The sequence below is a fragment of the Maribacter spongiicola genome, assembly GCF_004364165.1.
GTDB lineage: Bacteria > Bacteroidota > Bacteroidia > Flavobacteriales > Flavobacteriaceae > Maribacter > Maribacter spongiicola.
In genome coordinates, this window is the sequence record NZ_SOAY01000013.1 from 1 (window position 1) to 57,671 (window position 57,671).

46 protein-coding genes (1 of these 46 running past the window's edge) are annotated in these 57,671 nt (G+C 35.8%); 14 read left to right on the top strand and 32 right to left on the bottom strand.

Annotated elements, in window-relative coordinates; genetic code table 11:
• Nucleotides 1-202: 202 nt before the first annotated feature.
• From CLV90_RS14790 to CLV90_RS14810, 5 genes are all read right to left on the bottom strand, one after another.
• Entirely contained in the window at nt 203-535 is a 333-nt protein-coding gene (locus CLV90_RS14790) for a 2Fe-2S iron-sulfur cluster-binding family protein (protein WP_133688293.1), read from the bottom strand.
• Nucleotides 536-601: 66 nt separating this feature from the next.
• A complete protein-coding gene (locus tag CLV90_RS14795) occupies nt 602-949 on the bottom strand; it encodes a four helix bundle protein (RefSeq protein ID WP_133688294.1) in 348 nt (115 codons plus the stop codon).
• Nucleotides 950-990: 41 nt separating this feature from the next.
• Nucleotides 991-2,049, bottom strand: a complete 1,059-nt coding sequence (locus tag CLV90_RS14800) for an NAD(P)/FAD-dependent oxidoreductase (protein ID WP_133688295.1) — start codon at nt 2,047-2,049, stop codon at nt 991-993.
• A 72-nt stretch (nt 2,050-2,121) separates the two neighbouring features.
• Nucleotides 2,122-2,364: a NifU family protein gene (locus CLV90_RS14805; RefSeq protein ID WP_133688296.1), complete on the bottom strand. Its 243-nt coding sequence runs from the start codon at nt 2,362-2,364 to the stop codon at nt 2,122-2,124.
• 2 nt (nt 2,365-2,366) lie between these two features.
• Nucleotides 2,367-3,509, bottom strand: a complete 1,143-nt coding sequence (locus tag CLV90_RS14810; RefSeq protein WP_133688297.1) for an Mrp/NBP35 family ATP-binding protein — start codon at nt 3,507-3,509, stop codon at nt 2,367-2,369.
• A 193-nt stretch (nt 3,510-3,702) separates the two neighbouring features.
• On the opposite strand from CLV90_RS14810, the gene CLV90_RS14815 reads away from it, so the two are divergent.
• Nucleotides 3,703-5,379, top strand: coding sequence for an amidase (locus CLV90_RS14815; RefSeq protein WP_133688298.1), 1,677 nt, complete (start codon nt 3,703-3,705; stop codon nt 5,377-5,379).
• 221 nt (nt 5,380-5,600) lie between these two features.
• On the opposite strand, the gene CLV90_RS14820 is transcribed toward CLV90_RS14815, so the two are convergent.
• The 11 genes from CLV90_RS14820 to CLV90_RS14870 form a co-directional block, all read right to left on the bottom strand.
• Complete coding sequence (locus CLV90_RS14820; RefSeq protein WP_133688299.1) at nt 5,601-6,266, bottom strand: ABC transporter ATP-binding protein; 666 nt, start codon at nt 6,264-6,266, stop codon at nt 5,601-5,603.
• 80 nt (nt 6,267-6,346) lie between these two features.
• Nucleotides 6,347-8,773, bottom strand: coding sequence for an ABC transporter permease (locus CLV90_RS14825; protein ID WP_133688300.1), 2,427 nt, complete (start codon nt 8,771-8,773; stop codon nt 6,347-6,349).
• A 13-nt stretch (nt 8,774-8,786) separates the two neighbouring features.
• The gene (locus CLV90_RS14830) at nt 8,787-11,195 is read right to left on the bottom strand and encodes an ABC transporter permease (RefSeq protein ID WP_133688301.1); all 2,409 of its coding nucleotides are present in this window, start codon (nt 11,193-11,195) and stop codon (nt 8,787-8,789) included.
• Nucleotides 11,196-11,227: 32 nt separating this feature from the next.
• Complete coding sequence (locus CLV90_RS14835) at nt 11,228-13,609, bottom strand: ABC transporter permease (RefSeq protein WP_133688302.1); 2,382 nt, start codon at nt 13,607-13,609, stop codon at nt 11,228-11,230.
• Nucleotides 13,610-13,643: 34 nt separating this feature from the next.
• Nucleotides 13,644-16,043: an ABC transporter permease gene (locus CLV90_RS14840; protein ID WP_133688303.1), complete on the bottom strand. Its 2,400-nt coding sequence runs from the start codon at nt 16,041-16,043 to the stop codon at nt 13,644-13,646.
• A 250-nt stretch (nt 16,044-16,293) separates the two neighbouring features.
• Complete coding sequence (locus tag CLV90_RS14845; RefSeq protein WP_133688304.1) at nt 16,294-18,726, bottom strand: ABC transporter permease; 2,433 nt, start codon at nt 18,724-18,726, stop codon at nt 16,294-16,296.
• A 222-nt stretch (nt 18,727-18,948) separates the two neighbouring features.
• Entirely contained in the window at nt 18,949-21,294 is a 2,346-nt protein-coding gene (locus CLV90_RS14850; protein WP_133688305.1) for an ABC transporter permease, read from the bottom strand.
• 104 nt (nt 21,295-21,398) lie between these two features.
• Nucleotides 21,399-23,816 carry an ABC transporter permease gene (locus CLV90_RS14855; protein ID WP_133688306.1) on the bottom strand — a complete coding sequence of 806 codons (2,418 nt, stop codon included), beginning with the start codon at nt 23,814-23,816 and terminating at the stop codon, nt 21,399-21,401.
• Between the two features lie 230 nt (nt 23,817-24,046).
• Nucleotides 24,047-24,742 carry an ABC transporter ATP-binding protein gene (locus tag CLV90_RS14860; RefSeq protein ID WP_133688307.1) on the bottom strand — a complete coding sequence of 232 codons (696 nt, stop codon included), beginning with the start codon at nt 24,740-24,742 and terminating at the stop codon, nt 24,047-24,049.
• A 105-nt stretch (nt 24,743-24,847) separates the two neighbouring features.
• A complete protein-coding gene (locus CLV90_RS14865; protein ID WP_133688308.1) occupies nt 24,848-26,098 on the bottom strand; it encodes an efflux RND transporter periplasmic adaptor subunit in 1,251 nt (416 codons plus the stop codon).
• Between the two features lie 152 nt (nt 26,099-26,250).
• A complete protein-coding gene (locus CLV90_RS14870; protein WP_133688309.1) occupies nt 26,251-27,603 on the bottom strand; it encodes a TolC family protein in 1,353 nt (450 codons plus the stop codon).
• Between the two features lie 200 nt (nt 27,604-27,803).
• Here CLV90_RS14870 and CLV90_RS14875 point away from each other — a divergent pair, with 200 nt between their 5' ends.
• Nucleotides 27,804-29,168, top strand: coding sequence for a sigma-54-dependent transcriptional regulator (locus CLV90_RS14875; RefSeq protein WP_133688310.1), 1,365 nt, complete (start codon nt 27,804-27,806; stop codon nt 29,166-29,168).
• The gene (locus CLV90_RS14880) at nt 29,168-30,514 is read left to right on the top strand and encodes a sensor histidine kinase (RefSeq protein WP_133688311.1); all 1,347 of its coding nucleotides are present in this window, start codon (nt 29,168-29,170) and stop codon (nt 30,512-30,514) included. The genes CLV90_RS14875 and CLV90_RS14880 overlap by 1 nt, the downstream gene beginning before the upstream one ends.
• A 2-nt stretch (nt 30,515-30,516) precedes the next feature.
• On the opposite strand, the gene CLV90_RS14885 is transcribed toward CLV90_RS14880, so the two are convergent.
• Genes CLV90_RS14885 through CLV90_RS14905 form a run of 5 tightly spaced genes read right to left on the bottom strand, consistent with a single transcriptional unit; the run spans nt 30,517 to nt 33,984 of the window.
• Complete coding sequence (locus CLV90_RS14885) at nt 30,517-30,861, bottom strand: MGMT family protein (RefSeq protein WP_027065899.1); 345 nt, start codon at nt 30,859-30,861, stop codon at nt 30,517-30,519.
• 13 nt (nt 30,862-30,874) lie between these two features.
• A complete protein-coding gene (locus CLV90_RS14890; RefSeq protein WP_133688312.1) occupies nt 30,875-31,501 on the bottom strand; it encodes a LysE family transporter in 627 nt (208 codons plus the stop codon).
• A 4-nt stretch (nt 31,502-31,505) separates the two neighbouring features.
• Nucleotides 31,506-32,174 carry a tRNA (guanosine(46)-N7)-methyltransferase TrmB gene (gene trmB, locus CLV90_RS14895; protein WP_133688313.1) on the bottom strand — a complete coding sequence of 223 codons (669 nt, stop codon included), beginning with the start codon at nt 32,172-32,174 and terminating at the stop codon, nt 31,506-31,508.
• Between the two features lie 52 nt (nt 32,175-32,226).
• Complete coding sequence (locus tag CLV90_RS14900; RefSeq protein ID WP_133688314.1) at nt 32,227-33,297, bottom strand: sensor histidine kinase; 1,071 nt, start codon at nt 33,295-33,297, stop codon at nt 32,227-32,229.
• Nucleotides 33,298-33,984, bottom strand: coding sequence for a response regulator transcription factor (locus CLV90_RS14905; protein WP_133688315.1), 687 nt, complete (start codon nt 33,982-33,984; stop codon nt 33,298-33,300). It lies immediately after the preceding gene.
• 184 nt (nt 33,985-34,168) lie between these two features.
• Between CLV90_RS14905 and CLV90_RS14910 the strand changes: the two genes are divergently transcribed.
• From CLV90_RS14910 to CLV90_RS14930, 5 genes are all read left to right on the top strand, one after another.
• Complete coding sequence (locus CLV90_RS14910) at nt 34,169-36,997, top strand: TonB-dependent receptor (RefSeq protein ID WP_133688316.1); 2,829 nt, start codon at nt 34,169-34,171, stop codon at nt 36,995-36,997.
• A gap of 54 nt (nt 36,998-37,051) precedes the next feature.
• Nucleotides 37,052-39,106 (top strand): hypothetical protein, encoded by a 2,055-nt coding sequence (locus tag CLV90_RS14915; RefSeq protein ID WP_243835480.1) that lies wholly within the window; start codon nt 37,052-37,054, stop codon nt 39,104-39,106.
• Nucleotides 39,107-39,352: 246 nt separating this feature from the next.
• On the top strand, nt 39,353-39,661 hold the full coding sequence (locus CLV90_RS14920; protein ID WP_133688317.1) for a T9SS type A sorting domain-containing protein: 309 nt from the start codon (nt 39,353-39,355) through the stop codon (nt 39,659-39,661).
• Between the two features lie 175 nt (nt 39,662-39,836).
• Complete coding sequence (locus CLV90_RS14925; protein WP_133688318.1) at nt 39,837-40,160, top strand: T9SS type A sorting domain-containing protein; 324 nt, start codon at nt 39,837-39,839, stop codon at nt 40,158-40,160.
• Between the two features lie 74 nt (nt 40,161-40,234).
• Entirely contained in the window at nt 40,235-41,212 is a 978-nt protein-coding gene (locus CLV90_RS14930) for an acyl transferase (RefSeq protein ID WP_133688319.1), read from the top strand.
• Here the strand turns inward: CLV90_RS14930 and CLV90_RS14935 are convergent.
• From CLV90_RS14935 to tyrS, 4 genes are all read right to left on the bottom strand, one after another.
• Nucleotides 41,209-41,658 carry a hypothetical protein gene (locus tag CLV90_RS14935; protein ID WP_133688320.1) on the bottom strand — a complete coding sequence of 150 codons (450 nt, stop codon included), beginning with the start codon at nt 41,656-41,658 and terminating at the stop codon, nt 41,209-41,211. The genes CLV90_RS14930 and CLV90_RS14935 overlap by 4 nt on opposite strands.
• Nucleotides 41,659-41,727: 69 nt before the next feature.
• Entirely contained in the window at nt 41,728-42,261 is a 534-nt protein-coding gene (locus CLV90_RS14940; RefSeq protein WP_133688321.1) for a hypothetical protein, read from the bottom strand.
• A 78-nt stretch (nt 42,262-42,339) separates the two neighbouring features.
• A complete protein-coding gene (locus CLV90_RS14945; protein WP_133688322.1) occupies nt 42,340-42,723 on the bottom strand; it encodes a hypothetical protein in 384 nt (127 codons plus the stop codon).
• Between the two features lie 25 nt (nt 42,724-42,748).
• Nucleotides 42,749-44,041 (bottom strand): tyrosine--tRNA ligase, encoded by a 1,293-nt coding sequence (gene tyrS / locus CLV90_RS14950; RefSeq protein ID WP_133688323.1) that lies wholly within the window; start codon nt 44,039-44,041, stop codon nt 42,749-42,751.
• A gap of 104 nt (nt 44,042-44,145) precedes the next feature.
• Between tyrS and CLV90_RS14955 the strand changes: the two genes are divergently transcribed.
• Nucleotides 44,146-45,153 carry an NAD-dependent epimerase/dehydratase family protein gene (locus CLV90_RS14955; protein WP_133688324.1) on the top strand — a complete coding sequence of 336 codons (1,008 nt, stop codon included), beginning with the start codon at nt 44,146-44,148 and terminating at the stop codon, nt 45,151-45,153.
• Here the strand turns inward: CLV90_RS14955 and CLV90_RS14960 are convergent.
• From CLV90_RS14960 to CLV90_RS14970, 3 genes are read right to left on the bottom strand one after another with little or no spacing between them, the layout of a single operon-like run.
• The gene (locus tag CLV90_RS14960; protein ID WP_133688325.1) at nt 45,134-45,568 is read right to left on the bottom strand and encodes a DUF4296 domain-containing protein; all 435 of its coding nucleotides are present in this window, start codon (nt 45,566-45,568) and stop codon (nt 45,134-45,136) included. The genes CLV90_RS14955 and CLV90_RS14960 overlap by 20 nt on opposite strands.
• Entirely contained in the window at nt 45,565-46,902 is a 1,338-nt protein-coding gene (locus tag CLV90_RS14965) for a dihydroorotase (RefSeq protein WP_133688326.1), read from the bottom strand. Before CLV90_RS14965 ends, CLV90_RS14960 begins: the two co-directional genes overlap by 4 nt.
• Nucleotides 46,903-46,904: 2 nt before the next feature.
• The gene (locus CLV90_RS14970; protein ID WP_133688327.1) at nt 46,905-47,633 is read right to left on the bottom strand and encodes a polyprenol monophosphomannose synthase; all 729 of its coding nucleotides are present in this window, start codon (nt 47,631-47,633) and stop codon (nt 46,905-46,907) included.
• A gap of 135 nt (nt 47,634-47,768) precedes the next feature.
• Between CLV90_RS14970 and CLV90_RS14975 the strand changes: the two genes are divergently transcribed.
• The 3 genes from CLV90_RS14975 to CLV90_RS14985 are packed head-to-tail and all read left to right on the top strand — an operon-like array spanning nt 47,769 to nt 50,847.
• Nucleotides 47,769-49,442 (top strand): ArnT family glycosyltransferase, encoded by a 1,674-nt coding sequence (locus tag CLV90_RS14975; protein ID WP_133688328.1) that lies wholly within the window; start codon nt 47,769-47,771, stop codon nt 49,440-49,442.
• Nucleotides 49,442-50,095: a DUF4271 domain-containing protein gene (locus CLV90_RS14980; protein WP_133688329.1), complete on the top strand. Its 654-nt coding sequence runs from the start codon at nt 49,442-49,444 to the stop codon at nt 50,093-50,095. The genes CLV90_RS14975 and CLV90_RS14980 overlap by 1 nt, the downstream gene beginning before the upstream one ends.
• 8 nt (nt 50,096-50,103) lie before the next feature.
• Nucleotides 50,104-50,847 carry a uroporphyrinogen-III synthase gene (locus CLV90_RS14985; RefSeq protein ID WP_133688330.1) on the top strand — a complete coding sequence of 248 codons (744 nt, stop codon included), beginning with the start codon at nt 50,104-50,106 and terminating at the stop codon, nt 50,845-50,847.
• Between the two features lie 57 nt (nt 50,848-50,904).
• Here CLV90_RS14985 and pckA read toward each other — a convergent pair whose 3' ends face one another.
• The 4 genes from pckA to CLV90_RS15005 all read right to left on the bottom strand — a co-directional run bounded on the left by pckA (nt 50,905) and on the right by CLV90_RS15005 (nt 55,798).
• On the bottom strand, nt 50,905-52,521 hold the full coding sequence (pckA, locus tag CLV90_RS14990) for a phosphoenolpyruvate carboxykinase (ATP) (protein ID WP_133688331.1): 1,617 nt from the start codon (nt 52,519-52,521) through the stop codon (nt 50,905-50,907).
• A 257-nt stretch (nt 52,522-52,778) separates the two neighbouring features.
• The gene (locus CLV90_RS14995) at nt 52,779-53,906 is read right to left on the bottom strand and encodes a glycerate kinase (RefSeq protein ID WP_133688332.1); all 1,128 of its coding nucleotides are present in this window, start codon (nt 53,904-53,906) and stop codon (nt 52,779-52,781) included.
• Nucleotides 53,907-55,373: an SLC13 family permease gene (locus tag CLV90_RS15000; RefSeq protein ID WP_133688333.1), complete on the bottom strand. Its 1,467-nt coding sequence runs from the start codon at nt 55,371-55,373 to the stop codon at nt 53,907-53,909.
• A 32-nt stretch (nt 55,374-55,405) separates the two neighbouring features.
• Nucleotides 55,406-55,798, bottom strand: coding sequence for a DUF423 domain-containing protein (locus tag CLV90_RS15005; RefSeq protein WP_133688334.1), 393 nt, complete (start codon nt 55,796-55,798; stop codon nt 55,406-55,408).
• An 81-nt stretch (nt 55,799-55,879) separates the two neighbouring features.
• On the opposite strand from CLV90_RS15005, the gene CLV90_RS15010 reads away from it, so the two are divergent.
• Both CLV90_RS15010 and CLV90_RS15015 read left to right on the top strand, forming a co-directional pair.
• The gene (locus tag CLV90_RS15010) at nt 55,880-57,253 is read left to right on the top strand and encodes a saccharopine dehydrogenase family protein (protein WP_133688335.1); all 1,374 of its coding nucleotides are present in this window, start codon (nt 55,880-55,882) and stop codon (nt 57,251-57,253) included.
• A 148-nt stretch (nt 57,254-57,401) separates the two neighbouring features.
• Nucleotides 57,402-57,671, top strand: the 5' portion of a protein-coding gene (locus CLV90_RS15015; protein ID WP_133688336.1) for an Lrp/AsnC ligand binding domain-containing protein. The gene runs 201 nt beyond the window's last position; only the first 270 of its 471 coding nucleotides appear in the window; the start codon lies at nt 57,402-57,404; its stop codon lies beyond the right edge, outside the window.

Here is a 57,671-nt window from a genome sequence, read left to right on the forward strand (position 1 = left end):
TTGGTTGTTGGTTGTTGGTTGTTGGTTGTTGGTTGTTGGTTGTTGGTTGTTGGTTGTTGGTTGTTGGTTGTTGGTTGTTGGTTGTTGGTTGTTGGAAAATAAAAATTTATTTTCCAACACAAGTTTATTACGAGCTTTCGAAATCAATCAAACAGATTGCTTTGTCAATCTCGATTGCATCTCGTTTTCTCGCAATGACGTTTTAAAGCTCTTCCGGGGCTAGCTCTACTTCTAGTCCGTCCATATCTTCGGTGATATGTAATTGACAGCCTAAGCGTGAATTATCTTTTACATTAAATGCTTCAGATAACATGGCTTCTTCATCATCACCCATTTCTGGAAGCGCCGTATCTGATAATACATAACATTGACAAGAAGCACACATAGCCATACCTCCACAAATACCTATAGTACCTTCTGGCGCAAGTTCATAAGAACGAACTACTTCCATTAAATTCATATTCATATCGGTCGGCGCATCTATCTCATGTAAGATTCCGTCGCGGTCTGTAATTTTTATTTTGATGTCGGTCATTATAATCAGTGAGTTAGTGGGTTAGTGGGTTAGTGGGTTAGTGGGTTAGTGGGTTAGTGAAAAATATTATTTCATTAATTTAATAAAGGCATATAATATTTTTGATACTTGATTAGTTTCATTTATCAATTCCAATGCCAATTCTTTTTCCACATACTCCAATCTTTGCGCAAGATAAAGCATGGATCTTAGTTCACTATTAGAAGCTAAAGAAATGTATAGAAAGCGTTTAAAATCTGCATTTGAACTTCTTTCGAAGCCTTCTGCTATGTTATTAGAAATGGATACTGACGCTCTAGTAATTTGATCACGAAAACCGAAATTTTTCAAATCTCTAAATTGCCGATAAATAAGTACGGCTAAATCTTGCGATTTCTGCCAAACCTTTAAATCTTCAAAACGTTGTATCGTCATCTTACTAATTCACTATCTCACTAATAAACTAATTCACTATCTTACTCTATCGCTTTTATCACTGCCTTTGGTGCTTCCTTTTTTGTTCCATCAAAACCGCTTACACCACCTACGGTAGTATATTTCATAACGTATTTTTTATCTGGATAAATTTTTTGAAAGGCACTTTGGCACATTAATGTTGCCTCGTGAAAACCACAAAGAATCAGTTTTAATTTGCCTGGATATGTATTTACATCTCCAATCGCATATATTCCAGGTATGTTTGTTTGATAATCGAAGGTATCTACTTTAATAGCATTTTTCTCAATATCCAATCCCCAGTCACCAATCGGACCAAGTTTTGGTGAGAGTCCGAATAAAGGGATAAAATTATCAACCTCTAACGTAACCTCTTCCTTTGCATCAGAAATTTTTCTGATTAATACAGATTCTAATTTATCATCACCATTTAAGGCAATAATTTCTGCAGGAGTGATTAAATTAATTTTGCCTTGGTTCTTTAATTCTTGAACCTTCTCTACAGAATCTAAAGCTCCTCTAAATTCATTTCTTCTATGCACTAAAGTTACTTGAGATGCTACATCTGACAAGAAAATACTCCAGTCTAGAGCAGAATCACCACCGCCAGCAATGACTACTTTCTTATCACGATACACCTCAGGATCTTTAATCATATAAGCTATACCGTTGTCTTCAAATTTTGACAAATTATCCAACAATGGTTTTCTAGGCTCAAAACTTCCTAAACCACCTGCAATAGCTACTATCGGTGCATTATGCTCAGTACCTTTATTGGTAGTAACTACAAAAGTACCATCGTCTAATTTTTTGATTGTCTCTGCGCGCTCACCGAGAGTAAACCCTGGTTGAAAAGATTTAATTTGCTCCATTAAATTATCTACCAAATCACCCGCCAATACTTCTGGAAAACCAGGAATATCATAAATCGGTTTTTTAGGATAAATTTCAGAACACTGTCCGCCTGCCTGCGGCAAAGCATCTATTAAATGGCATTTTAGTTTTAGGAGTCCTGCTTCAAAAACGGCAAAAAGACCCGTAGGTCCCGCACCAATTATCAATATATCAGTCTTAATCATTACTTCAATTCTTTGTAATACCCTTCAAAATTATCAATCTATGGTCTTAAAAATTATGACAATTATCAGGATTTAACCTGCAATATTAATAACTTCCTGTATCTGTGGCGCGTATTTTTTTATCGTCATTTCAACACCACTTTTTAGGGTCATTTGATTTACACTACAACCAACACAAGCACCTTCTAACCTTACTTTAACAGAAGATTCATCATCAATAGAAATCAATGTTATATCACCACCATCACTTTGTAAAAAAGGTCTGATTTCTTCTAATGCTTTTTCAACATTTAATTTTAGTTCTGCTGATGTCATATCTATTTTTTATTAACAGGCGAACAACCCGCCATCGTTGTAATCTTAATTGCTTCTGTAGGTGGTAATGTTTTATTTCTAGAAACTACCTCACTGACAATCTTTTTTGTCAATGCTTCAAATGCTTTTTCTACAGGTGTAGCCGTTTGTAATGCTGCTGGTCTACCAACATCACCAGCTTCACGAATACTTTGTACTAATGGCATTTCTCCTAAAAAAGGTACATTTAAATCTTCCGCAAGGTGTTTTGCACCTTCTTTACCAAAAATATAATATTTATTATCTGGCAACTCTGCAGGTGTAAAGTATGCCATATTCTCAACAATTCCCAAAACAGGTACGTTTATAGAATCTTGTTGAAACATTGCCACACCTTTTCGAGCATCGGCAAGTGCAACTTCTTGTGGTGTACTCACTACAACAGCCCCGGTTATCGGTAATGCCTGCATAATACTTAAGTGTATATCGCCAGTACCCGGTGGTAAATCGATCAACATAAAGTCTAAATCGCCCCAGTGTGCATCAAAAATCATCTGATTTAGTGCTTTAGAAGCCATTGGTCCTCTCCAAATTACCGCTTGGTCTCTTTGTGTAAAAAAGCCAATTGATAATAGTTTAACACCATAACTTTCTACCGGCTTCATTTTAGATTTACCATCTACATTTACTGCAAGTGGTTTATCATTAGCGACATCGAACATTATAGGCATTGAAGGCCCGTAGATATCGGCATCTAACAAACCTACTTTAACGCCCATTTTTGCCAAAGTAACTGCCAAGTTAGCCGTTACGGTAGATTTACCTACCCCACCTTTACCAGAGGCTACCGCTATAATATTAGAAATACCCGGTATGGCTTTACCTTTTATCTCATTTACTTTCGGCTTTGCAGCAGGAGCATCAACCTTAACATTGATTTTAATTTTCGCTTTTTCATAAACTTCTTTATGAATAATTTTTAAAATCTCTACTTCAGTCTTTTTACGTGCTTGCAGGCTTGGGTTTGTAATAGTAATATCTACCTCAACCTCATCACCAAAAATTTGGATATTGGTAACTGCACCACTTTCTACCATGTTTTGACCTTCCCCAGGAACGGTAATATGTTCCAATGCCTTTAAAACATCCTTCTTATCTATCTTCATTATATAAATTCATTCTAAACAACAAAGATAATCCTTAGATGTTAGATTATGAAGTTAGCGTATTGAAAATGAAGATGCCATTATAATTAAAACCTCTTATTAACAGAAATTCAATTCTCAATTATTTATGATTTTCAAGCAGAATTAAACTATCTAAAAGCCGTATTTTAGAATCTTCTTTAAAACGCAACTCATGTACCAACCTACCAAAAGAATAGCTTTATTTTCATTTCTTGGTCTATTTACATTCTTACTCATTACATCTTGCTCTAGTTCTAAAAATGAATTCTCTAAAAAAGATGTAAAACGATCCCAAAAATTAGTGGGATTAGATTTCGATAAAAAATATATTGACACCCTATACCCCTATCTAAAAAGAAATAAAGAGGGTTTTGATACCCTGCGGAAATACACCTTAGCTAACGACGTCGTACCTGCAATACAGTATAATCCCCTACCCCTAAACTTCACCCCAAAAGTACAAGCGGGATTCCCTGAATGGGAAATTCCGGGTAACGTAGAACTACCAAACAAAAAAGCTGACCTTGCTTTTTACTCTATACCTCAGCTTGCTTCACTTATTAAAAGCAAAAAAATAAGCTCGCTAGAATTGACCCAGTTCTTAATAGCCCGATTAAAAAAATACAATCCTGTTTTACAATGCACTATTACCATAACCGAAGAAATGGCTTTGGAACAAGCTAAACTTTTAGATGCTGAACTAGCTGACGGAAACTACCGCGGAATTTTACATGGCATACCATACGGCGTAAAAGACCTTATGGCAGTTGAAGGTTATAAAACCACATGGGGTGCAGAACCCTACCGTGATCAACAAATTGAAATGACTGCTACGGTGGTTGAAAAATTACAGGCTGCTGGCGGAGTTTTAGTTGCTAAACTTGTATCTGGTTCATTAGCGCGTGGCGATGTTTGGTTCGATGGAAAAACGAAAAACCCATGGGATACAAAACAAGGTGCTACAGGTTCTTCTGCAGGTTCCGGATCTGCAACCTCAGCAGGTCTAGTTCCTTTTGCTTTAGGTACAGAAACATTAGGTTCAATTACATCGCCAAGTAATAGAAACGGAATTACGGGTTTACGCCCAACATATGGTAGAGTTAGTAGACACGGAGTAATGAGTTTGAGTTGGTCAATGGACAAGGTGGGACCTATGGCGAGAAGTGCCGAAGATTGTGCTATTGTATATAGCGTTATTACTGGCAAAGACCCAAAAGACGGCATGACCACTGATTACCCTGACGGATTCGAACCTACAAAAGATTACAAATCACTAAGAATCGGATACCTAAAAAAAGATATTGAAAAGGACACTTCTTTAAGTAAGGATAATCTAGAGAAAGCCGTGAAAACTTTTAAAGAAATGGGACTGACTTTAAAAGAAGTGGAACTACCGGAAGATGTTCCCTATAAAAGTTTTGATGTGATTTTAAGAGCAGAAGCGGGAGCATTTTTTGATGATATGGTTCGTGCAAGAGAAGTAGATAAAATGGTAGAACAAGATGAACGATCACGTGCAAATTCTTTACGACAAGCTCGTTTTATACCTGCTGTAGAATACCTGCAAGCAAATAGACACCGACAAGTGCTTATCGAAAAAATGCAGACTATCATGAAAGATTATGATGTGCTGATATCTCCAACTTTCGGAAATAGACAATTGATTATTACCAACCTTACCGGTCACCCGGTTATTGCCATCCCTACAGGACTAGATAAAGAGAAACACCCAACAAGTATTACCCTAGTTGGCAATCTGTACGATGAAGCAAGTATTCTTTTACTAGCAAAGGCTTTTCAGGATCAAACCGAATTTGATGAAATGCATCCTGAAGGGTATACGGATTAGTTGTTGGTTGCTGGTTGTTGGTTGTTCGTTGTTCGTTGTTCGTTGTTAGAATACTATAATTTTCAATTAAGTCGGGAACTATTCGTTTTCAAAAGGTTCTCGATACACCCCTTATTCAATGAAAAATTGAATAAGGGGTAATCGAACTGACATTCGTAAATTACATTCTAACATATAAGTTTTCGACTGTGCTCCTAATGATATTTTAGATATTTCAAAAACTAAATCTTTCTTCCGTCTAAAAGGTTGATGATTCTTGAACCGTATTCCGCATTCTTTTCGGAGTGTGTTACTTGAATAATAGTGACACCTTCTTCCTCATTCAATTTCTTAAAAAGCTGCATGATTTCTTCACTTTGTTGTGAGTTCAGATTTCCTGTTGGCTCATCTGCTAGAATCAATTTTGGTTTTCCTATCAATGCACGTGCTACGCCAACCAACTGCTGCTGACCTCCACTTAATTGTGTTGGGAATAAATCTTTCTTACCAACTATATTAAATCTATCTAACATATCAGCCACTAACGCCTTGCGCTCAGAGCTCTTTATCTTTTTGTATAATAATGGCATTTCTAAATTTTCTTCTACCGTTAAATCATCCAACAGGTGATATGATTGAAATACAAATCCGATATACTCCTTATACAAGTTAGAGCGATATTTCTCTTTTAACGTGTGAACCGATTCACTCAGAAAATCATACTCGCCTTCATCAAAAGTATCGAGCATACCAATAACATTCAACAAAGTAGATTTACCAGAACCCGACGGCCCCATAATTGAAATGAACTCCCCTTCTTGTACTTCTAGATTAATATCCTTCAACAAGAAAATACGTTGACCGCCTTGCTGTACCCATTTGAAAATATTTCTTAATTGTAGTAACATCTTATTTAGTGAATTAGTTTGTTAGTAAAATAGTTTATTGGTGCTTTTAAATTAAACGTTTTTATACTATTTAATAATCATTATTCATCCCTTAAAGATTCTACTGGGTTAGCGACTGCCGCATTAAAACTTTGCCAGCTTACTGTTAATAACGCAATTAAAAGTGCTGAAATACCTGCCAGCGCAAACACCCACCAACTAAGTGCTGTTCTATAAGCAAACCCTTGAAGCCATTGATTCATAGCAAACCAAGAAATTGGTATTGCAATAATAAAGGCAACGCCAATCCACTTTACAAAATCTTTATTTAAAAGTGTAAGAACCTGGGGTATTGTGGCTCCATTTACTTTACGAATACCAATTTCTTTTTTGCGTTGTACCACAGTGTATGAAGTTAGACCAAAAAGACCCATTGCCGCAATTAATATAGCTAGTAAAGTAAATACCTGAAAAGCAGCCCCAAAAGATTTATCTTCTTGATATTGTGCCTCAAACTTTTGGTCTAAGAATGTATAGTTAAAGGTGCTTTTTGGAAATATTTTAGTCCATTCGGATTTTATCTGTGTAATGGACGATTCAAAACCTGTAACCGACGCAGCAGAAGCATCTAATTTTATTAAAATATTATTTACGTCACGCTCATATCTAATAACCATAGGCAATAAAGGGCTTTTCAGCCCAAAATGATAATAATCCTTAATAACACCTGTTACCCTCCATTCATTTTCTCCCCAGAAACCTACCGTTTTATTTAGTATTTCATCATAGGAAGAAATGCCCATATTCTTTAAAAAAGTTTCATTAACCACCACCTGTTTTCCATCGAAATTTGATGAAGGTAGAAAAGTACCACCAGCTAAAAATTCGATATCCACCAAATCAAAATAATCTGGTTGTACATGATATGTGTAGAATAATTTATCATCTTCTTTAGTACCATTTGGCAATAATATGCCTCGGCTAGATGATAGATTATCAAAACTATCACCAGGGTAACTTTGCGCAATCGCAATTTTTTCTACAAATGGTAATTTCTTTAACTCTTCTTCTAAAACCTTATACTCATTTATAAGCAAAGAATCTGACTTAGTCGTTACCACTTCGCCCTTTAATGCTATAACTTGATTAATGTCAGTACCTATGGGCTGGCTTTCTAAGAAACTAATTTGTTTGGTTACCACAATAGTGCCGATTAACAAAACAATGGTCGCTAAAAATTGTGTAACAATAAGTCCTTTTCGAATTGCCAAGCCCTGCGATGAAGTCTGTATTTTACCTTTAAGTGCTTTTATTGGAGAATAACTACTTAACAAAAGAGCTGGGTAAAGACCCGCAGCAACCATACCGAATAGAATAAAAAGAAAATAAGGTAAGAAAGCAGACAAACTCCCTAACTGTAAATTAAGCCCCTTTCCAGTGATACCATTGTACAACGGCAAAACTATAGCCACTAATAATAACGATAACATAATAGCAACTAGGTTCAACAATATTGACTCAAATAAAGATTGAATAATCAATTGCGATTTTTGGGCGCCAGACACCTTACGAATACCTGTTTCCTTTGCCCGCTCCATGGATTTGGTTACAGAAAGGTTTACATAGTTCAACCAAGAAAGTATAAGAATAATAAAGGCGATGGCCATAAGAAACTTTACACGGGTAATACTACCATTTGCAGAAACTTCATAAGGCTTATTTGAATATAGATGTATGTCTTCAATAGGCTCTATATTATGTTGTTCTTCCGTATCTTCTTCAATATCGCTTTCAATTATCTTTTGCCGTAACACATCTGCATTTGTAATTGGGTCTAATTTTATAAAAGTATAATAGTTGTTAGCATTCCAATTAAGTTCATGCGCTTTTGGACCCCAGTCTGTCCATGTTTTTTCAGTTTCGTAAGAGATTAAAAAAGTATTTCTATAATGAGTAGTTTTAGGGATATCGGCCATTACCCCTGTTACGGTAAGGACGGCTTCTTCTCCGTCTCTAAAAGCTGAAATTGTTTTCTGTAGGGGATTTTCATTCCCAAACAACTTCTGAGCAAATGATTTTGAAAGGACTATTGAATACGGTTGAGAAAGCACCTTTTCCTTCTCTCCTTTCAATAATGGATAGTTAAAAATATCAAAGTAAGAAGGATCTGCCAAAGAACCCAAGGGCTGCTCAAATATTCGATCACCCAATTGAAACGTCATTTTTTCAAAATAAAAGAATCGAACATAATCCAACACTTCTGGAAACTCACTTTTTAATGTAGGTCCTGATAAATTATAAGTCATAGCGTCACCAGGTACAAAGGTGTCGCCTTCCAAATAATCCATATAAACTCGATATATATTTTCCGACCCTTTAAATTTATCATAGCTCTGCTCATAATTGATATAGAGCATAATAAGCACAAAAGAAGCTATACCTATAGCCAAGCCAAAAATATTAATGAAAGAATAAAGCTTATTCTTAGACAAATACCTTAATGCGATTTTTAAATAATTACGTAGCATATCTGTTTAGTTTTTATTCCGTTCTTAGGCTTTTTACAGGGTTGGCTCTTGCTGCTCTTATGGTTCGCGACCCAATAGTAAGCATTGCAATTATCACGGCTATTGTACCTGCGCCAACAAAAAACCAAATACTCAAATCTATTCTATACGTATAGTTTTGCAACCACTCTCGCATTACCCACCATGCAATTGGTGAAGCTATTAAAAATGCTACCAGTACTAATTTCAAAAAATCTTTGGTAAGAATATAGGTAATAGAAGCAACGCTAGCCCCAACTACTTTTCTAATACCGATTTCTTTGGTGCGTTGTGAGACAATTAATAAAGACATGGCAAAAAGCCCCATGCAACTTAAAATAATAGCTAATATAGAACCACTTGAAATCATTTTTGCCGTGGTCTTCTCCCTATTAAAAGTTCTATCAACGTTCTCATCTAAAAAAGATCCTAAAAATTCGGCATTAGGTTCTAATTTTTTCCAGGTACTTTCTAAAATTTCAAAAGATGCCGCCATATTGTTAGGTCCTACTTTTGCATATGCATAACTAATACCCCATTCTCTGGTCATGTAAAATGTAATCGGTTCTATTGCCCTATCCAAATCATTGAAATTATAATCTTTTACTACTCCCAAAACAGGATAATATTTTCCATCGTCTAATTCTAACTGAGCCAGCAAAGGATCTTCTACCCCAAGTTCTTTAGCCATAGCTTCGTTTATGACCACGCCTAAACTATCTGAAGCACTTTCAAAATTTCGCCCTCTAACCAAATCAATACCCAAGGTTTGAACAAATTCATGGTCTACCACCAAAAAATTGGTAGTCACAGCCCTACCTTCAAATTCAAATCCTATTTTACTGGTAGACCTACTGCCATCTCTACCTAATCCTAAATTATTATCGGCACCACTAATGGAAATAATATTGGGATTACCTTTTAATTCATCTCTCAATAAATCGACAACATCGTTACTGTTTCGTTTTCCGTTTAAAGGAAATGAAATTACCTGTTCTTTATCGTAACCTAAATCTATGTTACGCATATAGTCAATTTGACCCCATAACACCAACGTACCCGTTATCAATAAAATGGCAATTCCGAATTGAAATACCATAAGTAAATCTCTTACCCTATTACTACCTGTTGATTCTAATTTTCCTTTTAAAGATTGAATTGTACCTAAACGACTCATTAATAATGCTGGATAACCGCCAACAAAAATTGTTATTAGAAATACCACACCTAACAGCACAAGTAAAAATATTGGTTTTAAAAGCATGTCTACATTTACATTGGTATTAAAAGTTGTTTTAAACTCATCTACAAAAGCAAAACTCAACACTACACCAATACAAATGGATACTAGAAAAACGAATAGACTTTCGCTCCAAAATTGAAAAAACAATTGTTTTTTTTGAGCGCCCAATGTTTTTCGTATACCAATTTCTTTTAATCTTTTAGCGGATCTGGCAATGCTCATGTTTACATAATTGACACATGCAATGAATAATATCAAAAAGGCAACACCAAGTATTAAATAGGGCAAACTTCTACTTACTTCTACAAATCCGTTTTTAAGACTCAAAAAATGTACATCAGTCAACGGAATCATATCTAAATTCATATATCTACCATTTACATCTGCAGAGGCACCATCTCTTTTCAACTCACTTATAGCCTTCTCATAATGTGAATCTATATACGACTGGCTGTTTTTTTTAAAACTTGATGCCGTAACACCATCTTCTAATTCTACATATACATCATGATAATTCGCATCCCAATTATCTTTATTTTTCAAATACGAATGATGACTTTCGAATTGCGCTGCCATTTGAAATTCTAGATTACTTTCTGGCACATTATCTTTAGCTATGGCAGTAACGGTAAATGGTTTTTCTTTTCCTTCCACCAATAAATTAAAACTTTCACCTACAATCGCAGTCGTACCAAATAAACTAACTGCGGTTTTTTCGGTTAATACTATAGAAGACACATCGCTTAAGGGTTCATTTTGGTCTCCGCTTATTATTGGCAAACTGAACATAGAAAAGAAATCTTTATCTACCCAAATTATGTTCATATCCATTTCCTTATCTCCAAGAATCGCCAGTGTACCATCTTGTAAATACCTTGTTATACGTTTTACCCCTGGCACCTGTGTTTTTAATGTTCTCGCAAATGGTGCTGGATGAACAGTCCCTGCCTGGGGTCCTTTTGGAGTTTGTTGGGTTTTTACAATCTTATAGATTGAATCTCCATTTTCATGAAAACCGTCATATGACAGCTGATACATTGCAGCCATACCTAACAATATCGCAACTGCAAATGCAACCGATAAACCTATTACATTTAACGCTGTATTGAGCTTGTCTTTAATTAAGTTTCGCCAGGCTATTTTTATATAATTCTTAATCATGATTTGATTTTATAATGATTGATGATTTTAAACTAATCGGTTCGTAAACTCTTCACAGGGTTACTTAATGCTGCCTTGACCGATTGAAAACTGATTGTAAAAAGGGCTATGACCAAAGCTGAAATGCCTGCGATGATAAATACCGAATAACTCATATCTACATGAAATGCAAAATTTGACAACCATTTATTCATTAACCAATACGCTACTGGAAAAGCAATGAGCATGGCAATAAAAACCAGTTTTACAAAATCTTTGGACAGCATTTGTGTTATACCCATGATACTAGCCCCTAAAACCTTTCGAATACCTATTTCCTTTTTGCGCTGCTCGCCCACAAAAGCCGCTAAACCGAAAAGCCCCAAACAAGCAATAAAAATGGCTAACATGGAAAATACAAAACCAACTTTAGCAGCACGTCTTTCACGTGCATATAGTTTTTCAAGATTATTGTCTAAAAAACTATACTCAAAAGCAGTGTTGGGTGCTACATTTTTAAATATTGTCTCTAACTCATTGATGGTAGTACTACTTGCTGCAATCTTATACCTAACCAATGCAAACGATTTACGCTCACCTGTATTATTATGAAAGGCATAAGCTCCTATAGGCTCATGCAATGAGGCAAAGTTGAAATCATCCACCACACCTACAATAGTATTTGGTACTGATATAAATATCGTTTTACCTATAGCTTCATCGGGAGTATAGCCAAGATAATCGACTGCTTTTTTGTTCAACACCACTTCTATAAGAGTGTCTTTTTCTTGTTTAAATATTGGCAATGAACGCCCAGCAAGCAGCTTTAATTGCAGTACATCAATAACAGAAGCATCAGTAACATTGGTCTGTATGTTCAAACTTTCTTTATCATCTTCATTTCTACTCAAAGACCTACCACTAACCTCCATTCCTGGAAAGCCCTGCGTTAAGGAGACCGAAGAAACATTGCCTAAACCTTTCAATTCTGATACCAAAGCATCTTTTTTATCAGTTCCTTTTATTCCATTTATGGAGATAGCAACCACATTTTCAGCATCAAAACCTAATTTTTGGTTTCGTATAAAATCCATTTGCTCAGAAATCATCAATACACCAACTATCAATACCACCGAAGCAGCAAATTGAAATACCACCAAACCTTTTCGTATAAAAACATTTCCTTTGCTTTGAACTACAGAGGATTTTAATACTATTACCGGTTTAAACCGAGATAAGTATAGTGCTGGATATAATCCTGATATCAATGTTACCACCAACCATATTGCTAACAAGCTTATCAAAAATTCAAAATTCAATAATAAATCCGTGCTTAAATCCTGCCCCATTATAGCATTAAAAATAGGCATTGCGGCAGAAGTCAATAATACCCCAATTACGAGAGAAATTAGCGTTACCAAGCCTGTTTCCATATAAAATCGAATTATAAGACTACTTGACGATGAACCCAAAGTCTTACTGATACCTACTTCTTTCGCTCGTTTTTGAGAACGAGCTGTTGTCAGGTTCATATAATTGATACAGGCAATTAAGAGAATTAAAAGTGCCAAGTATATGAGGTTACGTACTTCTTTTATATCACCTATTCTACTTGCATAGGCATTATCATAGCCAGAAGAAAATAAGTGGACATCTTTCATAGCTTGCAGAGAAAAAGTGTACCACTGATTTTCCTTTTCCATATTCTTATTCAACATTTCCTGCAACTGTAATTCTGTAGATGCCAAATCGGTATTGGGCTTTAGTAAACAATAGGTTTCAAAACTGGCATTATTCCAAGAACGCTTCTTAAAAAAACCTGTAGTTATTCCCGAGGCCATTATATTACAATCTAGTGTGCTGTTTTTAGCAAAGTCTTTATAAACACCTGTTACCTCTAGTTCATACCTACCATCTACAGTAAAGGTTTTGCCAATTGGGTCTGTTGTTCCAAAATACTTTTTAGCTGTTGTTTCTGATAAAACTGCGGTATTAGGGCGGTCTAACGCACCTTTTGCCTGACCTTTTATAAATGGAATATCGAAAATATGTAAAAGCTCAGCATCTACCCAAAAGAGGTTATTTTCTGTGAAATTTTGCTGCAATACTCTTAATGACGCAGTACCCCCAAAATCATTTTTCAAAGTTCTAGCAGCATATTTAACATTGGCAACGTCGGTCATCATGGTAGGTCCCAATGATGGCGGCACCGTAGCCCAAATTTCTTGACCGTTGTCACCATCGGTATGTAATAGCACACGTTGAATATTGTCTATATTGGGGTACATGGTATCAAAACTCTGCTCATGTCGTATATAGATGAACAAGGTCAAGGTTACTGCCAACCCTATGGAAAGACCCAAAATATTGATTACCGAAAACAAGCGGTTCACTTTTAGGTTGCGCCAAGCTACTTTCAAATAGGTTCTAAACATAATTCTCGCTTTTAATTAATTGACAACCTTTACACTACTCGGTTCGTAAACTTGTTACCGGGTTTGCTTTTGCGGCTTTTATAGCTTGAAAACTAACGGTTAAAATGGTCACTATGAAGGCACCTAGCATGGCAATGGCGAAAATCCACCATTTTAGTATTACTCTATATGGGTATTCTTGTAACCAACCGTTCATTACAAAATATGCTATGGGCACCGCAATAAAACATGAGATAATTACCAATTTTAAAAAGTCCTTTGACAACATATTCCAAACATTAAAAATAGAGGCTCCCAAAACTTTTCTTACCCCTATTTCTTTCTTTCGTTGTTCTGCCACAAATGAGGTTAAACCAAATAAACCCAAGCAACTAATTAATATGGCAAGTGCTGTAAATACCCCAGAAAGGGTTCCTATGCGTTCTTCAGATGCAAACTTTTCTCCATACTCCCCATCTATAAAATCATACTCAAAAGGGATATCTGGAAAATGCTCTTTAAACACGTTTTCAATTTTGGTAATATTCTGAGTAGCACTTTGGTTAGGGTTCAACCTCATGTTATAATAACTTGCGTTATCATGCCTATCATACACATATACTCCTTGTTTTACTGGTTCATAGGGTGATTGGGTAATCATATCTTGTACAACACCTATTATTTTTAATGGTGGATTAGGGTCTTCCTCATTATCATCTCTTAATAACTGACCAACCGGATTCTCCATTCCCAAATATTTCTTAGCAGTTTCATTAATTAAAACTCCTAAAGAATCAGTAGCAAAATCTCTTGAAAAATCTCGCCCTTCCACTATTTTCATGTTCAGCGATTTTGCGTATTCTGGAGATACTTCTGTCCACGCCAGATCTTCTTGAAATCCTTCTGGTTTGCCTTCCCATGTAAAACCGCCTCTGTTTGACCATATTTGAGTGGTAGGGCTACTAGAGGTTGACATTTCTACTACTGCACCAGAACCTATAAATTCAGCTCGCATTAAATCATACTTACCCACAAAATCTTGACTGAATGTTGGTACTTGAATTAAGCCTTCTTTGTCGTACCCAACAGGTCTGTTTTTTGCAAAATTTATCTGCTGCATAACAATAACAGTCCCAATGATAAATGCCACAGAAACCGTAAACTGTACTACCACCAATATTTTTCTTGGTAAACCTGCATATTTTCCTGTCTTAAATGTGCCTTTTAATACATCGACCGGTCTAAAAGAGGAAAGGTACAATGCCGGATAGCTACCAGCCAGCAATGCTGTAAACACAATAAAGATGAATGATACACCCCAGAACAAACCGTTACTCCAAGGAAAGGAAATTTCTTTTCTAGAAAGTTCATTAAATCCGTTTATAGAAAGCAGTACAAGTATAATAGCTACTACAAATGCAAATAATACCACGATAAAAGATTCACTTAAAAACTGATATATCAACTGCCCTCTCTGTGACCCTATAGATTTACGAATACCCACCTCTTTACCGCGTTTCTCTGATCTGGCAGTACTTAAATTCATAAAATTAATGCACGCCAGTAGCAAAACAAAAGCACCAATAATACCAAACAGCCAAACGTATTTTATTCGCCCACCAACTTGTTCTCCATTCTCAAAACTGCTATGTAAATACCAATCTTTCATTGGAAACAAGAATATCTGTGGATTAAATTGTGCTGTATCTTCGTTTAAATCTTTCTTTACATTTTTAATCCTATCCGTTACTTGTTCAATAGTTGTATTATCCGCCAATTGCACAAACATTTGAAACGAGTTGTTGCCCCATTGATCTTCTGCATTTCGAATCCATTCATTATTGGCTAAATACTTTTCCCACGGAATAATAAAATCGGTATCATTAAAAGAATTGTTTACCGGTATATCGCTATACACAGCACTTACATTCATCTTATGTTCATTGCTTACCGTAACTGTTTTACCAATAGGATCTTCACTACCAAACAGAGCATCGGCAGTTGACTGAGAAAGCATAATAGAATTAATTTCTCTTAATCCATCTTTTTCTCCTTTTACAATGTTTAAACCAAACATTTCTAGACCAGCCTTTTGCATATAATTGCCTGGTCTAGATATATTTTTATCACCATATTTCAAATAATGATCATTGGTCCAAGAGCACATAATAAGATGCTTGAAATTGTCGCTATAACCATCTCGCAATCCTTTCTCTAACGGTCTAGGTATCGCAGGCCCTGTGCCCGTTTCTCCATTAAAAGTTTGTGATTGAAAGACCTGGGCAAGACTATCTTTATTCTTAAAATAGCTATTATATGAAAGCTCATCTTGTATCCATAACCCTATGATCAAGGTTACTGCCATACCTAAGGCAAGCCCCCCTACATTTATAAACGTATATCCCTTGTTCTTTAAAAGATTTCGCCAAGCTATTTTTAGATAGTTTTTAAACATGATTGTTCGTTTTTTAATTGATGCTCAGTTAGTACTAAACCGTGATTGATGATTGATGACTACACATTTACGACTAAATTCATGCCATATTGGTAAATGTCTATTTAACAGTGTTTTACAAATTTTAATAAAAATGTATGTGTAAAATATATGGACAAACGATGTACAATATATTTACAAAGACTACTTAAAAATGAGAATGTTACACCTAATTAAACATCTTGACAAAAGAACGAAACAACTGAATAAATTACTCTGACCGTAGACTTTTCACCGGATTTACAATTGCCGCTTTTATACTTTGGTAACTAACTGTTACAATAGCCACTATAATCGCCAGTAGTGCCGCCAAAGCGAAAATGCCAAATCCGATTTCTATGCGGTATGAAAAATCTTCTAACCATTTGTTCATAACAAACCATCCTATTGGCAACGACACCAATATTGCTACACCTACCAGTTTTAGAAAATCTACTGTAAGTCGGTATGAGATTTGACTTACAGTAGCTCCCAACACTTTTCTAACACCGATTTCTTTTGTACGCTTTTCAGCATTAAAGGCAGCTAATCCAAATAATCCCAAACAAGCAATGAAAATGGATAGTAAAGTAAAAATGAAAAATATCTGACTTAGTTTTTGCTCGGCTTCATAGGTTGTATTATAAGCTTCGTCCATAAAGCGATAATCAAAAGGTTGACCTGGCGCCATGGCGTTCCATATACTTTCAATGGCAGCAATGTTTTTTGCATAATTTTCGCCATTCATTCTTACTGCCATATTTTCGGCATCAGTATTCAAATGCATTCCAAGGGCACTAATATTGGTACGCAATGAAGTATAATGAAAGTCTTTGACCACTCCGATTACAGTATAGTACGTAGGATTTTCTAGTTCTATTTCTTCTGATATGCGCATACCTAAAGCTTCTTCTGCCGTGACATTCATAATAGGCAACGTAGCTTCATTTATAATCATAGCCGTAGAATCTGATGCATACTGCGGATTAAAATCTCGCCCAGCAACTATTTCCATTTCCATAGTTTTTAGGTAATCTGAATCTACCAACCATTCCTGCATCTGAATGGCACTTTCTTGATCTCTTGCTCCCTCTTCAAAAAACGAACTATTTGATCGCCAAGATGGTGTAGGGTAGTAATCGCTTAACGTAGCACTCTCTACATAACCCATTTTTGCAACTTGCTCTTTAAAAGCTTTGGTCTTAGACCCTAGTGCTCCTATTTCATTAATTAACAACACTTGATTTTTGGTAAAGCCCAAATCTTTGCTCTGTATGTAATTCAATTGTTGAAATACCACCAAGGTACTTATGATTAGAAATACCGATATTGAAAACTGAAAGATGACCAATGCATTACGTACTCTACCATTTCCTACACTCTCTGTTGCACCACCTTTTAAACTTTTAACGGGAGTGAACCTAGACATGAAAAACGCCGGATAACTACCCGAGAAAACCCCCAGTAAAACAGTGGCTACTAATAACACCAACCAAAATAAAGGCTGAGTAAACGGAATTGCAATTGACTTACCTGTGAAGCTATTGAAAAAAGGTAATGCTACCAATGTAATTAGTAGTGCCGCTATTAGGGACAAAAATGCTATTAATCCTGATTCGGTTAAAAATTGAAATATCAGATTCGATCTATTAGAACCAAGAGTCTTTCTTACCCCGACCTCTTTAGCTCTCTTTAAGGAGTGTGCCGTAGATAAATTCATAAAATTAACACTTGCCAAAATAATCAAGAATAAGCCAATAAAAGAAAGAATGTAAATATTTTGAACACTGCTTGTAGCACTCATTTCTGTGCTTTTATCTGAATATAAATGGATGTCGGTCAATGCCAATGTGTGATACCGAATATAATTACCGGACGCTGCAAACGACTCTGCCGTCATACCCGGAAAATATTTTTGTGCCCATGGTAACATGTACCGTTCTAACATGCCTTGCAAGGGTTCTTGAAAATCTTCTGCCGTTACACCCGGTATTAGTTTTATAAACGTAAAATAATTATTACCGCCCCAATTATCTTCTCTCGATGCAACGTTGCCCGCCATTGCCAAAAACACACTATAGTCATTGAAATATGAATTCTTGGGCATGTCATCTATTACACCGGTTACCGTGTATGTATCGGTATTATCTAACAATAAATTTTGACCTAATACATCTGTAGAACCAAAATGTTTCTCTGCGGCAGTTTTGGTAAGTACTAAAGAATTAGTGCCCGTCAAAGCTGTTTTAGCATTACCAGCAATTAAATCAATACCAAAAAACTCGAAGACCGTTGAATCGGCATACGTTATATGATTTTCTTTAGCACTTGTGGTACCTCCAACTTTCTTCACATACATACTACCCACGGTTCTAAAACGAACTGAAGATTCTACCTGCGGATAATCTCTTTTTAATGTTTCTGCCATTGGGGCTGCAGATTCACCTGCTTTGATTTCCGCTCCGCCAAATTTTATATCTGAATCAACACGATAAATTCTATCTGCATCGGCAAACATTTTATCATAACTAAGCTCGTCGTAGATATATAGCGAAATCATCAATGCACCAGCCATACCAATGGCCAGACCGAATGTATTTAAGAAAGTAAAAAAGGCTTGCTTCTTTAAACTTCTCCAGGCAATTTTTAGATAGTTTTTAAACATGATTTTTGCTTTTTGACGCTTAGACCTTGCTTAGCGTGATTTGATGATGATGATTGACGACAATAATGAGAACTCTATTTTCATGCCAATTAAATAAACTTCTGATTTTCAATTATTTAAATAAAAATCTAATATCTTAATTGTCAAATATTTGGACAAAATGTGTAAAATATATTTACAGATAAATTCTGAAGTTGGGTCTTTTTATCATAATACATGCCCTTATTCTGTACGTAAACTCTTTACAGGATTCGCCCTAGCCGCTTTTAAAGCTTGAAAACTTATGGTTACTAACGCTATAACAATTGCGACAACACCTGCAATTACAAAAGCCCATATATCTATAGAAATACGGTAAGAATACCCTTCTAACCAGTTCTGCATTAATAGCCATGCAAGAGGACAAGCTATTAAAATTGCAATCACGACCAGTTGCATAAAATCTTTTGACAGCAAACCTACAATACTCGATATGCTAGACCCTAATACTTTACGAACCCCTATTTCTTTTCTACGCTGATCTGCGGTAAAGGCAGATAATCCGAAGAGTCCTAAACACGAAATTAATATGGCTAACAAGGCAAATATTTGAGATAGGCTGCCGATTAATTTTTCACTCTTAAACTTGGCATTATAGGTATCATCTACAAACTCATATTCAAAAGGAAATGCCGGATTAAACTTCTTCAACGATGCCTCCATAGCTGATAAAGCCGATGCTGTTGCCATACCAGACTTCGTTTTTACATACATAAAACGTGCTTCACTTGGGTCATTAAAAAATATGACCGGATCACTAGACCCGTACATATCACCATATACATAATCTTTTACTACGCCAATTACAGGATAATCCTCTTCTATAGTTTTACCAATAGCGCTGCCGTTCCCCATTAATTTTGCGAACGATTCACTTACAATAATATTGACACTGTCTTGCGCGGGATTGTTACTAAATCCTCGTCCTTCAATAATTTCCAATCCTGCTGTATTGAAAAAATCTGCTGTAATATCACGTACAGAAACCAATACATCTTCAGTATCTACACCGCCTTGCCAACTTAATCCCGATGTATTATTTCCACCGGATAAAATATCAGAATTAATGAGTCCGATGCTTTCTATCATCCCCGTGGCTTTCATGTCTGCTTCTATCGGGTTGAAGTTTTTAATCATATCTCCGGTAACAGGAATCTTCACTAAATTTTCTTTATTGTAACCCAGATCGCGCCCTTTTACATGTTGTACTTGTTGGTAGACGATAATGGTACATATGATAAATACGATGGATACTACAAATTGTGTCGCTACCAACCCTTTTCTAATAAACGATGCACTGCCTTTAGTTCTACGTGCTCCTTTCAACACATCTACAGGTCTAAAAGAAGATAAATAGAACGCCGGATACCAACCTGCTACCAATCCGCATATCAGGGTAATTCCCAGTAGTACTGCTATATGAGTAGGATTGAACAGACTAAAATCTAACTGTTTATCTATCATCATATTAAACTGTGGCACCAATAATTTTAACAATACCACACTGAGTACAGCTGATAATGTTGCGGTGATGACAGCTTCTGCCATAAACTGAGATATCAAACCTTTTCTTCCTGAGCCTAATACTTTTCGTACACCCACTTCATTTGCTCTTTTTTCACTTCTAGCGGTAGCCAAGTTCATGAAGTTGATACAGGCTATCAACAAAATAATGATTGCAATAAGACTGAATAGTCTTACGTACGTGATTTGACCTCCTATATTTTTGCCTCCCTCAAATACCGACCTTAAATGCCAGTCTTTCATAGAAAACAAAAAGGCTATGGTTTCGTCATCTTCCGTTTTCATAGGAAGTATTGCTTTTACTTTCTTATTGACAACATTAAAATTTGCCTCTGGAGAAAGTTCAACAAAAGTGTCCGCGAAGTTTCTATCATATTCGTTTACCCATTCATTATCTTTTGCAAACCGCTCAAAAGGAATAACCCAGTCAAAACTATAGGTTACATTGTGCGGCAAATCTTCATAAACTCCTGAAACGGTATAACTTGTTTCGTTGTTTATTTTAATTACTTTGTTAATGGCTGAAGTATTTTCCCCAAATAATTGGGTAGCCGTTTCTTGTGAGATGACTATGGCATCTACATCATTTAAAGCGGTTTCTAAATTGCCTTCTACGAATGAGAGACTGAACATGCTTAAAAAATCTGGGTCGGCATATCTCCCAAATTTATTAATGGATGTTTCTCCTACTTGAAATAAAAAATCTTCTTCTTTTGTTCTTGCTGCACCTACAATACCTGGCACCTCTTCCTTTAAAACTTCTGCCAACGGACCGGGAGTTGAGTTAAATGTACGCCACTCGCCTTCATATTGTTGGTTGGTAGGTATGTAATACACTACATCTTGCTTCTCAAAATTAGCATCGTAACCAACCTCATCTTCTACCCAAAGCAAAATCATGGCAGCACAGGTAATGCCTATTGCCAGACCAAAAATATTCAACAAGCTATAGCCTTTATTCTTCCAAAGGTTTCTCCAAGCGATTTTTATATAGTTCTTAAACATAGTTCTCGTTTTTTTCCTCCCCCTAGCCCCTCTCCAAAGGAGGGGGAATGGTTTGGTGATTATTATAACTCCCTTCCCTTCGGGAAGGGCTGGGGATGGGATATTTATTCTTTTCGTAAACTTTTCAAAGGTTGTATTAATGCTGCACCAACCGATTGGTAACTTATGGTCAGTATTGCAATGGTTAATGCTATTAAACCTGCAGCTAGAAATATGCCCCAACCGATGGTAATGTGATAGGCGAAATCTTGTAACCAACGGCTCATAATGTACCAACCAATAGGGATTGCAATAATGATGGATATCAAAATAAGCTTCATAAAATCTAACGTTAGTAGTCGGTATATACTTTTAAATGGTGCACCTAAAACTAGCCTAATGCTGATTTCTTTTTTACGTTGTTCTACCATAAAAGCAGAGAGTGCAAACAACCCTAAACATGCTACCAATATGGCGAACAGTGCAAAGCTGTTGAAAATCTTACCCATACGCTCTACATCATCATGCATACGACTAAACTCTTGGTCTAAAAAGCTATAATTTATAGACTGATTGGGAATGTTTTTATTCCATACAGATTCGATAGATCCCAATGCCTGATTCACATTTCCTTTTTCCAACTTCAACGATATGGACCCCAAATCTTTACCAATTACTAAAGACAATGAAGAAATATCTTCTTTTAGAGATTTAAAATGAAAATCATCAACCACCCCTATTACAGTAAATAGTTGTCCGTTGTTATTAATCTCTTTACCAATTGCATTTTCTAAGCCTAGCTCTCTTTGCATATTGGCATTTATGATGATGGAATTCAAAGAGTCAGAAGCAAACTGCTTGGAGAAATCTCTACCTGTTTTTAGAGTAATACCCAGTGTTTTTATGTAGTCGTAATCTACTCTCCAAATTTGGGCAGGTATACCTCTGCCTTCATTACCTTCATCTTCTCTTCTAAAAGTGTTGCCGTTTCTACTGCCACCATCTACTGGTAAATAATTAGATATCGTTGCCGATTTTACTTGTGGTAATTGTAGTAATTGTTCTTTAAAATTCTCTGCGCTATTTCCTAATACTGCGGTTCCCTCTAGTATGACAACTTGTTCTTTGTCATACCCCAATTCTTTTTGAAGTATAAAGTCCATTTGTTGGTAAATAATCAATGTGGCTATAATCAGAATTACAGATGTAGAAAATTGAAAAATAACGAGTCCGCTTCTTAATTTTCCACTTTTACTACCAATGCTTAAACTTCCTTTTAAAACATTAACCGGTTTAAATGCTGATAAATAAAATGCAGGATAAAGCCCTGCCAAAGAACCTACTAACAGCGCAGCAACTAATACAATTGGAATGAACCACCATGCTGACCAAGGCATTTCAATTGCTTTTGATGCAATAGAATTGAATGACGGTAATAATGCCCAAGCCAATAAAACCCCTAAAATAAAAGAGACAAAACTGAACATTATTGATTCGGTCATGAACTGAACCACCAAATTGCTTTTGTAAGCACCTATAGTTTTTCTAAGTCCCACTTCTTTTGCTCTATTTGCTGATTTTGCAGTAGAAAGATTGATAAAATTAATCACCGCTAACAACAATACGAAACCGGCTATGGCTGCAAAAAGCCAAACGAATCTGATATCGCCATGCTTTAGACCATCTGCCATTTTAATATCTGAATACAAGTGAATATCTGTGATAGGCTGAAGCTTATACTCCATGGTTCTTAGCACATCAATAAAATCTGGTGCACGACCTCTTTCTCGTTGTGCGGGAATGATGTAGTCTTCAACAATAGAAACCATTTTTTTCTCTAGCTGCTGAACATTTGTATTTGGATCTACTAGAATATAAGTGAAGTAGTTCTGGTTGGTCCAACTTGCATTGGTGTCTTCAATGGGAATTAAAAAATCGTATGCTAAATGCGAGTTTTTAGGTGCATCTTTCATAACACCAGTTACGGTATATGGCTTTGTAGGATCATTGTCTAAAATGATTGTTTCGCCTATAATCGTTCCATCTTTAAAATATTTTGCGGCTTTAGATTCTGAGATAACAATACTCTTCGGATTTGTCAATGCCGTGTTGGCATTACCTTGTTCGAGCTGAACTTCTAAAATCTCAAATGCTTCTTGGTCCGCAAGTAAAAATCCGTCTTCTAGGTTATTTTGTTTCTCACCAGCTAATCTAATACCACGTTTACCTGCTCCAAATATTCCTGTTGTATTAACTTTTCCTGCTTTTATAATTTCAGGAAAATCACTTTGCAAGGCATCTGCAAAAGGTAACTGAAAGTGTGTGCTTTTCATTACCTCACCTTTATACATACCTTCTAAAACTACACGGTACATTTGATCCTTATTGGCGTAGTATTGATCATAACCCACCTCATTGCGAATGAACAATGCTATTAAAAGACATGCTGCTATACCAACAGCGAAACCGCCAATTTTTATAGCGGCAAAGAGCTTATCTTTCTTTAAACTTCTCCAAGCAATTTTAAGATGGTTTCTAAACATGATTTTTTGATTTTTCCTCCCCTAACCCCTCCGATACTTCGGCTATGCTCAGCACAAGCGGAGGGGGATTGGTTTGGTGATTGATTGATGATACTCTATTATCCGTGATTAAGGGATAGGGTTGGTTTTTTGGCTGATTAGTTGTCTTCACTTCGGCTCTGTTCAATGAACATAGCCAATAATTGATTGATGAATAAACTCCTCATAACCCCCTTTGGGGGCATGGGGGATTACATCATGGCTCCGATTGCTCGGTTCTGGCTTTCAGTTACAATTTGACCATCGAATAGATTTACTACTCTATGGGCATAGTGTGAATCTCTGTCAGAGTGTGTTACCATAACTATTGTGGTTCCCTCTTGGTTTAGTTCTGTTAATAGGTTCATTACTTCGATTCCGTTTTTAGAATCTAAGTTACCTGTTGGCTCATCGGCTAATATTAATTTCGGATTAGTTACTACCGCTCTAGAAATGGCAACACGTTGTTGTTGACCACCTGATAATTGCTGCGGAAAATGCTTTTCTCTATGTGCTATTTTCATTCGCTCCAACACCTTCATTACCTTTTCTTTTCGTTCTGCCTTACCCATTTTTAAATAGATTAATGGCAGCTCTACATTTTCATATACCGTAAGCTCATCAATAAGATTAAAGCTTTGAAAAACAAACCCTAAATTTCCTTTACGTAATTGGGTACGCTGACTCTCTTTTAATCCGCCTACTTCATTACCTGCAAAATTGTAGCTGCCATCTGTTGGGTTATCTAACATGCCAATAATGTTCAACAACGTAGATTTACCACAACCAGACGGACCCATGATAGCCACAAACTCGCCATCTTCTACTTTTAGGTTGACACTATTCAATGCCAAGGTTTCTACTTCTTCTGTTCTAAAACTTTTTTTAAGGTTCGTAATGGTTATCATATTCCTGTTATTTTTATTGTTATAATGACATTGAGTTTCCTCAAATGTGACAGTTTTATTTATTTCTTACGCTCCGACAATTCCCCCTTTGGGGGCTAGGGGCTTTTATTTCAACACTATTCTTTCAGCCTCGCCGAAATTATCATAGTTACTTGTAATTACTTTTTCTCCAGGTTCTAATCCTTCTAAAACTTCATAGAATCTAGAATTCTGTTTTCCTATTCTAATGTTTCTCTTAATTGCTTCTCCTCCATCAGAATTCACAACAAAAATCCATTGTCCGCCTGTGCTTTGAAAGAAGCTACCTTTTGGCAATAAAAGTGCGTCGTTAGATTCGCCTAACTGTAATTTAATATTATAGCTCTGACCTGAACGAATGGTCTCTGGTTTGCTATCGGTAAAAACCAAATCCACCTTAAATCTACCGTTTCTGACCTCAGGATATACTTTTCTTAATCGTAATGGGAACTCTGTTCCGTTACGTTCTAAAACAGCTACTAAATCTCTTTTTACACGGTCAATATAATGCTCATCGATTTCAGCTTCTATCTTATAGTCTGTAAGTACGTTAATCTGACCTATGCGCTGACCTTGTGCAATGCTCTGCCCTATTTCGGCATCTAAAAATCCTAATTGACCATCTGCAGGTGCACGTACATTTAAGTGATCTAGTCTTTGGTAGACCATACCTAAAGTCTTTTGCATACGGTCTAAATCGGTATCTAACCCTTTTAATGATGTCTCTCGTAATTCATCATCTTGTACCGTTTGTACTTTGATAATTTCATGTTGCTTTTGAGACAATTCATAGTTTTCTTTAGATAGTTGAAATGCTTCTCTTGAAATTAATTCATCATCGAACAAGGCTTTATTTTGCTCGTAGTTTCTTTTCAAACGTTGTAAATCCGTACTTGCTGTTGCCAACGATCTTCTTCCCTCAACCTGTCTTGAATCAAAACTCATTTTGGTTGATCTTAAATCATTTTGCTTTAGTGCCAAGTTACTTTCACTAGCTAAAATCTGCTCGTACAAATTCATGTTCTCAAGCTTTAAGATGATATCACCTTTCTTCACCATGGCACCTTCTTCTATCAATTTCTCACTTACACGACCACCTTCATAAGCATCCATATAAATGGTGGCAATTGGCGCTACGCTACCGTTAATAGTAATGTAGTCATCGAACTTACCTGCAGTAACCTCTGCAATCGAAAGCTTATCTTTTTCTGTTCTAAATGTAGACACAGAACTTGCAAACAATAGCTGATACCCAACAAATAAAAGCAGTATACCTAATGCGATATAGCCGAAATGTTTTGGCTTCAATCCTTTTTTCTTTTCTAATTTTATATCCATCGTAATCGTTTATTCTTTGTTCGTTGTTGGTTAATATTTTTTCTTTACTTATTTATCTCCAACAATAATGTTGTTTATTAAAATTTCACTTCTTTTTCAAAACAGCTCATTCTATGTTCGGCAGTTTGCTTTATTGGTTCCCCCTTTGGGGGCTAGGGGGCTTCAATATTAAAAACTGGCAAGCCTCTGTAAAAATCTAATGTACTCTTATTGATTTCTGATCTTAATTTTACTTGTAAGTTTTCGTTCTGCGCACTCGCATATAAGTTTTTAGCCGTAAAAAGTTCTAGTGTATTTATCAATCCTTTTTCATATCGTTTTTGTGCTATGGTAAAGGCTAAATTCTGAGCTTCCATTTTCTGATTGCTCTGTACCAATTCTAACAGCAAAGAATTATAATCTTGCACTAATTTCTGTATGGCTTGAAAAAGTACCTGTTCTTGTGTTTTTAAATTATTCTCTGCTCTTAGTTTTTCAATTTTAGATTGCTTTATTCTAGATCTTGCCGACCAACCATTACTTATTGGCACATTTAAATTGACACCAATATATTGCGAGGTATTATCTCGAAACTGCTCTCTAAATGGTAATGTATTACCTAATGTATCTCTAAAAGTTTCGAAATACCCTGTACCAATACCTGCAAAGAACGATAGCGAAGGATATAATCTACCTCTAGAAACCGCCACTTGTTTTTTAGCCGCCTCTGCTCTAAATTCTTGTGCTTTTATCATAGGTATAAACTCCCTTGCTTCGGTGTAAACGGAATCAGATTTCATTTCTTGACTATTAAATTCTGATACTATTTCTTCTAAGTCTTTCTGGATTGTTATGTCTGAAGTGTTCTCTAAATTCATTTCTTGAATCAAAGTCAACTTAGCCGAAGCCAATTGATTTTTGCTTTGGGTTACGTTCAACTTATCGGTCAACAATAACGATTCTGCTTCATATAAATCTGCACCTGCTTTCAACCCCAACTCTACCTGCTTTTCAACTAAGCTATAGTTCGTTTGCGATACCGTTAATTGTTCTTTTGATATTTCTACCAATCCCTCAAAAAACTGAATATCATAAAAAGCTTGCATGACTCTAAATGCCAATAAATACTTTTGCTGTAATACTTCTTCTTGTGTTGCCTTAAATAACAACTTAGAGGCTTTTATTGAATTTATTTTCTGAAACCCTTGAAACAGATCAATCGAAGATTCTAAAGAATAATTGTTCGAATAAAAATCTTGATTTACGAATGTACCCGTATTAGGATCTTCTGCTCTACCATAATTAATAAGATAGCTTGAAGATGCATTTACCGATGGCAACAAATTACGAACCGACTGTCTGTAGGTTTCTCTGTTAGATTGGTTGGTATATTTAAAGTCATTCAACTGCAAGTTATGCTCCATTGCATAAGAAACACATTCATCTAATGTCCAGCTTTCTTGCGCAAGTACAGACCCCCAAATAGAGAGTAGTAAAAGTGTCGTTATTTTAAATTTTTGATTCATTTCTAAATTGGTATGCCATTCTCTATACTATATACGTGCCATAAATTCAAACTACTGATTTACAGATTATTACATTAATAAAATAATTATCACTTTATTTTCAGTGTAAAAATGTTGTACAGATAATGTCAAATATTTTTACAGTACCATGAAAATACAAACTTGTATGTGTAGTTTTAAAAGAGTTAATAGAATTTACCATGATCGATGCTAAAATACTTGTTGTAGATGATACCAAAAGTGTATTGAGCGCTTTAGAGATATTATTACAGTTTGAATATAAAAGTGTTCAGACTATTTCTAATCCCAATTTACTTACCTCTTTCCCCAACCTAAAAGAAATTGATATCATACTATTAGATATGAATTTTTCTGCGGGAGTAAACACCGGTAATGAGGGCTTATATTGGTTACGAGAAATAAAAAAGAAGGCACCACATATATCGGTAATTATGATGACGGCTTATGGTGCCGTTGAACTTGCCGTTGAAGCGATCAAAGAAGGTGCTACTGATTTTGTACTAAAACCTTGGAACAACGAGCGACTGTTAACTACCGTAAAATCTGCTTACGAGCTTAGAAAATCGCAAAAAGAGGTACAGCACCTAAAACAGAAAGAGAATAATTTAAAGCAAGTAATTAATCAGAATTCAAATTACATTATCGGGAATTCCAAAGCATTGAACAGTGTTTTAAACCTCGTGCAAAAAGTTGCCAAAACAGATGTAAATATTTTAGTTACTGGCGAGAATGGTACAGGAAAAGAATTAATCGCTCGCGAACTGCATAAATCGTCTGCCAGAAATAATGAGGTTTTTATTTCAGTGGATATGGGTTCTATCTCCGAGAATTTATTTGAAAGCGAACTTTTTGGTCATGTAAAAGGGTCTTTTACAGATGCTAAAGATGATCGCGCAGGTAAATTTGAAGCTGCAAATGGCGGAACATTGTTCTTAGATGAAATCGGAAACCTTTCTTTACAGATGCAAGCAAAACTGTTATCTGTTATTCAGAATAGGGTTGTTGTGCGTGTAGGATCCAACAAACCTATCGCTGTAGATATCAGATTAATTTGTGCTACTAATGGTAACTTAGAACAAATGGTTTCTGACGGATTGTTTCGTGAAGATCTTTTATACCGAATAAACACCATTCAAGTACAGGTACCTGCATTGCGTGATCGAGATAATGATGTGTTAGTTTTATCTAATTTCTTCTTGAAAAAATTCTCCAATAAATACGGTAAGCCTAGTTTAAAAATCAATCAATCTGCACAAGAGAAATTAATGAGCTACCCATGGCCCGGTAATGTTAGAGAGCTTCTGCATACCATGGAGCGTGCCGTTATACTTTCTGAAGGAAATGTGTTAAAACCAACCGATTTTCTGTTAGATACCAAGACTACGGTAACCATTGAAGGCGGACCAAAAACGCTGGAAGAAATGGAACTGGTGATGATCAATAAAGCACTAAGTGACCATGAAGGAAATTACAGTGCCGCTGCCGATCAATTGGGTATTTCGAGACAAACACTTTACAATAAACTTAAAAAATCGGTTAAATAATGGTCAGCAAAAGTATATACTATCAGCTTGTTTTCAGGATTATTCTGATAGCCGTTTGTGCGCTACTCACCGCATTTCTGTTTTTTAAAGAACATTATCTGCTCAGTGTTATTTTAAGTCTTGTGTTTATAGGACAGGCATACGGACTCATACACTACGTGAACCAGACCAATAGAAAAATTGCTTATTTCTTTGATGCCATTAAAAATGAAGATTTCACCTTACGCTTTCCTGAAAAACTGAGTGTAAAATCTATTGAAGAACTCAACCATAGCTTGAATATGCTGAATGGAATGATTCAAGATATTCATGTAAAAAAACAAGCCCAAGAGCAGTATTACCAAGAAATATTAAGGCAAGCAGACATTGGTATATTTACCGTTAATGACAAGGGGCATATTTTATACGCGAACCCAACGGTACAAGATTTGCTCAACTACCGACCACTTAACCATGTAAAGCAATTAAAGCAAATAGACCCAAATCTCTACAGTCTATTTGAATCTTTAGAGCCTTTTGAAAGTACGTTATATTCTTTAGGCAATGAACGTGGCAAAAAAGAATTGACCTTGAAATGTACGCCTATAGCAATTGAAGGTAAGCAGTTGTTATTGGTCATTGTTCATGATATTCAAAAAGAATTAGACGATAAAGAAACTGATTCTTGGGTGAAACTAATTCGTGTTCTAACCCATGAGATCATGAATACCATTACACCGATTACCTCTATTTCTGAGTCTATCTTAAAATACTTTAAAAAAGGCAATGTGCTTTCTACGCCCGAAGAATTCGGAGAACTGCAGATAAAAAACTCTGCAAAAGGTTTAGAGGTTATCAAAGAACAAGGCAATGATTTAATGAGTTTTGTACAGTCGTACCGAACATTTTTAAGTGTGCCCGAACCTGATCGAGAATTAATACCCGCAAGCAAAATTTTAGAAAGAGTACGGTTATTGTTACAAGAGTATACCAACGGACATAATATTACTTTAGAAGTATCATCTGAACCTGAAGATCTAGAACTTTATATGGACGAAAAACAGATTACCCAAATACTTTTAAACCTTGGGAAAAATGCCCAACAAGCGCTTGAAGGTCAAGATGAGGGTAGCATCATTATAAAAGCGGAAGAAGATGCGCAGGGTAAAAAATATATTACGGTTACTGATAACGGTCCTGGGGTTTCTGCGGAGTTATTAGATGAAATATTTGTTCCGTTTTTTACCACTAAAAATACTGGAACAGGTATCGGTTTAAGCTTAAGTAAGCAGATTATGCGAATGCACGGTGGGTCAATTAGGGTAGTTTCAAATGAAAAGACAACATTTACCTTAACATTTCAATAGTCTTATAATTCCGCCTTAAGCTCTGTAAATGGGTCCCAAAAGTAATTTTCTAATTGTACTATTTGTAAATCTTTAATTACTACTCCCTCACCTTCCAACAGTTGTTGCATAAGATTGGTACCATCAAAATGATGTTTTCCAGTAAGTAATCCGGCTTTATTGACCACCCTATGTGCAGGAATGTCATCCATATTATGCGATGCATTCATTGCCCAACCTACCATTCTTGCACTACGTGCAGCACCTAAATATTTAGCTATTGCGCCGTAAGACGTTACACGCCCTTCGGGTATTAACCGTGCTACCTGATATACTCTTTCAAAGAAATTCTCATTTTCAGGTTTCATCGCCTACATCCGTTTAATTAAACAATCTAAAAGCAGTGATTATAAATAGCAACACCATTAATCCGCTTAAAATAAAATTACTATTCTTGGAAAACGACTTTGTTTTATGCTCCCAATTATTAAAATAGATGACATATAAATACATGGCCAGAAATGTTCCACTACCTGCAGCAAGAATAAACAAAACCTCATCTATTATTTTAAAGGTCATAAAACCTTGCGAATGAAAAACCGTATTCAAACCGCTATAATAAGGTATCGCCAAAAGATTAATAAGCGCTAGAAAGACTCCTTTAGAAAAACTATTTCGTTTTTTGGTCTCGGTAAGGATCAACGGCTTATTCTCTTGCTTTTTACCTTTTATAAAAAATACAATTGCCAACACAAAGAATATACCCAAAGCCAATTGCAGAAGTACCTCGATTACATGTTGATTTCTAGAAATTAATTTTGCGATACGTACCGATACATACGTTTGTAACATTACCGCAAGAGCAACACCCAAGCCAAAGATAATTCCATTTGTTTTTCCCTTTTCTACACTCGTCTTTGCTGCATTTAAATTCAGCAAACCGGGCGGTAGTGAGGCGAAGAAGGCCGCACCAAAAGTGAATACAAATAAAATAGGTAATTGTTGCATTGAATCAGTTTACCTTGAACCTAATAAAGGTAATAGGTTTTCCCTTTTCAAGATACTGATTTTCATAGAAAGTCTGTATTTCTAGGACTTCTTTAGGGCTACCTTCATTTTTATACACATCATGATTGGCGTAAAGTACTTCTAAACCAAGCCCGTGTAACAAACCCAAAGTATACCCGTGCATAAACTCGCTATCGGTTTTAAGATTTACCGTTCCGTCAGGTTTTAGAACTTGCTTATAGCGCTCTAAAAATGCCGTATTGGTCATACGGTGTTTAGTACGCTTATATTTTATCTGTGGATCAGGAAAGGTGATCCAAATTTCAGATACCTCTTCTTTATCGAAAAGATGGTCTATTAGTTCAATTTGAGTCCGAATAAAACAAACATTTGGCAAATCTCCCTCTACAGCTTCCTTGGCTCCTTTCCAGAAACGGGCACCTTTTATATCGATACCGATAAAATTCTTGTTCGGAAATTTCTTTGCCAAGCCAACGGTGTACTCCCCTTTACCACAACCCAATTCTAATACAATAGGGTTATCGTTTTTGAAATGGGTATTCCATTTTCCTTTCAACGGGAAACCACCTACCACTTCGTCTCTTATTGGTTGAATTACGTTTGAAAACGTCTCGTTTTCTTGAAATCGCTTTAATTTATTTTTACTTCCCACAATTTTTACATCTAAACTGGGGCAAATCTAAGAAAAAAGAGAGGGTTAGCGATTATTGTAGTTCCTCTATTTGAACGATACTTTTCTCTAGCGTAAAAGAAAACTCTGAACCGACCTCAACCGCACTTTCTACAAAGATTTTTTCTCCGTGCGCTTCAATAACATGTTTTACAATGGCAAGACCCAACCCAGAGCCTCCTTCACGACGACTACCACTTTGATCTACCCTGTAAAAACGTTCAAAAAGTCGAGGAATATGTACTGCAGGTATGCCTTCACCATTATCGGTGACTCTTACAATTACCTTATTTTTAACCAGATTCTCTACACTTACTTCGGTTGTACCATTGTCATTACCATATTTTATAGAGTTGACCAGCAAATTGGTAAGCACCTGTTGAATTTTTTCTTTATCGGCAAATACGAATATGGGTTGCACATATTCCATATCAAAAGTTAGGGTAATATTTTTCTTTTCCGCTTTCATCTCTAAAAGATCGAATACACTTTGTATTAGATCTATAATATCGAAAGAGCGCTTTTCAAGAGTAAGATGCCCTACTTCAAACTTCGTAATCAGGTCTAAGTCTTTTACAATGTAGATCAGACGATCTACCGCTTTATTGGCACGTATTAAATACTTCTTACGTACATTTTTATCATCAATTGCACCATCTAACAAGGTTTCTAGATAACCTTGCACAGTAAACAGCGGCGTTTTGAGCTCATGTGACACGTTACCCAAGAAATCCTTTCGGTATTCTTCTCTAATCTTTAACGTGTCGATTTCTATCCTTTTATCTTTTGCAAATTTTTCAATTTCAGCCGTTAAGGTTCTCATATCTGTAGTAACAGGGTATGAGGGTATCGTACTAGATTCTAGCAACTCAACATCGTCATATATTTTTTTGATTCGCTTATATATAAATTTTTCAATTCTTAATTGTAGCGTGATAAAAGATATTATAAAAAAGAAAAGAGCTGCAAAGATTAAAATACCCCAATTTATAGTACTAAATCGCCATTGTAATAAAGCGAGCACCGATATGCCTATTATTACAATATAAAACGATGAGCGAAACGCAAAACGATATGACTTTCTTGAACGTAGAGGCGCAGCCATTTAGAGTACAAACTTATATCCTACTCCCTTTACGGTCTTAAAATGGTCCTCACCTATTTTCTCACGAAGCTTTCTAATGTGTACGTCTATGGTACGACCACCAACTACCACCTCGTTACCCCAAACTCTATCAAGAATTACTTCTCTTTTAAATACCTTACTAGGTTTTGAAGTTAATAAGGCTAGAAGTTCAAACTCTTTTCTAGGTAAAATGATCTCTTTACCTTTCTTGATAATCTTATATTCTTCTCTATTAATAACGATATCACCAACTTTGGTAATATCTTCTTGAGCGTTTTCTTCGTTTTTAATACGTCTAAGTAGTGCATTTACCTTGCTTACCAAAACCTTAGGTTTAATAGGTTTTGTAATATAATCATCTGCACCTGCATCAAAACCGGCTACCTGAGAATAATCTTCTCCTCTAGCAGTTAAGAAGGTAATAATAGTATTTTCCATACCAGGAGTTCTTCTTAGAATCTCGCAAGCTTCAATACCATCCATCTCGGGCATCATTACATCCAATATTATAAGATGGGGTAATTTCTTTTTTGCCTTGGCAACACCATCGGCACCATTTTTCGCAGTATACACATCATAACCTTCGGCAGATAAATTATAGGCCACTATCTCTAGTATGTCTGGTTCATCATCAACTAAAAGTATTCTAATGTCCTTCTTTTTCATGGTTTTCAAATTAGATTGATTGGCTCAAAAGTAAAGATAATACTATTACTGCAACGTCAGTTAACATTGATTTAATGTAGTAACGTTTACATAACATTAACAAAATAAATGTTTAACATGGATCTAACCCGAAGATTACAACCTCTCTCTTTCTTTGCCGCTGATTTAAGACTCAATATATCTAATGAACAAATTACTATTTTTTACATTCCTTTTCATCGCTATTATTTCTAGTGCTCAAGACACAGGAAGCATTGTTGGAACACTTACCGATAAAGAATTAAATAACGAACCATTACCATTTGCCAACGTATTATTAAAAGGTACTACTAAAGGTACCACTTCTGATTTTGACGGTTTATATGAGATATCAGGTATTGAGCCTGGTACATATACAGTAACCTTTAGTTACTTAGGGTACGAAACAGTTGAAATACCAAATGTCGAAATTATAGCGGGCAAAGTAACCACTATAGATGTACCGTTAAGTGCATCGCAAGGGGTATCTTTAGATGAGGTAACCGTTACCACTGTTGCTCGTAAAGATTCTGAGACAGCATTATTGTTAGATCAGAAAAGAGCTATTGAAATAAAAGAAAGCATAGGTGCTGTAGAGCTTGCAAAAATTGGTGTTTCTGATGCTGCTACAGCAACCACAAAAATATCAGGTGTTTCTAGCAGTGAAGCTTCTGGAGATGTTTTTGTAAGAGGATTAGGAGATAGATATTTATCATCTACACTAAACGGTCTACCTGTACCTTCTGATGATATTGATAAAAAGAACATTAATCTTTCTTTGTTCCCTACACGTGTTCTACAAAATGTTAGTATCAGTAAAACTTACGGTGTAGAAGGATCCGCTGATCAAGCTTCTGGTAATGTTAACATTACCTCTAGAGAATTATCAGGTTCTAGAGAACTTGCCATTGGAGTTTCTGGCGGTGTAAATTCTAATGTAGCCAAAAGCGGAGTATATGATAACTTTAGAATATCACAGAATTCTAAGAATACTACATTTGGGTTCTACGATCAAAGTCTTTCTACGCAACAATTAATCACCAACCAAGGTTGGAATACTTTAAGACAAGAAAACCCGATGGACTATTCTATGTCTATTGCTGCAGGTAAGAAAATTGCCGATAAACTTGCTGTTTTCTTCACTGCATCGCATTCAAGATCTTTTGAACATAGAGAAGGTATATTTAGACAATACCGTTCTAACTTCATCGATGACACCATTACCGATGCAACAACATATCAAAAGAAAATAGTTAACACGGCCTTATTAGATATTACATACTTAGCGAACTCTAAACATAAAATAAAATCTAGCACTTTTTTCGTAAACAAACTAGATGAAAATGTGTTTGAAGGTGGACGTAATGGCGAGGCTACTATCTTCGAAGAAACTAGCCCAAGCGAAGGTCTTTTCCAATTCATTAGAGATCAAAATACGAAACAAACTAGACTATTAGTTACTCAGTTAATCGGTAGACACCAAATTGGGGAGAAAAACACTTTACAATGGGCAGCTGGCTACAACCTATTAAATGCCAATGAACCAAATAGAATTAGAAACGAAGTAAACTTTGACCCAGATGGTACTCTTATACAACTTGGTAGAAATGGTGGTTTTCAACAACGTAAATCTAGCCAAGAAATAGATGACACTGAATTCAGTGCCTATTTAAAAGACGAGCTAAAAATTATTGATGAAGAGACAAAAAACTTCAAATTAAACTTTGGTGTTTCTTACAGAAATAAAGAGCGTGATTTTAGTTCTGAATTTGTTGGTGTAGAAGAGGTAAATACCAACGCTGTAAACCCAACATCTATTGATGATCTTGGCGCAATTTTTCGCCAATCTTATTTTGACGCCGGACTTTTAGAAATTAATCTTTTAGGTTCAAATGCAAATGGAGAAAGAAAAGATATTTATCTAGGTACGCTAGATTCTAAAGCAGCATTCTTTTCTTTTAATGTTGGACTTGAAAAATGGAACTTTGATGCAGGTTTAAGATTTCAAAGAGATGAAATCGAAGTTGCATACGACATAGGTAACCTTTCACCTAGAACAGGAGAAAGCAATCAAGATTACAGTAACTTTTACCCAAGTCTAAACATTAAATACACCATCAATGAATTACATGCATTACGTTTAGCAGTTAGCCGTACGATTACATTACCAGAATTTAAGGAAATTGCACCTTTCAGTTATGTATCACCAACAGGACAAATAAGTCGTGGTAATCCAGATTTGATCGCATCAAAAGATATTAATATGGACTTAAAGTGGGAGTATTTCCCGTCTGCCGGTCAATTGGTTTCTGTTGCAGCATTCTACAAAGATATATCTGACCCGATCAACAGAGTTAGAGAAAGAGGATCTGCGGGTATATTCTCTTACTTCAATTCAGGAGAAAAAGCAGAAATTTTCGGTCTTGAAGCAGAAACTAAAATAGATTTAGTTACCCCTGCATATAATGACGACAATGGTTCAGAATCTGGTTACAATCTAAATATGGTTTTAAATGTAACCCGCATGTGGCATCAACAAGATCTTAAAGAAATTTTTAATGAAAACGGCAATTTGCTAAGAAGCTTTCAATATAAAGGAATTACCGAAACAGATCTACAAGGAGCATCAGATTGGATTTTTAATACTAGTTTAAATTATGATACTGCTGGTGACAACCCTTTTGCTGCTTCAATAAATGCCAATTATGCATCTAACAAAATCTACTCTTTAGGTGTACCAACAGACCAAACAAATAGAGATATTTTTTATGACGACGCTATCATTGAAAATGGTTTTGTTGTTTTAAATGCTCAAATAAGTAAAGAATTTGGCGAGCACATTAAAGTAAGCCTTACAGGAAAGAATTTATTAAATCCTGAAATAAAACAAACTCAGTTAATAAGAAACCCCGTAACAGAAATAGAAACTGAACAAACCGTAAGCTCATATTCTACAGGTATGGGAATAAGCTTAGGGCTTAATTACAAATTTTAATAAGAACACTCAATAATCACTAATCTTTAATTTTAATCTTTTAAAATGTTTATTATGAAATTGAAAACAAGAAATTTTGTAAAAATTTTCGCTTTAGCAGCTGCTATTACCTTTGCCAGCTGTAGTAGCGATGATAATGATCCAGATAACGGACCAGATGCCGTTACACCAACATGTACCGATGGTATAAAAAACGGTGATGAAACAGGAGTTGATTGCGGTGGTTCTTGTACTGCATGTGAAGCAACAAACCCAGAAGAAAGTACTACTTTAACAGGACAATTATCAGAAGAAAGAACACTTGATGCCTCTAAAACTTATACACTAGAAAAAAACTACAGTATTGAAGCTGGTGGTAAATTAATTATCCCTGCAGGTACTGTTATTAATGCAACAGTTGAGTCTGGTGATGAAACCGAAACCTATATCGTTGTTCAAAGAGGCGGGGAAATAGACATTCAAGGTACTGCTGCCGCACCAGTAATTATGCAATCTACAGGTGGTCAAGCTGGTCAATGGGGTGGTTTGGTATTATTAGGCGACGCCACTACTACTGAAGGCGTTGATGCTACTGCAGAAGTTGGCAACTTCAAGTACGGTGGATCTAACGATGCTGATAATTCTGGTTCTATAAGCTACTTGATAATAAAGCATGCCGGTGCTCAAATTAATGCTGAATCTCAGTACAACGGACTTACACTTTACGCTGTAGGTTCTGAAACTAGTATTGATAATGTTGCTATGATCGACGGTGATGACGACGGTGTAGAGTTTTTTGGAGGAACTGTTTCCGCGTCTAACTTATACTTTGAAAATAACCAAGATGATTCTATCGATTGGACAGAAGGTTGGAACGGTACCGTTACCAATGCTTATGTTCTTCATACAAAAGAAGGTTTCTCAACTGCAGTTGAAGCAGATAAAGCAAACGGAAACCCTAGCTTAATAAACTTTACTGCAGTATCAACTGTAGGCGGTACAGCTTTACAATTTAAAGCTACTTCTGGCGCTACTATTACAGGTCTTTCTTTAAGCGGTTACGAAACTTCTATAGACATGAAAGACGACGGTCCTTTGGCTAATGTTATCATTGAAGGCGAAGCTGGTAATCCAGATAATAGCTACAATGCAAATGCAACTGTAGACGTTGCAATTTTTGATTGGGTAAATACCGATGCAGCCGTTGGTAGCAGCATATTAACCGGTAATTTAACTAGCGACCTTACATTAGACGCTAACATCAATTACTTACTGTCAAAAAATTATAGTATTGAAGAAGGTGCTACTCTTACTATCCCTGCAGGAACAACTATTAGTGCTCAGGTTGAATCAGGTGATGAAACTGAAACTTATATCGTTGTTCAAAGAGGGGGTACTATCTTAATTGAAGGTACTGAAGCTAACCCTGTTGTAATGACATCTACCAACAACAACCCTGGCGATTGGGGTGGCTTAGTTGTCTTAGGAGATGCAACTACTACCGAAGGTATAGACGCTACTGCTGAAGTAGGCGATTTCAAATATGGAGGAACAAATGATACCGATAACTCTGGTTCTATTAGCTACTTGATCATTAAAAATGCAGGTGCTCAAATCAATGCCGAGTCACAGTACAATGGTCTTACTCTTTATGCTGTAGGTTCTGAAACAACTATTGACAACGTTGCAATGATCGACGGTGAAGACGATGGTGTTGAGTTCTTTGGTGGTACAGTTTCTGCTTCAAACTTATACTTTGAAAACAACCAAGATGATTCTATTGACTGGACAGAAGGTTGGAACGGTACAGTAACAACTGCATATGTACTACATAATGTCGAAGGTTTTTCAACTGCTGTTGAAGCTGATAAAGCAAATGGTAATCCTAAGTTAATTGACTTTACTGCTGTATCTACTGTTGGTGGTACTGCTTTACAATTCAAAGCGACTTCTGGTGCTACTTTAACTAACGTAAGCCTTTCTGGTTATGATACTAATGTAGACATGAAGGACAATGGTCCTTTAGAAAATGTAATTGTTGACGGAACTGCTCTTACTACAACTGAAGATGATGTTTTTAACGGAACTGCAGTTGATGTTGCAATTTTTGCTTGGGCAACTGGAAACTAATTAAAAGTATTATATATATATTTTAAAAGCCCGCAAATTGCGGGCTTTTTTATTTAAAATAATTCTTACAATTAAAGACTACACGCTACTTAAAACCACAATAAAATAGGTAGTTAAGGTCATAAATAGTGCATTTCATCGATTATATTGCATTTCATCGATCTTTTCACAATATCTCCTCTTACAAAAATATAAGAGACTGTTAAATTCCTATATTTGTGGCATAGCATTTGTAACCAGCTATATATGAAGAAACTTTACACCATCATCTTCTTTTTCTTTATTTCCTTCAGCTATGGGCAAAGCACTCAGAGCAATGGAGATATTGATGGTTTTAGTATGTACCCAAATCCGGTTACTACAGGTAAAGTTTATATTTCTACCAACCTTAACGCACCTAAAGAAATTTTTATCTATGATGTATTTGGTACATTGTTATTGAAGACAACTATTTTAGGCAAAGAATTGAATCTTTCAGATTTAGACACTGGTGTTTACGTATTGCGTGTTCTTGAAAAGAACAAGATGTGTACACGTAAGTTGATTGTTAAGTAACAAGGTCTCTCTTTTTCTCAGTTTTCATAAATCCGTTATCGGTTAACTACACGTTTTTACGACGAATTACTTCGACTTTCTCATAGACCTACAAAAAATTTGGTTTCACAACATTTTCAGTGTTCAAGCTACACTTAACCATACCTTTGAAGTGTTGATCCCAAATCAATACCAAATGAAGAAAATCTACTTTATGCTATTTATGGTAGTCTCCGTTGGCTTATACGCCCAAGACACTATAGATATCAACAACCTACGTAACGATGAAATTGCCGGATTCAAATTATACCCCAACCCAGCAATTGCCGATGTTGTTTATGTAACAACACAGAACAACAACCTTAAAGAAGTTAGAGTTTACGATGTTTTCGGTGAGCTAGTCTTAACCGAAAAATTGTCTGCAAAGGCAATGAACATCTCAAAGCTTTCACCGGGAGTGTATGTAGTTCAGGTAACCGAAAACGAAAAATCGATTACCCGTAAGCTTGTGGTGAAATAAATAATCTACATATTTTCATCTCTAAACAATTAAAATAATTTGGTTCAGTACCTTTGCCGGAATTGGTACCGAACATGAAGCATAATGCTATTTTTGATATACAAACGGAAGGGGATTTTCTAACCCAGGCATTGCGCATATTCAGGTTTCAATACGACAACAACATAGTCTACCACGATTTTTGCACCTATTTAAATGTGCAACCAGATGACGTTCAAACTTTAGAACAAATTCCTTTTTTACCTATAGAATTCTTTAAGTCTAAAGATGTTCTTAGCACGACCGATACACCAGAAATTACATTTACAAGTAGCGGCACCACAGGTAGTGAAACCAGTAAGCACTTTGTTACCAACTTAAGTCTATACGAGCAGAGTTATTTAAAGGCTTTCAACCACTTTTACGGAGATATTGAAAACTATTGTGTTCTTGCACTGTTACCTTCTTATCTAGAACGTACAGGCTCTTCATTAATCTATATGGCAGATGATTTGATTAAAAAATCGAATCACCCAGAAAGCGGTTTCTTTTTAAATGAATACGAACAGCTTCACCAATTACTACTACAGCTTCAAAAAACGGACACTAAAATATTGATTATAGGTGTTTCTTTTGCCTTGCTAGAATTTACCGAGCAATACCAGATGTCTTTACATAACACTATTGTTATGGAAACTGGCGGAATGAAAGGGCGAAGAAAAGAAATTGTACGCCAAGAATTACATGAGTTGCTATCAACAGGATTTGGTGTACAAAACATACATTCTGAATACGGAATGACAGAACTTTTGTCGCAAGCGTATTCTAAAGGAAACGGTGTTTTCGACTGCCCAGCTTGGATGAAGATTTTAGTGCGCGATACCGAAGACCCACTTAGCTATTTAAACAATGGCAAATCTGGCGGAATTAATGTAATCGATTTGGCAAACATCAATTCATGCTCCTTTATTGCTACTCAAGATTTAGGTAAAATAAACCAAGACGGCACTTTTGAAATTATCGGAAGATTCGATAATTCTGATATTAGAGGGTGCAATTTGATGGTGCTTTAATTCTTACTCAGCGAATAATCTAACCCAGGTCCGTCGCACGCCATCCACAGGCTTGAAATCGTGGTTGAATTTCTGTACATTAAAAGCTCTTTATCGTCGCCCGTACAATTACCTGCTAATTCGTTACCGGTTTCAAAAGTAAGTTCTAGGTAGTGATTAAGATCATTCTCGTATTCTACGACCTCAAAACTACCCGTAGCCTCAACAAGCTCATCACCAATAGTTCTCGATTTTACAAAAGTACCTTCTGGTGAAAAAATGTAATATTCTTGCCATTCCATTTCTTCGCCTGTAGTTTCTGAATTTTGAAAACTGCCAGACATTTGAGTTAACTCCCATTTTTGCTCTGAGAATACAAATTGTGTTGACTCTAAACCGAAATCATCGTCATTAGCACAAGAGGCAAGAAAAACTAGAAACAAGAACAACAAGGAATATATTTTCATAGAACGAAGACTTTTAACTAGTTACAAGATACCCAACTTGGCAAATAGTTGCGTTAAGGCAATATTAAATTAAAGTCCTAATATTTTGGCATCTACAAAAAATGTAGAATTCACTTCTAATTCATGGTCGCTGCTCATTAACTCATCGGTAACGGTGTTTAATCGCAAGCTGAATTCATCACTCTTTATATACTCTTTCAAATCTGCATCTGAGGTATCTAAAGTTATTTTATTACCAGCATCTTCAGGAACTTCGTCTAAACTCGCAATTCTAATTTCTTCTAATCCATCCGCAGAGATATACACTTCTATAGAATTTAAAAAGCTGAAATCAGCACTTTCTGGCGAAATGATAACCAATTCTAATTCGGTCAACTTAATTTCTTCAATAAGGTCTTTTCGGGTATCGTTTACTTCAAAAGTAGATGCTGAATTCGTCTCCATTTCTGGAGTAAAAACATCAAAAGGTAAATCAATACCTGCAGTAGAGGGTATAGTAACGCGCTGGCTATATTCCATATCGAATTTTGTCAACTCATCGAGCTTATCGCAAGCAGTAAATAATGTAAACAAACAGATAATAGAAACGTACTTCTTTAGCATAACTATGGGGTTTATGCATACAAACGCTAATACATCAGAATTATTCTAAAATATGAGACAATATGCACCTAAATAATATTAACGGGTAAAAATATACGTTACCTCATCATCTGCAATATCAACGTTATCTTCAAAAGTAAGGGTAAGTAGCTCTCCTCGAATTTCGAAAAAGTATACAGATCCGTCAGAAAAATTGATTCTATTTGCTTGTCCGCCATAAGTATGTTCACCGGTATCCCTAAAGAAAACATATTCACTTTCATTGATAACGGTTACGCTATTTCTATTTGGATTAAAACTTATTTTGGTCAACGAAAAATCAATGTCAGATTCGAATCCGCAATAACAGATAACATCAGAAAGCGTCCATTCGCCTTCTAATTCAGCATCTGCAATTAATGGATCATCATCGCTACAAGAAATAAATAATAAGAACAATATTGCTACAAGTTTCAACTTCATAAAATACAGTCTAAAAAAAATTTATCTAGTTAAATACCAATACAAAGTAGTTCTTCTTACCTCTTTGCAGTAAGACAAACTTGTCATTGATCAAATCATCGGCAGTAATCAAAAACTCTTCTTTTACTTTCTCTTTATTTACCGAAATCGAATTTTGCTTTAATTCTCTTCTAGCTTCCCCATTAGAACCCAAAAAGCTAGTTTTAGCAGCCAATGCACCAATCATATCTAGCCCCTCTGTCAGTTCAGATTTTGAAAGTTCTGCTTGCGGTACGCCATCAAAAATCTCTAAGAATGTTTTTTCATTCAATCCTTTTAAATCAGACGCTGTAGACTTACCGAACAGAATTTGACTTGCACGTTCTGCATTATCTAAATCATCTTTTGAGTGTACCATAACGGTAATTTCGTCGGCCAATCTCTTTTGAAGTATTCTTAAATGCGGTGCTTCTGCATGTTCTTTTATTAAATCTTCAATTTCTTGTTGACCCAAGAAAGTAAAAATCTTTATGTATTTATTGGCATCATCATCTGATGTGTTCAACCAGTATTGGTAGAATTTATATGGTGATGTTCTTTCAGCATCTAACCAAACGTTACCGCCTTCTGTTTTACCGAACTTAGTACCATCTGCCTTTGTAATTAACGGGCACGTAAGTGCATACCCTTTACCACCGGCTATTCTTCTAATTAATTCTGTACCCGTAGTAATATTGCCCCACTGATCACTACCACCCATTTGAAGGCTACAATTATGTTCTCTGTACAAGTGCAGAAAATCGTACCCTTGAACCAATTGGTAGGTAAATTCAGTAAATGACATACCTTCTTTTGCTTCTGATGAAAGGCGTTTTTTTACAGAGTCTTTAGACATCATGTAGTTTACCGTAATATGCTTACCTACGTCTCTAATGAATTCTAAGAAAGAGAAGTCTTTCATCCAGTCATAATTATTGACCAAAACAGCAGCATTTTCTTCATCTCCAGAAAAATCTAAAAAACGAGATAATTGCTCTTTTAAGGCATTCTGATTATGACGTAGTGTTTTCTCATCAAGCAAATTACGTTCTGTAGATTTACCAGAAGGGTCACCGATCATACCAGTTGCACCACCTATTAAAGCATATGGTTTGTGCCCTGCCAATTGAAAATGACGAAGCATCATTACCCCTACCAAGTGTCCTATATGTAAAGAATCTGCCGTTGGATCTATGCCCACATAAGCAGATTGCATACCTTCTAATAAATGTTCTTCTGTTCCTGGCATTGCATCATGCAACATTCCGCGCCATTGTAACTCCTTGACAAAATTTGTCATCTCTTCCTGAATTTTAATTGAAGTGCAAATATAAATGGAATTCTTGCCAGTACACAGTAGATTAAAGCATGAATTTATTCACCTGTATTCGCTAAATTTGAATTATGGTATTAGTTACAGGAGGCACGGGTTTGGTGGGGTCGCATTTGCTACTGAAATTAACGATGAACAATACAGCTGTTCGGGCTTTGTATAGAACTGAAGACAAGCTTACTCAGGTAAAAAAAATCTTCTCTTACTATGCTGACCATTCCGTTTCTTTATTCGCTAAAATCGATTGGGTACAGGGTGATATTTTAGATATTCCTTCTTTAGAAAATGCTTTTGAGAACATCACCTATGTTTACCACTGTGCTGCTTATATTTCTTTTGATCCGTCAGATTTCAAAAAATTGGAACGTATAAATAGAGAAGGTACCGCTAACATTGTAAATATCTGTATTGCGAACGGTATCAAAAAACTATGTCATGTAAGCACCATTGGTACCATAGGTAGAACGATTACCAATGAACAAGCAGACGAAGAAACGGAGTGGACACGACAGAATGCTAACCCATACGCGATAACAAAACACCTTGCTGAAATGGAAGTTTGGCGTGGTGCCCAAGAAAATCTTGAAGTTGTAATTGTAAACCCGGGAGTGATTCTTGGTCCAGGATTTTGGAATAGCGGTAGTGGTTCTTTCTTTAAAACCGCTTCTAAAGGATATACCTATTACCCACCAGGCGGATCAGGATTTGTAACCGTAAACGATGTTACCAATATTATGATTGCTCTTATGAATTCTGATATTTATAACGAACGTTTTATACTGGTAGCAGAAAACTTGACGTATCAAGAGATATTGAAAAAAATTGCATTATCGATGGATAAAAAGCCACCTTCTACATCTTTAAAATTTTGGCAGTTAAATATCGGGAAGTTTGCGGATAGACTTAGAAACTTATTAACCGGAAGCCCAAGAACGATAACAACAAGTACTATCTACGGACTAAAAAACCCAACTACATTCAATAACGAGAAGATAAAGAAAACGCTGAATATGGAATTTGAGGACTTAGACGAACAAGTGAAATTTTCTTCGAAGCTATTTATTTCTGAACACTCTTAGACGATACCGAGTCTTTCGCTTTAATATCAATGTTCTTTTTAGATTTCTCTACAAGACTTAAACTATCTCTAACTTTTTTCTCTGCCTCTAATTTTAAACGTTGCTCTTCAAGATCAGACTCCACCTTCTTATACATATTTTCGTATTGTAAAGGCTTTGACGCATAGTACCTATCACTATCTACAAATTGGGCACTATCAATTTCAAACTTTTTAAATATGAAAGGTGTTGGCTCTACACCATTTTCGCGTAGTTTAGAAAGATTTGTCGCTTTTGCAGCATTGACCACGGCCATTTCTTTAATAATAGTCACCATTTTATCTTCTGGTATTAAATTATCGGGCTTTTCAATTAATTCTTCGGCACACGAAGAAAGCATTAACATTGCTACCACTAAAAATAATAAGTGCTTCATGGTCTATTGTAAGTTAGTCTTTTTGCATTTCGTTTTTCAGAAAACTGTCCGTTACTATAACCTAAATGTCCATTAATGAACGTATGTACAATCTTGGATGAAAATGTAGTATCCTCAAAAGGAGACCATTTACATTTATAAGCAATATTTTCTTTTGTAACCGTCCATGGGCTATTTAAATCTGCTACTACCAAATCTGCATAATAGCCTTCTCTAATATAGCCACGCTTTTCTATCTGAAATAAAATTGCCGGGTTATGGCACATTTTCTGTACCATTTTCTCAAGAGAAATTTTTCCATCTTTCACTTTCTCTAACATGGCGTTTAATGCATGTTGCACTAATGGACCGCCAGAAGGTGCTTTAGTATACACATTGTCTTTTTCTTCTAATAAATGTGGAGCATGATCCGTGGCGATGACATCTATTCGGTCATCTAACAGCGCATCCCAAAGCATATCTCTATCCTTAGCTGTTTTCACTGCTGGGTTCCATTTGATCAACGTTCCTTTCTTTGCATAATCGGCATCAGAAAACCACAGATGATGTATACATACTTCAGCAGTAATCTTCTTTTCCTCTAAAGGAATATCATTTCGGAATAAATCGGTTTCTTTTCCGGTGGATAAATGAAAAACGTGCAACCTCGCACCTGTTTTCTTGGCCAACGCAATTGCCCTTGATGAAGAAAGATAACAAGCTTCTTCGCTTCTAATAATAGGATGCATGGCAATAGGAATATCATCACCGTACTCTGCCTTATACTTCGCCATGTTTTTACGAATGGTCGTTTCATCTTCGCAATGCGCAGAGATTACCATTTCGGTATTACTGAATATACTTTCAATCACTTTTTCATCATCAACCAACATATTACCTGTCGATGATCCTAAAAATAATTTGATACCTGAACAGGCATTTTTATCAAGTTTCTTTAATTCTTCAAGATTATCATTGGTACCACCGAATAAAAAAGAATAATTAGCATAGGCTGAGTTAGCCGCCAAGGCAAACTTTTCTTCTAGTTTCTCAATTGTGGTGGTTTGTGGTGTGGTATTCGGTTGCTCCATAAAAGTAGTAATACCACCGGCGAGAGCGGCTCTACTTTCTGTTGCAATAGTACCTTTGTGTGTAAGACCGGGTTCTCTAAAGTGTACTTGGTCATCAATAACGCCTGGCAATATATGCTGACCAGTAACATCGATAACCTCAGCATCTGTATCAGATATATCTCTCGCTATTTTTACGATGATATCATCAACAATTAGAATATCGCTTTGTTGTATGATTCCCTCATTAACAATTGTTCCGTTCTTTAATAAAATCTTACCCATAATTAAAACTTATTTTTTAAGAATAGACTTCTCATTTTCATAATAAATACACCCCAAATTGCTTCACTTATTATTGATGAACTCATTTTTGATTTCCCCAAAACACGATCCCTAAAAATAATGGAAACTTCCTCTATTTTAAAATGTTTTAGATAGGCCCTGAATTTCATTTCAATCTGAAAAGCATAACCTACAAACCGAACCGAATCTAAATTTATAGCTTCTAACACCTCGCGCTTATAGCAAACAAAACCTGCTGTAGGGTCATCTACACGCATACCGGTAATCAATTTCACATAAATAGAGGCACCGTATGACAGTAACACCCTGTATAGTGGCCAGTTGACAACATTAACGCCCTTCTTATACCTAGAACCAACGGCAAGATCCGCACCGTTTTCGCAAGCTTTTAACAACCTCAACAAATCTGATGGTGTATGAGAAAAATCTGCATCCATTTCAAATATGTAATCGTAGCCCTTGGTTATTGCCCATTTAAATCCATGAATGTATGCGGTACCTAACCCCGATTTTTCTAATCTAGTTTCTAAAAAAAGTTTTCCTTGAAACTCTTGCTGTAAGCCGCGAACGCAATCACCTGTTTTATCTGGCGAATTATCATCTACAATAAGCACATGAAAATTTTTCTGTAAATCGAATACCGCTCTAATTATAGCCTCTACATTCTCAATTTCATTATACGTAGGTATGATTACAATGCTACTGGACATAAGTTATTTATAGGTGTTTTGACAAAAGTAAGGTTTTAATAGTCGTCTTAAAATGGGCATCAATACCTTTATGAAATATTTAAACTAGGTAGGTTGCCTTAAATTTGTAATTTTGCCACTTAGTAACCTATGCAAATGTTGACTAAAATTCCGAAGCAGTTTTACTTTTTTTTAGCTGTACTATTCATTCTAAACCTTATTCAATCTAGTTTTACGCAACTCATTTTTGATGAAGCTTATTACTGGTATTACAGTCAGAACATGGCTTGGGGTTACTTTGACCACCCACCAATGGTAGCGTTATTGGTAAAAATCAGTAGCTTTTTTTTTAGTGGCGAACTCGGTGTTCGTTTTATGAGTTGCGTGTTGTCTGCAGTAAATATTATCCTGCTTTGGCTCATGATTGACAACCCGAAAAAAAACGAATACATCAAACATTTCTTTGTACTGGTTTTTTCGATGACGCTGTTAAATGCCTATGGCTTTTTCACTCTACCAGATACTCCACTATTATTTTTTACAAGTTGCTTTTTATTGACCTACAAGCATTTTTTAAAGAAGCCAAACTTTGGCATCGCCATAGTAATGGGCATCTTTATGGCTGCCTTAATGTACAGTAAGTATCATGCAGTTCTGGTCATATTTTTTGTGCTACTATCAAACCTTAAACTTACCACTAACAAATATGCTTGGCTCGCAGTAGCAGTTGCGTTATTTTGTTATTTACCACACTTTTACTGGTTGTATGAAAATGACTTTGTTTCTATAAAATACCATTTGTACGAAAGACCAAATGGAGCATATAGCTTTGAAAAATATACTGTCGGTTTCTTTGTTAATCTAGTAGCTATTTTTGGTTTAACTTTTCCGTTTATCTATAAAGCACTTTTTAAGACGAAGGGCAACGACTTATTCAATAAAGCGCTTATCTACCTAACATACGGCGTACTTATTTTCTTTTTTGTTTCTAGTTTCAATAGAAGGGTTCAAACTCAATGGATTATAATTGTTTGTATTCCGTTAGTGATTATCGCCTTTAACTACATGCTACAAAATAAACAGGCCTTAACCTGGATTTTTAGATTAGGGCTCATCAATGCCGTTCTTATTATATATTTAAGAATGGGACTAGCCTACCAACCTTTACTTTTTAATTTCTATTACGAAAGCCACGGTAATAAAGAATGGGCAGAGGCTATTGAAGAGGAAGTTGGTAATATACCTGTGATATTTGAAAACTCATATAGAAATGCCCCAATGTATTCTTTCTATACTCATGCAACGCCTACCTTTTCGTTGAACAATTTTATGTATCGTAAAAATCAATATTCTATAGACGACTCTGAAGAACAAGTGCGAGGTAAAGATGTTGCTTACATATCAAAATATGCCAATACCCCAACTTTTACATATACCAGAGAAGATGGCGGACTCTATAAAGGTAGGTACATATCTAACTTTCAATCGTTTCGTAAATTAGAAGCTATTGTGGATGAAAATGCCATTACATTAAATTCTGATAAAGCTATAGATGTAAAAATCTTCAACCCTTACAATGAAGATATCGATCTAAAAAAATTGAAATTCGGTATTACGTACATGGACGATTACAAAACACCTGTACAAACACTACAAATTACGCCAAGAGCCACCCAAACAGTAACTACAGTCTTAAAACAGTTAGACACAACTAATTTTATATTTGAACTACCTAAAACAAAAAAGGAAAACATTGGTTACTTTAGAGTAGTCATTTCTGAGAACGATCTTCTATATGGTCTAAACGGAAAAGCAATTCCTGTTAATTAATGGAACCTATTGCAAGAACATTGGGGCAAACCGATTGGATTACCATAACTCTTATGGTGAGTCTTATATTTCCATTAATTGCCAAAAGCATCTATTACACCCGCTTTTTCAATTTCATGATTCTTCCGTTTAATAACAAGTACATTACCATGTACACAAAGAAAGAAAAACTGTTCAATTGGTTTCATTTTCTAATGAGTGTGTTCCAAATTATTAACACTACTTTATTTATTTTTTTTATTTGGCGTAGTTACTTCAACCCTACCGAGGCAAAAAACCCTTACATTTTTCCATTATTGCTTGCAGGTGTTTTCTTATTTATTACTGCGAAAACCATGTCGCAGCTTTTTAACGGATTCATATTCAACTCTTACAACACCTTTAATGAGTTGATTTTTAAGAAGCTAACCTACCTTAATTATGCAGGTATTGTTCTTTTTATTGCCAATGTATTTTTAGCCTATGTTTTTATTGACTCGAAAATTTTAACCGTTATTGCATTAATTCTATTTTTCGTAATCAATATAATTGGTTGGATAACAGTATTAAGGAATTATCAAAAATTCATTAGCTCTTATTTTTTCTATTTTATTTTGTACCTTTGCGCACTCGAAATTGCCCCCTTACTTATTATGGGAAGCTTTCTAAAATAGTGCAGCGTATGAAAGTAAAAACGATTTTAGTCTCTCAACCTGAGCCAAAAATGGAAAATTCCCCCTATTCCAAGCTTATCGACAAAGAGAAAGTAAAGGTTGATTTTAGACCTTTTATTCATGTAGAAGGAGTTGATGCAAAAACAGTGCGTCAACAAAAGATAGATTTGAATGATTTTACTGCAATTGTCTTAACCAGCAGAAACGCAGTAGACCATTTCTTTAGAATTGCAGATGAAATGCGTTTTAAAGTGCCTGATTCTATGAAATACTTCTGCCAGTCTGAAGCGGTTGCCTATTACCTTCAAAAATATGTAGTTTACAGAAAACGTAAGATCTACGTAGGAAAAAGATTATTTACAGATTTGGTGCCGTTGATCAAGAAATATAAGGATGAAAAATTCTTACTTCCTTCTTCAGATGTACTTAAGCCAGATGTTCCTGACACTTTAGATTCCTTAAATATCAATTGGAAAAGAGCTATTTTTTACAAAACTGTAATTAGCGACCTTTCTGATTTAAGAAATGTGTATTATGACATTTTGGTATTTTTTAGTCCGTCTGGTATCGAATCTTTGTTACAGAACTTTCCGGATTTCGATCAAAAGGAAACTAGAATAGCTGTTTTCGGAAACTCTACCGTAGATGCAGCAACTGACGCTGGTTTACGTATAGACATAAAAGCACCGACACCCGAAACACCTTCTATGACGATGGCGTTACAGAAATATATTATGAGCGTAAATAAATAATACACTTCAAAATAACTTCATAAAAAAAGCCTTGCATTGCAAGGCTTTTTTATTGTCTTAAAATGCGTACCGTTGTGGTCCGCCTCTTCTGATTTCTTCACTGGCGTAACTTTCAAATTTCTTGAAGTTTTCCCTAAACGCATTTGTTAATTTAAATGCAGTGGCATAATATTTCTCGTCATCGTTCCAAGTTGATCTCGGACTCAATACCGATGTTGGTACACCCGGACACTCTCTAGGTTGCGCTACACCGAATACGGAGTGAATATGATATTTATCGTACGAATACAAGCCTAAATCGCCGTTTAAGGCTGCTGTGATCATTGCCCTGGTATATTTTAATTTCATTCGAGTTCCAACTCCGTAAGGGCCGCCTGTCCAGCCTGTATTTACAAGCCATACATCTACACCCGATTCTTTCATTTTCTTACTCAACATTTCAGCATACTTTGCTGGGTGCAATGGCATAAATGGCGCACCGAAACATGCAGAAAATGATGGTACCGGCTCTACAACACCAGCTTCTGTACCTGCAACCTTAGCAGTATACCCAGAGATAAAGTGATATGCAGCCTGACTAGGAGTAAGCTTAGAAATCGGAGGCAGTACACCAAAGGCGTCGGCAGTTAAAAAGAAGATGTTCTTTACATTCTTACCAATAGATGGCTGTTGAATATTATCGATATGATGAATTGGGTAACTAACTCTTGTATTTTGTGTAATTGAAGTATCAGCAAAATCTACATTGCCATTATCATCCAAAACAACATTTTCTAATATAGCACCTGGCTTAATAGCACCGTAAATTTCAGGTTCTTGCTCTTCAGATAAATTGATAACTTTCGCATAACAACCACCTTCAAAATTGAAAACGGTGTTTCTGCTCGTCCAACCGTGTTCATCATCACCAATTAGTTTTCTATTAGGATCTGTTGATAAGGTGGTTTTTCCTGTTCCAGATAATCCGAAAAAGATTGCGGTATCACCATCTTTACCAATATTAGAAGAACAGTGCATTGGCAAAGTCTCTTTGTAAATTGGTAAAATAAAGTTTAAGGCAGAGAAAATTCCTTTTTTGATTTCTCCAGTATATCCGGTTCCACCAATTAAGGCTATTTTATCGGTAAAGTTTAAGATTGCAAAATTATGTTGTCTTGTACCGTCTAATTCCGCATCGGCCATAAAACCTGGCGCATTAATTACTGTCCATTCGGGAGTGAATTCCTTTAGTTCTTCCTCCGTAGGGCGTAAAAACATATTGTAAGCGAACATATTAGACCAAGGATATTCATTGATAACCCTAATATTCAGTTTATAATCTTCGTCTGCACATGCATAACTATCTCTAACAAAAAGTTCCTTTTCGTTTAAATACGAGATTACCTTTGCGTACAATGCATCGAATTTATCCTTTTCAAATGGAATATTAATATTTCCCCACCAGACCTTATCTTTTGTAATATCATCTTTTACGATAAATCGATCCATAGGTGATCTACCAGTAAATTCGCCTGTATTAACAGCAAGTGTTCCATTACTAGTTTCAACTCCCATACCCCTTTCCAGAGTGGCTTTCTGAAGTTGTTCAGGTGTTTCTTGATAATGAAAATTGGCGTGTGTAATCCCGTAATTTTCTAGGGATATGGTATTCGCATTTGTCATTGAGCTTTTCATGCTTTAGAAAATTTGTTCGTGTAAAACTAAAAAAATAAAAGCTGAACCACTGATTTTCAGAGCTCAATTAGTGCCATTTCTCGTCGAAATACGAATTCAATCAAAGAATCATGGAAAATGAAATATTTTCGCAGGCACTTTATTCCTTTTAATACACATTATAAAGAAATAACGCATTTTAAATACATTATTGTTATTTTGTGGATAATATTTTAAGATATTATTAAAAATATAGTTCATTTTTTAAGCCTATATTTTCATTTTACACTAAAATAATCAGCTGTTTTTGCAGCTAAAAGAAACGCTGCGTGCTTCATATTATATTCAAGATCTTTACTGTTATCTTGAATTTCAAAAACATCAAAAACACCAATTTCTTTTAGCTGATTCTTTGATATTTCTAGCATTCCACAAATGGCAATTACCGGAATTCCATATTCCTTACCCAATACTATAACACCTTGCAATAATTTACTATTTAAATTTTGCTCATCAATTTTACCTTCACCGGTTATAATATAATCGAAATTCTCCTCGTCCAATATTTTCCTTAAACCAGATAATTCTAAAATAAAGTCCATAGCACCTAAGAACTCAGCGTTTAAAAAAGTTTTAAGACCGAAAGCGGCACCTCCTGCAGCACCCGCACCGGGTACATTATTTAGATATACATTATAAGTATCTGAAACCACCTTATTTAATCGTATCAAACCCTTATTCAATTCTGCTATGGCATTATCTGTAGCGCCCTTGTATTTTGCATACACATAAGCTGCTCCATTTTTACCGAAAAGCGGATTTACCACATCATGAACCGTATAAAACTTTACCTGCTTTACTTTTTTAGATACGCGTGAATCGTCAATCGACCTAATTAATTGAAGACTTGAGCCAATAGGAGGTAGTACTACTCCATTTGAATTTAAAAAATCATAACCTAAAGCACTTGCGATACCTATACCACCATCATTGGTAGCACTTGCACCAAGCCCAATATAAATATGTTTTACACCTTTTTCAATAGCATCTTTAATCTCAATACCGGTGCCATAAGTCGAGGTTAACATAGGGTTACGCTCATCGTAAGGCAATAATTCAAGCCCGGAAGCATTGGCCAACTCAATATAAGCGGAATTTTCTTCTTTATTGTATAAATAATAAGACCGTATGGGTTCCCTTAAAGGATTTTCGCTAATTACCTCAACCGATATACAAGGTTTATAACCAGCAATAACTTTTAAGAAACCTTCACCACCATCTGTTGCTTTAATAAAGCGCGATGTAAAAGGCACACCCGATTTCTTCATACCTTCAATAAAGGCATTAGTAAATGATTCACTTGTTAAAGAACCATCGAATTTATCCGGAATAAGTAATAGCTTCATTTATTTGAATTTGTAGGGGAAACTATTTATTGAAATATCCCATAACTCTGGGAGAACAAAATATACGAAAAAGGTCAATATAATGATAGAAATAATATTCATAAAGAAGCCTTTACTTACCATATCTGGAATTCTCAGGTAGCCAGAACCAAAAACTACAGCATTTGGTGGCGTAGCTACAGGCAACATAAAAGCACATGACGCCGCAACCGCAGCCCCGACCATTAATACAAATGGGTGTACATCTATGGTTAGTGCCATGGGTGCTAAAACAGGCAATAACATTGCTGTTGTTGCCAAATTTGAGGTTATTTCGGTTAAGAAGTTTACTGCAGCTATCAATACTAATATCAAAACAATTATAGGCAAACCAGCTAATGTAGTCATTTGACCACCGATCCAAACTGCCAAACCGCTATCTTCAAATCCTTTTGCTAAAGCCATACCACCACCGAACAAGAGAATAATTCCCCAAGGCATTTTTACCGCTTCTTCCCAGTTTATAATTTGCCCCCCTTTTTTCTTTGAAGGAATCAAGAACAATACAATCGCAAAAAATATAGCTATAATGGTATCATCTAAACCGGGTAATAATTTTTGTAAAAGAAACGAACGCGTGATCCAACAGAATGCCGTTAATGCGAAAACAAATGCTACTACTTTCTCTTCATATGATATTTTACCAAGGTTAGACAATAGCCGTTGTATTTCTTGTTTTCCTCCCGGGAAGGATTTCTGCTTAAACTGAAAGGCATATTTGGTCAAGTATTTCCAACATATAAAAATTAAAATGATAGATATAGGCAACCCGAACGCGAACCATTGTATAAAGGTGATTTCATAACCATAGGTATCGAGTACTACACCGGCTAAAACCAAATTTGGCGGAGTACCTATTAATGTCGCCACACCGCCAATAGAAGCACTATAGGCTATTGCTAACATTAACGCTTTACCAAAAGTCTGGTTTTCATCTTCTACCGTGTCAGGATTATCTTCTAATTGTTTAATTATCGCCAAGCCAATGGGCAGCATCATTACGGCAGTTGCCGTATTAGATATCCACATCGATAAAAATGCAGTTGCCATCATAAAGCCCAGAATTATCTTTCGAACATCTGACCCAATTAAATTGATAATATTCAACGCTATTCTTCTATGTAGGTTCCATTTTTCTATGGCAATGGCAATAATAAAACCGCCCATATATAGAAACACGTATTTGTGACCAAATGAGCCAGAGGTTGATGATAAATCTAACCCACCAGATAGGGGAAACAGCACTAATGGCAATAAAGCTGTTACTGCAATAGGTATCGCTTCGGTGATCCACCAAATGGCGATCCAAGCTGTAGAAGCTAATACTGCATTGGCTTGCTCTGATAGTCCGACAGGATGAAAAAAGAAAAGAATTAGTATAAATGAAAGCGGACCCAAGACTAGTCCTAATAATTTAGTCTTACTCATAAATTTTCCATTATAGCATGAAAATACGCTATTTAATTCTCAATTTTAGATTTCATAATATCGAAGCCCATCATTGCCCAAGCTACAATTAAAAATAAACCACCGATAGGGGTAACAATACCTAATACCTTAAAGTCGAATGCTACCAAAGAATTCAATGCCAATAGGTAAATGGAAAAAGAAAATAACACTACACCAAGTACTGTACAGATATAAATCGCTTTTTTAGATTTCAACAAGCCTGTAGGCAATAACCCAAGTGCAAATAGAAAAAACGCATGGTACATTTGGTACCGTACTCCCGTTTCAAAAGTAGCTACTGCTTGTAGATCCACTAAATTTTTTAACCCGTGCGCACCAAACGCACCTAGCACTACCGCCAGCATTCCAAGCAGGCACGCTGTACCTAAAATTGTTTTTTTCATAACTTTTTCTATAACTTTCTTTATAAATGTAACAATTTGATACCTTAGTAAATCGTTAGTAATCAAAAATACTGAAATCGTATGATGCGAAAAATTCTTGTAATAGGCGCAGGTAAATCAACCTCTTATTTATTAGATTACTTTTTAGGTAAATCTGAAACCGAAAATTTAGAAATCACCATTGGTGATATCAACCCTGCCGCAATTGCACCTTCTATTGCAAATCATAAACATTGCAATGTTATAAAACTCGATATTTTTGAGGAAACGGCAAGGCAAAAGGCTATTGAAAACTCAGACATTGTTATTTCTATGCTTCCTGCCCGTTTTCATATAAAGGTTGCAGAAGATTGTGTTCGCCTTAAAAAGCATTTGGTTACAGCCTCATATATAAGTCCAGAATTACTGGCTCTTGATAAAGAAGTCAAAGAAGCGGGTCTCGTATTCATGAATGAAATAGGATTAGATCCTGGTGTAGACCACATGAGTGCTATGCAGGTGATTAATCGTATTCGTGATAAAGGTGGTAAAATAATTTTGTTCGAATCTTTTTGTGGCGGACTCGTTGCCCCTGAATATGACAACAATCTTTGGAACTATAAGTTTACCTGGAACCCAAGAAACGTAGTGCTTGCAGGTCAAGGTGGTACTGCTAAATTTATACAAGAAGGCACTTATAAATACATACCTTACCATCGCTTGTTTAGACGTACCGAATTCTTTGAAATTGAAGGATATGGTCGTTTTGAAGGATATGCCAATCGCGATTCTTTAAACTACAGAGAAGCCTATAAATTACAAGATGCTTTAACCATATACAGAGGCACCATGCGTCGTGTAGGATTTTCGAAAGCATGGAATATGTTTATTCAATTAGGTGCTACCGACGATACTTATGTGATCGAAAATTCTGAAAAAATGAGTTATCGTGAATTCATTAATCTATTTCTTCCGTATTCACCTACAGATTCTGTTGAATTGAAACTTAGGCATTACCTGAAATTAGATCAAGATGATATCCGTTGGGATAAATTATTGGAGCTGAATATTTTTGATAATACCAAACTGATAGGTATACCGAATGCCACACCGGCACAAGCGCTTCAAAAAATTCTAGAAGACAGCTGGACGCTTAAAGCCGAAGAGAAAGATATGATCGTTATGTATCATAAATTCGGTTACGAATTAAACGGCGAAAAGAAACAAATAGATTCTAAACTAGTAGTTACAGGCGAAAACCAAACGTTTACGGCAATGGCAAAAACTGTAGGTTTACCCGTAGCCATGGCCGCTCTAAAAATATTGAACGGCGATATTACGACCCCAGGTGTACAAATCCCTATTACCAAAGAAGTGTACGAACCTATTTTAAAGGAACTTGAAGATTACGGAGTCAATTTTAAAGAATACGAAATACCGTATTTAGGCTATAATCCGAATTCTGTAGTTAACTAGCGCTTTTTAACTATCATATTGAAACCAAATAAGTACATTTATGTTTTAAACCCTCATTGAGGGCTTAATTCTTCGAGGTTTGCCTCGAAATGATATATTGATAAACAAACCTCGTACCCTTCGGTCGAGGTTATTGATTTGATAAAACATGAAAACACCGACTTCTTTGGCTAAAATTGATGGTATAGATAAAAAAATTTTGCGCTTTTTAATGGAAGACGCCCGTAAACCGGTACTTGAAATTGCAAGAAGTATTGGAATATCTGGCGCAGCCATACATCAACGCTTAAGAAAACTAGAAGCAACGGGGCTACTATCTGGCTCTAAGTTTATTGTCAATCCTAAATCATTAGGGTATACCACCATGGCATATATTGGCATTTACCTAGACAAAGCTATGAGCAACCCAATGGCAGTA

Excerpts from the sequence above, each read along its gene's own strand:
- CLV90_RS14985 (WP_133688330.1), top strand. The coding sequence starts at position 50,104 with ATGAAAGTAAAAACGATTTTAGTCTCTCAACCTGAGCCAAAAATGGAA.
- CLV90_RS14955 (WP_133688324.1), top strand. The coding sequence starts at position 44,146 with ATGGTATTAGTTACAGGAGGCACGGGTTTGGTGGGGTCGCATTTGCTA.
- CLV90_RS14840 (WP_133688303.1), bottom strand. The coding sequence starts at position 16,043 with ATGTTTAAAAACTATCTAAAAATAGCTTGGCGAAATCTTTTAAAGAAC.
- CLV90_RS14945 (WP_133688322.1), bottom strand. The coding sequence starts at position 42,723 with ATGAAGTTGAAACTTGTAGCAATATTGTTCTTATTATTTATTTCTTGT.
- CLV90_RS15000 (WP_133688333.1), bottom strand. The coding sequence starts at position 55,373 with ATGAGTAAGACTAAATTATTAGGACTAGTCTTGGGTCCGCTTTCATTT.
- CLV90_RS14815 (WP_133688298.1), top strand. The coding sequence starts at position 3,703 with ATGTACCAACCTACCAAAAGAATAGCTTTATTTTCATTTCTTGGTCTA.
- CLV90_RS14960 (WP_133688325.1), bottom strand. The coding sequence starts at position 45,568 with ATGAAGCACTTATTATTTTTAGTGGTAGCAATGTTAATGCTTTCTTCG.
- CLV90_RS14830 (WP_133688301.1), bottom strand. The coding sequence starts at position 11,195 with ATGATTAAGAATTATATAAAAATAGCCTGGCGAAACTTAATTAAAGAC.
- CLV90_RS14980 (WP_133688329.1), top strand. The coding sequence starts at position 49,442 with ATGGAACCTATTGCAAGAACATTGGGGCAAACCGATTGGATTACCATA.
- CLV90_RS14865 (WP_133688308.1), bottom strand. The coding sequence starts at position 26,098 with ATGGATATAAAATTAGAAAAGAAAAAAGGATTGAAGCCAAAACATTTC.
- CLV90_RS14835 (WP_133688302.1), bottom strand. The coding sequence starts at position 13,609 with ATGTTTAGAACCTATTTGAAAGTAGCTTGGCGCAACCTAAAAGTGAAC.
- CLV90_RS14845 (WP_133688304.1), bottom strand. The coding sequence starts at position 18,726 with ATGTTTAAAAACTATCTAAAAATTGCCTGGAGAAGTTTAAAGAAGCAA.
- pckA (WP_133688331.1), bottom strand. The coding sequence starts at position 52,521 with ATGAAAAGCTCAATGACAAATGCGAATACCATATCCCTAGAAAATTAC.
- CLV90_RS14810 (WP_133688297.1), bottom strand. The coding sequence starts at position 3,509 with ATGAAGATAGATAAGAAGGATGTTTTAAAGGCATTGGAACATATTACC.
- CLV90_RS14940 (WP_133688321.1), bottom strand. The coding sequence starts at position 42,261 with ATGCTAAAGAAGTACGTTTCTATTATCTGTTTGTTTACATTATTTACT.
- CLV90_RS15005 (WP_133688334.1), bottom strand. The coding sequence starts at position 55,798 with ATGAAAAAAACAATTTTAGGTACAGCGTGCCTGCTTGGAATGCTGGCG.
- CLV90_RS14900 (WP_133688314.1), bottom strand. The coding sequence starts at position 33,297 with ATGGCTGCGCCTCTACGTTCAAGAAAGTCATATCGTTTTGCGTTTCGC.
- CLV90_RS14795 (WP_133688294.1), bottom strand. The coding sequence starts at position 949 with ATGACGATACAACGTTTTGAAGATTTAAAGGTTTGGCAGAAATCGCAA.
- CLV90_RS14825 (WP_133688300.1), bottom strand. The coding sequence starts at position 8,773 with ATGCTACGTAATTATTTAAAAATCGCATTAAGGTATTTGTCTAAGAAT.
- CLV90_RS14855 (WP_133688306.1), bottom strand. The coding sequence starts at position 23,816 with ATGTTTAGAAACCATCTTAAAATTGCTTGGAGAAGTTTAAAGAAAGAT.
- CLV90_RS14970 (WP_133688327.1), bottom strand. The coding sequence starts at position 47,633 with ATGTCCAGTAGCATTGTAATCATACCTACGTATAATGAAATTGAGAAT.
- CLV90_RS14910 (WP_133688316.1), top strand. The coding sequence starts at position 34,169 with ATGAACAAATTACTATTTTTTACATTCCTTTTCATCGCTATTATTTCT.
- CLV90_RS14800 (WP_133688295.1), bottom strand. The coding sequence starts at position 2,049 with ATGATTAAGACTGATATATTGATAATTGGTGCGGGACCTACGGGTCTT.
- CLV90_RS14850 (WP_133688305.1), bottom strand. The coding sequence starts at position 21,294 with ATGTTTAAGAACTATATAAAAATCGCTTGGAGAAACCTTTGGAAGAAT.
- CLV90_RS15010 (WP_133688335.1), top strand. The coding sequence starts at position 55,880 with ATGATGCGAAAAATTCTTGTAATAGGCGCAGGTAAATCAACCTCTTAT.
- CLV90_RS14995 (WP_133688332.1), bottom strand. The coding sequence starts at position 53,906 with ATGAAGCTATTACTTATTCCGGATAAATTCGATGGTTCTTTAACAAGT.
- CLV90_RS14805 (WP_133688296.1), bottom strand. The coding sequence starts at position 2,364 with ATGACATCAGCAGAACTAAAATTAAATGTTGAAAAAGCATTAGAAGAA.
- CLV90_RS14820 (WP_133688299.1), bottom strand. The coding sequence starts at position 6,266 with ATGTTACTACAATTAAGAAATATTTTCAAATGGGTACAGCAAGGCGGT.
- CLV90_RS14935 (WP_133688320.1), bottom strand. The coding sequence starts at position 41,658 with ATGAAAATATATTCCTTGTTGTTCTTGTTTCTAGTTTTTCTTGCCTCT.
- CLV90_RS14870 (WP_133688309.1), bottom strand. The coding sequence starts at position 27,603 with ATGAATCAAAAATTTAAAATAACGACACTTTTACTACTCTCTATTTGG.
- CLV90_RS14860 (WP_133688307.1), bottom strand. The coding sequence starts at position 24,742 with ATGATAACCATTACGAACCTTAAAAAAAGTTTTAGAACAGAAGAAGTA.
- CLV90_RS14975 (WP_133688328.1), top strand. The coding sequence starts at position 47,769 with ATGTTGACTAAAATTCCGAAGCAGTTTTACTTTTTTTTAGCTGTACTA.
- CLV90_RS14915 (WP_243835480.1), top strand. The coding sequence starts at position 37,052 with ATGAAATTGAAAACAAGAAATTTTGTAAAAATTTTCGCTTTAGCAGCT.
- CLV90_RS14930 (WP_133688319.1), top strand. The coding sequence starts at position 40,235 with ATGAAGCATAATGCTATTTTTGATATACAAACGGAAGGGGATTTTCTA.
- CLV90_RS14965 (WP_133688326.1), bottom strand. The coding sequence starts at position 46,902 with ATGGGTAAGATTTTATTAAAGAACGGAACAATTGTTAATGAGGGAATC.
- CLV90_RS14885 (WP_027065899.1), bottom strand. The coding sequence starts at position 30,861 with ATGAAACCTGAAAATGAGAATTTCTTTGAAAGAGTATATCAGGTAGCA.
- CLV90_RS14925 (WP_133688318.1), top strand. The coding sequence starts at position 39,837 with ATGAAGAAAATCTACTTTATGCTATTTATGGTAGTCTCCGTTGGCTTA.
- CLV90_RS14875 (WP_133688310.1), top strand. The coding sequence starts at position 27,804 with ATGATCGATGCTAAAATACTTGTTGTAGATGATACCAAAAGTGTATTG.
- tyrS (WP_133688323.1), bottom strand. The coding sequence starts at position 44,041 with ATGACAAATTTTGTCAAGGAGTTACAATGGCGCGGAATGTTGCATGAT.
- CLV90_RS14905 (WP_133688315.1), bottom strand. The coding sequence starts at position 33,984 with ATGAAAAAGAAGGACATTAGAATACTTTTAGTTGATGATGAACCAGAC.
- CLV90_RS14890 (WP_133688312.1), bottom strand. The coding sequence starts at position 31,501 with ATGCAACAATTACCTATTTTATTTGTATTCACTTTTGGTGCGGCCTTC.
- CLV90_RS14920 (WP_133688317.1), top strand. The coding sequence starts at position 39,353 with ATGAAGAAACTTTACACCATCATCTTCTTTTTCTTTATTTCCTTCAGC.
- CLV90_RS14790 (WP_133688293.1), bottom strand. The coding sequence starts at position 535 with ATGACCGACATCAAAATAAAAATTACAGACCGCGACGGAATCTTACAT.
- CLV90_RS14880 (WP_133688311.1), top strand. The coding sequence starts at position 29,168 with ATGGTCAGCAAAAGTATATACTATCAGCTTGTTTTCAGGATTATTCTG.